Origin of the sequence: Kitasatospora sp. GAS1066B, assembly GCF_041262605.1 — a bacterium.
Classification (GTDB): Bacteria; Actinomycetota; Actinomycetes; order Streptomycetales; family Streptomycetaceae; genus Kitasatospora.
Map to the genome: position 1 here is coordinate 171,276 of NZ_JBGCCO010000006.1, position 55,990 is coordinate 227,265.

General features: G+C 72.7%; 49 protein-coding genes and 4 tRNA genes (1 of these 53 running past the window's edge). 24 read left to right on the forward strand and 29 right to left on the reverse strand.

The genetic code is table 11. From position 1 onward, the window contains the following. A protein-coding gene (locus tag ABH937_RS08640) for a helix-turn-helix domain-containing protein (protein WP_280690294.1) crosses the window boundary here: on the reverse strand, positions 1 to 571 show its 5' portion. It extends 26 nt beyond the left edge of the window; 571 of the gene's 597 nt are visible here — the first part of the coding sequence; its start codon is at positions 569 to 571; its stop codon lies off the left edge, out of view. A 186-nt stretch (positions 572 to 757) separates the two neighbouring features. On the opposite strand from ABH937_RS08640, the gene ABH937_RS08645 reads away from it, so the two are divergent. The 3 genes from ABH937_RS08645 (at position 758) to ABH937_RS08655 (ending at position 5,105) form a co-directional block, all read left to right on the forward strand. Beyond that, positions 758 to 2,035, forward strand: a complete 1,278-nt coding sequence (locus ABH937_RS08645) for a deoxyguanosinetriphosphate triphosphohydrolase (protein WP_280690429.1) — start codon at positions 758 to 760, stop codon at positions 2,033 to 2,035. A 9-nt stretch (positions 2,036 to 2,044) separates the two neighbouring features. Continuing rightward, entirely contained in the window at positions 2,045 to 3,949 is a 1,905-nt protein-coding gene (dnaG, locus tag ABH937_RS08650) for a DNA primase (RefSeq protein WP_370217760.1), read from the forward strand. Positions 3,950 to 4,031: 82 nt separating this feature from the next. Beyond that, complete coding sequence (locus ABH937_RS08655) at positions 4,032 to 5,105, forward strand: RNA polymerase sigma factor (protein WP_370217761.1); 1,074 nt, start codon at positions 4,032 to 4,034, stop codon at positions 5,103 to 5,105. A gap of 28 nt (positions 5,106 to 5,133) precedes the next feature. Here ABH937_RS08655 and ABH937_RS08660 read toward each other — a convergent pair whose 3' ends face one another. From ABH937_RS08660 to ABH937_RS08670, 3 genes are all read right to left on the reverse strand, one after another. After that, complete coding sequence (locus tag ABH937_RS08660; protein WP_280690291.1) at positions 5,134 to 6,540, reverse strand: glutamate decarboxylase; 1,407 nt, start codon at positions 6,538 to 6,540, stop codon at positions 5,134 to 5,136. Between the two features lie 38 nt (positions 6,541 to 6,578). Then, positions 6,579 to 8,015 carry an FGGY family carbohydrate kinase gene (locus tag ABH937_RS08665; RefSeq protein WP_280690290.1) on the reverse strand — a complete coding sequence of 479 codons (1,437 nt, stop codon included), beginning with the start codon at positions 8,013 to 8,015 and terminating at the stop codon, positions 6,579 to 6,581. Positions 8,016 to 8,207: 192 nt separating this feature from the next. Further along, a complete protein-coding gene (locus tag ABH937_RS08670; RefSeq protein WP_280690289.1) occupies positions 8,208 to 8,501 on the reverse strand; it encodes a hypothetical protein in 294 nt (97 codons plus the stop codon). A 242-nt stretch (positions 8,502 to 8,743) separates the two neighbouring features. Between ABH937_RS08670 and ABH937_RS08675 the strand changes: the two genes are divergently transcribed. After that, positions 8,744 to 8,816 (forward strand) — tRNA-Asn (locus tag ABH937_RS08675). A 50-nt stretch (positions 8,817 to 8,866) separates the two neighbouring features. Beyond that, positions 8,867 to 8,939: transfer RNA gene (locus ABH937_RS08680), tRNA-Asn, on the forward strand. 94 nt (positions 8,940 to 9,033) lie between these two features. On the opposite strand, the gene ABH937_RS08685 is transcribed toward ABH937_RS08680, so the two are convergent. Beyond that, entirely contained in the window at positions 9,034 to 9,792 is a 759-nt protein-coding gene (locus tag ABH937_RS08685) for a serine protease (RefSeq protein ID WP_370217762.1), read from the reverse strand. Between the two features lie 111 nt (positions 9,793 to 9,903). Next, positions 9,904 to 10,764, reverse strand: a complete 861-nt coding sequence (locus tag ABH937_RS08690; protein WP_370217763.1) for a serine protease — start codon at positions 10,762 to 10,764, stop codon at positions 9,904 to 9,906. 251 nt (positions 10,765 to 11,015) lie between these two features. Here ABH937_RS08690 and ABH937_RS08695 point away from each other — a divergent pair. Then, positions 11,016 to 11,089: transfer RNA gene (locus ABH937_RS08695), tRNA-Ile, on the forward strand. 202 nt (positions 11,090 to 11,291) lie between these two features. Here the strand turns inward: ABH937_RS08695 and ABH937_RS08700 are convergent. The 3 genes from ABH937_RS08700 to ABH937_RS08710 form a co-directional block, all read right to left on the reverse strand. After that, complete coding sequence (locus ABH937_RS08700) at positions 11,292 to 11,582, reverse strand: hypothetical protein (RefSeq protein WP_280690286.1); 291 nt, start codon at positions 11,580 to 11,582, stop codon at positions 11,292 to 11,294. A gap of 33 nt (positions 11,583 to 11,615) precedes the next feature. Continuing rightward, positions 11,616 to 13,211: an LCP family protein gene (locus ABH937_RS08705; RefSeq protein ID WP_370217764.1), complete on the reverse strand. Its 1,596-nt coding sequence runs from the start codon at positions 13,209 to 13,211 to the stop codon at positions 11,616 to 11,618. Positions 13,212 to 13,406: 195 nt separating this feature from the next. After that, positions 13,407 to 15,365 carry an FtsW/RodA/SpoVE family cell cycle protein gene (locus tag ABH937_RS08710; RefSeq protein ID WP_370217765.1) on the reverse strand — a complete coding sequence of 653 codons (1,959 nt, stop codon included), beginning with the start codon at positions 15,363 to 15,365 and terminating at the stop codon, positions 13,407 to 13,409. 178 nt (positions 15,366 to 15,543) lie between these two features. On the opposite strand from ABH937_RS08710, the gene ABH937_RS08715 reads away from it, so the two are divergent. Together ABH937_RS08715 and ABH937_RS08720 are read left to right on the forward strand one after the other, a co-directional pair. Then, complete coding sequence (locus ABH937_RS08715) at positions 15,544 to 15,921, forward strand: metalloregulator ArsR/SmtB family transcription factor (RefSeq protein ID WP_280690284.1); 378 nt, start codon at positions 15,544 to 15,546, stop codon at positions 15,919 to 15,921. Continuing rightward, positions 15,914 to 18,634: an HAD-IC family P-type ATPase gene (locus ABH937_RS08720; RefSeq protein ID WP_370217767.1), complete on the forward strand. Its 2,721-nt coding sequence runs from the start codon at positions 15,914 to 15,916 to the stop codon at positions 18,632 to 18,634. The genes ABH937_RS08715 and ABH937_RS08720 overlap by 8 nt, the downstream gene beginning before the upstream one ends. 26 nt (positions 18,635 to 18,660) lie before the next feature. Here ABH937_RS08720 and ABH937_RS08725 read toward each other — a convergent pair whose 3' ends face one another. Next, a complete protein-coding gene (locus ABH937_RS08725) occupies positions 18,661 to 19,104 on the reverse strand; it encodes a MarR family winged helix-turn-helix transcriptional regulator (RefSeq protein WP_280690282.1) in 444 nt (147 codons plus the stop codon). A gap of 130 nt (positions 19,105 to 19,234) precedes the next feature. Between ABH937_RS08725 and ABH937_RS08730 the strand changes: the two genes are divergently transcribed. Beyond that, complete coding sequence (locus ABH937_RS08730; RefSeq protein ID WP_280690281.1) at positions 19,235 to 20,260, forward strand: NADP-dependent oxidoreductase; 1,026 nt, start codon at positions 19,235 to 19,237, stop codon at positions 20,258 to 20,260. A gap of 395 nt (positions 20,261 to 20,655) precedes the next feature. Beyond that, positions 20,656 to 21,150: a DUF3145 domain-containing protein gene (locus tag ABH937_RS08735; RefSeq protein ID WP_280690280.1), complete on the forward strand. Its 495-nt coding sequence runs from the start codon at positions 20,656 to 20,658 to the stop codon at positions 21,148 to 21,150. A gap of 50 nt (positions 21,151 to 21,200) precedes the next feature. Here the strand turns inward: ABH937_RS08735 and fabF are convergent, their stop codons facing one another. The 5 genes from fabF to ABH937_RS08760 form a co-directional block, all read right to left on the reverse strand. After that, positions 21,201 to 22,466 (reverse strand): beta-ketoacyl-ACP synthase II, encoded by a 1,266-nt coding sequence (gene fabF, locus ABH937_RS08740; RefSeq protein ID WP_280690279.1) that lies wholly within the window; start codon positions 22,464 to 22,466, stop codon positions 21,201 to 21,203. 117 nt (positions 22,467 to 22,583) lie between these two features. After that, positions 22,584 to 22,826, reverse strand: coding sequence for an acyl carrier protein (locus ABH937_RS08745; RefSeq protein WP_280690278.1), 243 nt, complete (start codon positions 22,824 to 22,826; stop codon positions 22,584 to 22,586). 83 nt (positions 22,827 to 22,909) lie between these two features. Beyond that, a complete protein-coding gene (locus tag ABH937_RS08750) occupies positions 22,910 to 23,956 on the reverse strand; it encodes a beta-ketoacyl-ACP synthase III (RefSeq protein WP_280690277.1) in 1,047 nt (348 codons plus the stop codon). Beyond that, on the reverse strand, positions 23,953 to 24,897 hold the full coding sequence (locus tag ABH937_RS08755; protein WP_280690276.1) for an ACP S-malonyltransferase: 945 nt from the start codon (positions 24,895 to 24,897) through the stop codon (positions 23,953 to 23,955). The genes ABH937_RS08750 and ABH937_RS08755 overlap by 4 nt, the downstream gene beginning before the upstream one ends. Before the next feature lie 95 nt (positions 24,898 to 24,992). Then, positions 24,993 to 26,174, reverse strand: a complete 1,182-nt coding sequence (locus ABH937_RS08760) for a helix-turn-helix domain-containing protein (protein WP_280690428.1) — start codon at positions 26,172 to 26,174, stop codon at positions 24,993 to 24,995. Between the two features lie 182 nt (positions 26,175 to 26,356). On the opposite strand from ABH937_RS08760, the gene ABH937_RS08765 reads away from it, so the two are divergent. Beyond that, positions 26,357 to 27,130 carry a pirin family protein gene (locus tag ABH937_RS08765; RefSeq protein WP_280690275.1) on the forward strand — a complete coding sequence of 258 codons (774 nt, stop codon included), beginning with the start codon at positions 26,357 to 26,359 and terminating at the stop codon, positions 27,128 to 27,130. A 12-nt stretch (positions 27,131 to 27,142) separates the two neighbouring features. Here the strand turns inward: ABH937_RS08765 and ABH937_RS08770 are convergent, their stop codons facing one another. Continuing rightward, a complete protein-coding gene (locus tag ABH937_RS08770) occupies positions 27,143 to 27,976 on the reverse strand; it encodes a serine hydrolase domain-containing protein (protein WP_370217768.1) in 834 nt (277 codons plus the stop codon). A gap of 102 nt (positions 27,977 to 28,078) precedes the next feature. Between ABH937_RS08770 and ABH937_RS08775 the strand changes: the two genes are divergently transcribed. The 3 genes from ABH937_RS08775 to ABH937_RS08785 are packed head-to-tail and all read left to right on the forward strand — an operon-like array spanning position 28,079 to position 30,101. Beyond that, positions 28,079 to 28,504: a MerR family transcriptional regulator gene (locus ABH937_RS08775; RefSeq protein ID WP_370217769.1), complete on the forward strand. Its 426-nt coding sequence runs from the start codon at positions 28,079 to 28,081 to the stop codon at positions 28,502 to 28,504. Then, positions 28,501 to 29,526 (forward strand): aldo/keto reductase, encoded by a 1,026-nt coding sequence (locus ABH937_RS08780; protein WP_280690272.1) that lies wholly within the window; start codon positions 28,501 to 28,503, stop codon positions 29,524 to 29,526. The genes ABH937_RS08775 and ABH937_RS08780 overlap by 4 nt, the downstream gene beginning before the upstream one ends. 17 nt (positions 29,527 to 29,543) lie before the next feature. Beyond that, the gene (locus tag ABH937_RS08785; protein WP_370217771.1) at positions 29,544 to 30,101 is read left to right on the forward strand and encodes a hypothetical protein; all 558 of its coding nucleotides are present in this window, start codon (positions 29,544 to 29,546) and stop codon (positions 30,099 to 30,101) included. 52 nt (positions 30,102 to 30,153) lie between these two features. Here ABH937_RS08785 and ABH937_RS08790 read toward each other — a convergent pair whose 3' ends face one another. The 4 genes from ABH937_RS08790 to aceE all read right to left on the reverse strand — a co-directional run bounded on the left by ABH937_RS08790 (position 30,154) and on the right by aceE (position 35,427). Then, positions 30,154 to 31,332 carry an alpha/beta hydrolase gene (locus ABH937_RS08790; protein WP_370217772.1) on the reverse strand — a complete coding sequence of 393 codons (1,179 nt, stop codon included), beginning with the start codon at positions 31,330 to 31,332 and terminating at the stop codon, positions 30,154 to 30,156. 126 nt (positions 31,333 to 31,458) lie between these two features. Beyond that, positions 31,459 to 32,157, reverse strand: a complete 699-nt coding sequence (locus tag ABH937_RS08795) for a TetR/AcrR family transcriptional regulator (RefSeq protein WP_280690269.1) — start codon at positions 32,155 to 32,157, stop codon at positions 31,459 to 31,461. A 165-nt stretch (positions 32,158 to 32,322) separates the two neighbouring features. Further along, positions 32,323 to 32,535, reverse strand: a complete 213-nt coding sequence (locus ABH937_RS08800; RefSeq protein WP_370217774.1) for a hypothetical protein — start codon at positions 32,533 to 32,535, stop codon at positions 32,323 to 32,325. Positions 32,536 to 32,676: 141 nt separating this feature from the next. After that, the gene (gene aceE, locus ABH937_RS08805) at positions 32,677 to 35,427 is read right to left on the reverse strand and encodes a pyruvate dehydrogenase (acetyl-transferring), homodimeric type (RefSeq protein WP_280690267.1); all 2,751 of its coding nucleotides are present in this window, start codon (positions 35,425 to 35,427) and stop codon (positions 32,677 to 32,679) included. 553 nt (positions 35,428 to 35,980) lie between these two features. Between aceE and ABH937_RS08810 the strand changes: the two genes are divergently transcribed. From ABH937_RS08810 to ABH937_RS08820, 3 genes are all read left to right on the forward strand, one after another. After that, on the forward strand, positions 35,981 to 36,421 hold the full coding sequence (locus ABH937_RS08810; RefSeq protein WP_280690266.1) for a DUF3052 domain-containing protein: 441 nt from the start codon (positions 35,981 to 35,983) through the stop codon (positions 36,419 to 36,421). A 269-nt stretch (positions 36,422 to 36,690) separates the two neighbouring features. Then, positions 36,691 to 37,149: a peroxiredoxin gene (locus ABH937_RS08815; protein WP_280690265.1), complete on the forward strand. Its 459-nt coding sequence runs from the start codon at positions 36,691 to 36,693 to the stop codon at positions 37,147 to 37,149. A 203-nt stretch (positions 37,150 to 37,352) separates the two neighbouring features. After that, complete coding sequence (locus ABH937_RS08820; protein WP_280690264.1) at positions 37,353 to 37,928, forward strand: TerD family protein; 576 nt, start codon at positions 37,353 to 37,355, stop codon at positions 37,926 to 37,928. Between the two features lie 36 nt (positions 37,929 to 37,964). Here the strand turns inward: ABH937_RS08820 and ABH937_RS08825 are convergent, their stop codons facing one another. Beyond that, a complete protein-coding gene (locus ABH937_RS08825; RefSeq protein WP_370217775.1) occupies positions 37,965 to 40,286 on the reverse strand; it encodes a PQQ-binding-like beta-propeller repeat protein in 2,322 nt (773 codons plus the stop codon). A gap of 290 nt (positions 40,287 to 40,576) precedes the next feature. Between ABH937_RS08825 and ABH937_RS08830 the strand changes: the two genes are divergently transcribed. Together ABH937_RS08830 and ABH937_RS08835 are read left to right on the forward strand one after the other, a co-directional pair. Further along, positions 40,577 to 41,161 carry a TerD family protein gene (locus ABH937_RS08830; protein WP_280690262.1) on the forward strand — a complete coding sequence of 195 codons (585 nt, stop codon included), beginning with the start codon at positions 40,577 to 40,579 and terminating at the stop codon, positions 41,159 to 41,161. Positions 41,162 to 41,211: 50 nt separating this feature from the next. After that, positions 41,212 to 42,369: a DUF475 domain-containing protein gene (locus ABH937_RS08835; RefSeq protein ID WP_370217776.1), complete on the forward strand. Its 1,158-nt coding sequence runs from the start codon at positions 41,212 to 41,214 to the stop codon at positions 42,367 to 42,369. Between the two features lie 73 nt (positions 42,370 to 42,442). Here the strand turns inward: ABH937_RS08835 and ABH937_RS08840 are convergent, their stop codons facing one another. Beyond that, positions 42,443 to 43,522, reverse strand: coding sequence for a DUF2637 domain-containing protein (locus ABH937_RS08840; RefSeq protein WP_280690260.1), 1,080 nt, complete (start codon positions 43,520 to 43,522; stop codon positions 42,443 to 42,445). Positions 43,523 to 43,821: 299 nt separating this feature from the next. On the opposite strand from ABH937_RS08840, the gene ABH937_RS08845 reads away from it, so the two are divergent. Beyond that, the gene (locus tag ABH937_RS08845) at positions 43,822 to 44,544 is read left to right on the forward strand and encodes a Tellurium resistance (RefSeq protein ID WP_280690259.1); all 723 of its coding nucleotides are present in this window, start codon (positions 43,822 to 43,824) and stop codon (positions 44,542 to 44,544) included. 19 nt (positions 44,545 to 44,563) lie between these two features. On the opposite strand, the gene ABH937_RS08850 is transcribed toward ABH937_RS08845, so the two are convergent. Continuing rightward, positions 44,564 to 45,526: a TerD family protein gene (locus ABH937_RS08850; RefSeq protein WP_370217777.1), complete on the reverse strand. Its 963-nt coding sequence runs from the start codon at positions 45,524 to 45,526 to the stop codon at positions 44,564 to 44,566. Between the two features lie 322 nt (positions 45,527 to 45,848). Here ABH937_RS08850 and ABH937_RS08855 point away from each other — a divergent pair, with 322 nt between their 5' ends. Genes ABH937_RS08855 through ABH937_RS08865 form a run of 3 tightly spaced genes read left to right on the forward strand, consistent with a single transcriptional unit; the run spans position 45,849 to position 50,385 of the window. Further along, the gene (locus ABH937_RS08855) at positions 45,849 to 46,988 is read left to right on the forward strand and encodes an HpcH/HpaI aldolase/citrate lyase family protein (protein WP_370217778.1); all 1,140 of its coding nucleotides are present in this window, start codon (positions 45,849 to 45,851) and stop codon (positions 46,986 to 46,988) included. Next, positions 46,985 to 49,504: a phosphoribosyltransferase gene (locus ABH937_RS08860; RefSeq protein WP_370217779.1), complete on the forward strand. Its 2,520-nt coding sequence runs from the start codon at positions 46,985 to 46,987 to the stop codon at positions 49,502 to 49,504. Before ABH937_RS08855 ends, ABH937_RS08860 begins: the two co-directional genes overlap by 4 nt. Then, complete coding sequence (locus tag ABH937_RS08865) at positions 49,501 to 50,385, forward strand: HAD family hydrolase (protein WP_370217780.1); 885 nt, start codon at positions 49,501 to 49,503, stop codon at positions 50,383 to 50,385. Before ABH937_RS08860 ends, ABH937_RS08865 begins: the two co-directional genes overlap by 4 nt. Positions 50,386 to 50,444: 59 nt before the next feature. On the opposite strand, the gene ABH937_RS08870 is transcribed toward ABH937_RS08865, so the two are convergent. Both ABH937_RS08870 and ABH937_RS08875 read right to left on the reverse strand, forming a co-directional pair. Beyond that, on the reverse strand, positions 50,445 to 50,663 hold the full coding sequence (locus ABH937_RS08870; protein WP_280690254.1) for a zinc ribbon domain-containing protein: 219 nt from the start codon (positions 50,661 to 50,663) through the stop codon (positions 50,445 to 50,447). Between the two features lie 55 nt (positions 50,664 to 50,718). Continuing rightward, on the reverse strand, positions 50,719 to 52,083 hold the full coding sequence (locus tag ABH937_RS08875; RefSeq protein ID WP_370217781.1) for a hypothetical protein: 1,365 nt from the start codon (positions 52,081 to 52,083) through the stop codon (positions 50,719 to 50,721). Positions 52,084 to 52,237: 154 nt separating this feature from the next. On the opposite strand from ABH937_RS08875, the gene ABH937_RS08880 reads away from it, so the two are divergent. Then, positions 52,238 to 52,312: transfer RNA gene (locus tag ABH937_RS08880), tRNA-Val, on the forward strand. Between the two features lie 55 nt (positions 52,313 to 52,367). Here the strand turns inward: ABH937_RS08880 and xerC are convergent. From xerC to ABH937_RS08900, 4 genes are all read right to left on the reverse strand, one after another. Beyond that, positions 52,368 to 53,501, reverse strand: coding sequence for a tyrosine recombinase XerC (xerC, locus tag ABH937_RS08885; RefSeq protein WP_370217782.1), 1,134 nt, complete (start codon positions 53,499 to 53,501; stop codon positions 52,368 to 52,370). Further along, positions 53,501 to 53,692, reverse strand: a complete 192-nt coding sequence (locus ABH937_RS08890) for a helix-turn-helix domain-containing protein (protein ID WP_370217783.1) — start codon at positions 53,690 to 53,692, stop codon at positions 53,501 to 53,503. The genes xerC and ABH937_RS08890 overlap by 1 nt, the downstream gene beginning before the upstream one ends. Before the next feature lie 149 nt (positions 53,693 to 53,841). Continuing rightward, complete coding sequence (locus tag ABH937_RS08895; RefSeq protein ID WP_370217785.1) at positions 53,842 to 55,101, reverse strand: DUF3631 domain-containing protein; 1,260 nt, start codon at positions 55,099 to 55,101, stop codon at positions 53,842 to 53,844. Then, positions 55,098 to 55,973, reverse strand: coding sequence for a bifunctional DNA primase/polymerase (locus tag ABH937_RS08900; RefSeq protein ID WP_370217786.1), 876 nt, complete (start codon positions 55,971 to 55,973; stop codon positions 55,098 to 55,100). The genes ABH937_RS08895 and ABH937_RS08900 overlap by 4 nt, the downstream gene beginning before the upstream one ends. Positions 55,974 to 55,990: the final 17 nt, after the last annotated feature.

Genomic DNA, 55,990 nt, shown 5'->3' on the forward strand with positions numbered 1-55,990 from the left:
GCAGTACGGGCAGGACCTGGAGCTGGATCAGGACGGGCTGCGCCTCGGCAGGCACCGGCGCCTCGGGATCGGGGACGTGCCGCTGGATCACCGCCATCAGCTCGGCGCCGAGCGCCCGGAGCTGATCCGGCGTCATCCGCACGTCGCCCCAGTCGGACATGTTCCCGGCGCCGACCCAGTCGCCGGTGGGGCGCACGGCGAGCGCCCGGGCGGCCCGCTGGAAGGTCCGCTCCAGGTAGTGCCGGCGGTAGACGTCCATCGCCTCACGGGTCTGCAGGTCCTCCTGCAGCTCGCCGGTGTTGAGCACCAGGGTGCGGTCCTTGCGCCGCCACCAGCGCTCGCGCTTGGTGCCGCGCCCCTCCTCCTCCTCGATGTAGCCGTGCTCGGCGAGGTGGCGCAGGTGCCAGCTGACCGTCCCGGTGTTCTCGCCGAGTTGCTCGGCGAGCCGGGCCGAGGTGCTCGGGCCGTGGTCGCCGAGCAGGTCCAGGATCCGCATCCGCAGCGGGTGGGCCAGCGCCCGCAGGCTGCGCGGATCGACGGTCCGGGAGGAGGGAGGGTGCTCGTTGCTCATGCGGAGGACTCTAACGTGCAGAGGACTCTCTGCATAGAGAAGTCTGCAGAGAATTCTCTGCAACATCGCCATGCGCGCTGCGCCCGAACCGTCATGGCGGCGGCGTACGGTGACTGCTATATGAGCGACGATCGATACGATGTGCCCCAATACGACGTCCCCCAATACGACGTGCCCCGCTACGACATGCCCTGCTACGACGAGGCCGCCCAGACCCGCTGGGTGCCCGAGCCCGACAAGCGGCCGGGGCGCACCGCCTTCCAGCGCGACCGCGCCCGCGTGCTGCACTCCGCCGCGCTGCGCCGGCTGGCCGGCACCACCCAGGTGGTCGCCCCCATGCGCAGCGACTTCCCCCGCACCCGGCTCACCCACTCGCTCGAATGCGCCCAGGTGGGGCGGGAGTTGGGTGCCGCGCTGGGTTGCGACCCGGATCTGGTGGAGACCGCCTGCCTGGCCCACGACATCGGCCACCCGCCGTTCGGCCACACCGGCGAGCAGGCGTTGGACCAGGCCGCCGAGGCCTGCGGCGGCTTCGAGGGCAACGCCCAGTCGCTGCGCATCCTGACCAGGCTGGAGCCCAAGCGCTTCGCCCCGTCGGACGAGGCGCCCGCCCGGCTGGCCCCGTGGCCGGGTCGCAGCGTGGGCCTCAACCTGACCCGGGCCGCGCTGGACGCCGCCACCAAGTACCCCTGGGCGCGCGGCGGCCACCCCAGCGAACCGAAGTCCGCCAAGTTCGGCGTCTACGGCGACGACCTGCCGGTCTTCCGCTGGCTCCGGCAGGGCACCCCGCAGGGCCGCAAGTGCTTCGAGGCCACCGTGATGGACTGGTCCGACGACGTCGCCTACTCCACCCACGACGTCGAGGACGGCCTGTACGCGGGGCACATCCACCCGGCCGCGCTGCGTAGCCCGAGCGAGCGGGCCGAACTGTTCAAGGTCGCCGAACGGTACGCACCGCTGGCCGAGCCCGAGGAGTTCGGCGCGGCCCTGGACCGGCTGCAGGCCCAGGAGTGGTGGCCCGGCGGCTACGACGGCTCGCCACGCGACCGGGCCGGCCTCAAGGACCTCACCAGCCAGCTGATCGGCCGGTTCTGCCTGGCCGCCGAGCAGGCCACCCGGGCCCGCTACGGCCCAGGGCCGCTGACCCGGTACGCCGCCGAGCTGGTGGTCCCCACCGAGGTCCGGCTGGAGTGCGCGGTGCTCAAGGCGGTCGCGGTCCGCTATGTGATGCAGCGCGACGAGCAGGCCCAGCTGCGAGCCCGGCAACGAATCGTGATCGCGGAGCTGGCCGAGCTGCTGGCGGCCGGCGACCCGGCCGAGCTGGACCCGGTCTTCGCCGCCCAGTACGCCGAGGCCACTGACGACCGCGCGGCACTGCGGGCGGTGATCGATCAGATCGCCACCCTGACCGACGCTTCGGCGCTGGCCTGGCACGGCCGGTTGGTTTCCGGGTCGAAGCCGTAGACTTCCGGGGTGGCGGGACGGATCAGGGATGAAGATGTGCAGGCGGTGCGCAGCGCGCTGCCCATCGACGTGGTCGTCGGCGATTATGTACAGCTGACCAACGGGGGCGGCGGTCAGCTGAAGGGCGTCTGCCCGTTCCACGACGAGAAGTCCGCCTCCTTCTACGTCAGTCCGAGCAAGGGCGTCTTCCACTGCTTCGGCTGCCAGGAGAGCGGCGACACGATCTCCTTCCTGATGAAGATCGAGCACTTCTCCTTCGCCGAGGCCGTGGAGCGGATGGCCGCCCAGGCCAACATCACGCTCCGCTACGAGGAGGGCGGCTACTCCTCGCGCGGGCAGCAGGGCGAGCGGACCCGGCTGGTCGAGGCGCACAAGGTGGCCGCCGCCTGGTACCGGGAGCAGCTGGAGACGCCCGAGGGCGAGATCGGCCGCGCCTTCCTCGCCGAGCGCGGGTTCGACGCCGAGGCCGCCGCCCACTTCGGCGTCGGCTACGCGCCGGCCGGCTGGGAGCACCTGGTCCGCTACCTGCGCGGCAAGGGCTTCACCGACAAGGAGATCCTCCAGGGCGGTCTGGCCTCGCAGGGCCAGCGCGGTGGGTTGATCGACCGCTTCCGCGGCCGGCTGGTCTGGCCGATCCGGGACGCGGCCGGCGAGGTGGTCGGCTTCGGCGCGCGCCGGCTGCGCGAGGACGACAACGGGCCCAAGTACCTCAACACGCCCGAGACGCCGATCTACAAGAAGTCGCACGTGCTCTACGGCATCGACCTCGCCAAGAAGGAGATCGCCAAGACCGGGCGCGCGGTGGTGGTCGAGGGCTACACGGATGTGATGGCCTGTCACCTGGCCGGTGTCACCACGGCGGTGGCCACCTGCGGCACCGCCTTCGCCGAGGACCACATCAAGATCATTCGTCGGCTGCTGATGGACACCTCCTCCTACCGGGGCGAGACCGTCTTCACCTTCGACGGCGACGCGGCCGGCCAGAAGGCCGCACTGCGCGCCTTCGAGGACGACCAGAAGTTCGCCGCCCGCACCTCGATCGCGATCACCCCCGGCGGCATGGACCCCTGCGAACTGCGCCTGGCCCAGGGCGATGACGCGGTGCGCGAGCTGATCGCCAACCCGGTGCCGCTCTTCGAGTTCGCGCTGCGCAGCACCGTCGCCCGGCATCGAGTGGACGCGGCCGAGGGCCGGGCCGCCGCGCTGGAGGAGGCGGCGCCGATCGTCGCCAAGATCAAGGACCCGTCGATCCGGCACGAGTACGCCGTCCAACTCGCCGGCCTGCTCGGCATCCTGGACGAGCAGTTCGTGGTCCGCCGGGTCGGCCAGATCGCCCGCTGGCAGCGCGACTCCCCGCAGCAGGGCCGCTCGGCGCAGCCGCGCCGGATCGAGCCGCAGCAGCAGGCGCCGGTCGCCCGCCCCGCGTTCCGGCTCGATCCGAACGACCGATCCCTGATCGTCGAGCGTGAACTGCTCAAACTGGCGCTGCAAAATCCGGAGTTGGTCAGCCCCGCGTTCGACCAGTACGGCGAGGACGAGTTCCCGACCCCGCCGTACGCGGCGGTCCGCCGGGCCATCGGCAAGGCCGGCGGCACCGGCTACGGCGCCGCCGTGCCGAACTTCATCGACCTGGTCCAGGAGGCCGCCGAGAACGAGCAGGTCCGCTTGCTGGTCACCGAGTTGACGGTCGAGCCGATCCGCACCCGGCGCAAGCCGGACGCCATCTACGCGGGGGACTTCCTGGTCAACCTGCGCCGGGCCGCCGTCAAGCGCCGGGTCGACGAGGTCCGTGCCCAGCTCCAGCGCCTCGGAAACCGGGCCACGGCCGAGCAGTTGGCCCCGGTGCAGCAGGAGCTGTGGGCGCTGCAGCAGTACGACGACAACCTGAAGACCCGCGGCACTGCCGGGCTGTAGCGCCCAGGTGTGGCGTACCCCACACTGAAAGGGTCTCAGTCCCTCGGTGTTCGGGCGTGCGCGCCCGTGGAGGTGGGCCCCTTTGGAGATCGTCAGAGCGCCCGAGGACGCACCGCCCGCCGCGGCGCCGGAGCCTGCCGAGCTCGAGCTGGACGACCCCGGGGCAGTCGACCCCGAAGCGGTCGGCCCCCCGCCCGAGGAACTCGACGCCGCGGCCCCGCTGGTCCTGCTGGACGAGCCGAGCGGACCGGCCGCCGACCTGTTCCGCCAGTACCTGCGCGAGATCGGGCGGATCCGGCTGCTCACCGCCGCCGAGGAGGTGGAGCTGGCCCGGCAGGTCGAGGCGGGCCTCTTCGCCGAGCAGTACCTGAGCGAGCACGGCCTGCCGGAGGACCGGCTGGCGGACGATCTCGACCAGCTGGTGGTGCTCGGTCGGATCGCCAAGCGCCGGCTGATCGAGGCCAACCTGCGCCTGGTGGTCTCGGTCGCCAAGCGCTTCGTCGGCCGCGGGCTGACCATGCTCGACCTGGTCCAGGAGGGCAACCTCGGCCTGATCCGGGCGGTCGAGAAGTTCGACTACACCCGCGGCTACAAGTTCTCCACCTACGCGACCTGGTGGATCCGGCAGGCGATGAGCCGGGCCCTGGCCGACCAGGCCCGCACCATCCGGGTGCCGGTGCACGTGGTGGAGCTGATCAACCGGGTGCTGCGGGTACAGCGCCGACTGCTCCAGGAGCGCGGCAGCGAACCCACCGCGGCCGAGGTCGGGCTGGTCCTGGAGCTGACCGAGACCCGGGTGCGCGAGGTGTTGCGGCTGGCCCAGGAGCCGGTCTCGCTGCACACCCCTATCGGCGCGGAGGAGGACGTGGCGCTCGGCGACCTGATCGAGGACGCCGACGCCGCCTCGCCGGTCGAGAGCGCCGCCTTCCTGCTGCTGCGCGAGCACCTGGAGGCGGTGCTGGCCACCCTCGGCGAGCGCGAGCGCAAGGTGGTCGAACTGCGCTACGGGCTCGCCGACGGGCGGCCGCGCACCCTGGAGGAGATCGGCTCGCTCTTCGGGGTGACCCGGGAGCGGATCCGCCAGATCGAGTCCAAGACCCTGGCCAAGCTGCGCGACCACGCCTTCGCCGACCAGCTGCGCGGCTACCTCGACTGACCGGCAGACTGGCGGAGCTGACGGTGCGTCAGTGGTGGAAGGCGCTCTTCGGCTCGACCCCGCGGTCCTGCAACGGCCCCGGCTGGCCCTGCAGTTCGGGCAGCAGGTGGGTCAGGTCGGAGAGCAGCAGGTCCGCCAGGTCGGTGGTGAAACCGTTGCGGCAGACCACCCGCAGCACCGACAGATCGGTGCGGTTGTCCGGGAAGGTGTAGGCGGGCACCTGCCAGCCGCGCTCGCGCAGCCGCCGGGAGACGTCGAAGACGTCGAAGGCGGTCACGTGGTCGGCCACCGTGAAGGCGAAGACCGGCAGCTGGTCACCCCGGGTGATCAGCCGGAACGCGCCCAACTTCTCGATCCCGGCGGCCAGGTGGCGGGCCACGGTGCGGCAGGACTGCTGCACCGCGCGGTAGCCCTCGCGGCCCAGCCGCAGGAAGGTGTAGTACTGCGCGACCACCTCGGCGCCGGGGCGGGAGAAGTTGAGCGCGAAGGTCGGCATGTCGCCGCCCAGGTAGTTGACCTTGAAGACCAGCTCCTGCGGCAGCGCGTCCTGGTCCCGCCACAGCGCCCAGCCGACGCCGGGGTAGACCAGGCCGTACTTGTGGCCCGAGGTGTTGATCGAGGCGACCCGGGGCAGCCGGAAGTCCCAGACCAGCTCGGGATCGAGGAACGGCGCCACCATCGCGCCCGAGGCGCCGTCCACGTGCACCGGGATGTCCAGACCGGTGCGCTGCTGCAGGTCGTCCAGTGCCGCGCAGATCTCGGCGACCGGCTCGTAGGAGCCGTCGAAGGTGGAGCCCAGCACGGCCACCACGCCGATGGTGTTCTCGTCGCAGAGCGCCAGCGCGGATTCGGCGTCCAGGTGGTACCGCTCACCCTCCATCGGCGCGAGCCGGCACTCCACCTCCCAGAAGTTGGCGAACTTCTCCCAGCAGACCTGGACGTTGGCGCCCATCACGATGTTGGGCCGGGCCCCGGCGTCGTAGCGTGCCTGGTTGCGGCGCATCCAGCGGCGCTTGAGCGCCAGGCCGGCCAGCATGCAGGCCTCGCTGGAGCCGGTGGTGGAGCAGCCCACCGCCTCGTTCGGATCCGGCGCGTGCCACAGGTCGGACAGGATCGCCACGCAGCGCCGCTCCAGCTCGGCGGTCTGCGGGTACTCGTCCTTGTCGATCATGTTCTTGTCGGCGCACTCGAGCATCAGCCGGTCCGCCTCGGGCTCCATCTGGGTGGTCACGAAGGTGGCCAGATTGAGCTTGGCGTTGCCGTCCAGCATCAGCTCGTCGTGGATCAGCTGGTAGGCGATCCGCGGCGCCAGCGGCGCGTGGTGCAGCCGGTGCTTGGGCGGGGCCATGCGCATCGCCCCGAGCGGATCGGCCTCACCCAGCAGGGCGTTGACGGTCAGTCGGTGATCCGCGCTCGTGCCGTGGTGCAGCGCCATGCCTCAGAACCCTTCGACGAGAAGCCAGGGCTTCCACGCTAGGCCATCTCGGCGATCTCCGGATGCGTCTGGTCACGGACCACGCCGTACTGTCGGCGAATCGCGGCGCCGAACGGCTGATCCGGGTCGGGTTCGATGGTCTGCACCTCGGGCAGCCGCCACTGCGGCGGCTCGGGCGTGCCGGCCAGTGCCCAGGCGGCCTGCCGGGCCGCACCGCGGGCCGCGTGGTCGCCGGGCGGTGGGATCAGGACGGGGATCCCGAAGATCAGCGGGGCGATCTCGCGCACCGCCGCGAGCCGGCCGACCGTGCCGAGCAGCACCACCCGATTCACCTGCACACCGCGGGCGCGCAGCGCGTCCAGCGCGTCCGCGATGTTGCAGAGCATGCCCTCCACGGCCGCGCGGGCCAGGTGTTCGGGCGTCATCGACTCGGCCCGAAGGCCGGTCAGGGTGCCGGCGGCGTTCGGCAGTTGGGGCGTGCGTTCACCCGCCAGGTAGGGCAGCAGCACCATCCCGTAGGCGCCGGGCGAGGAGCGCAGCGCCAGCTCGCTCAGGCCCTCCAGGTCACGGCCGAGCAGGTTGGCCGTCGAACGCAGCACCTGCGCCGCGTTGAGCGTGCCGACCATCGGCAGGTGGTGTCCGGTGGCGTCGGCGAAGGAGGAGACGATGCCGGTCGGGTCCACCACCGGCTGGTCGTGCACCGCGAAGATGGTCCCGAAGGAGCCGAGCGAGACCACCGCGTCGCCCGGCACCAGGCCCAGCCCCAGCGCGGCGGCCATGTTGTCGCCGGTGCCGGCCGAGATCAGCAGGCCCTCGGGAGTGTGTCCGGCGGGCTCGTTCGGGCCGAGCACCTCGGGCAGCCGCAGCAGTTCGTGCCCGAGCGCCAGCTTGACCAGGTCCTGCCGGTACTCGCCGGTGATCGGCGACCAGTAGCCGGTGCCCGAGGCGTCGCCGCGGTCGGTGGTGCGCCGCTGCGGGTGGCCGAGCAGCTGCCAGACCAGCCAGTCGTGCGGCAGCAGCACCTCGGCGATCCGGCGGGCGTTGGCCGGCTCGAACTCGGCCAGCCAGCGCAGCTTGGCGATGGTGTAGGTGGCGGCGGGCACCGCGCCGATCGCCTCGGTCCAGGCGGCCGGGCCGCCGAGGGCGTCCACCAGCGCGGCCGCGGCGCCCGAGGAACGCGGGTCGGTCCAGAGCATCGCCGGGCGGACCAGCACCCCGCCCGCGTCCAGCCCGATCATGCTGTGCTGCTGGGCGGCGACCCCGATGGCCCGCACGCCTTCGAGCAGACCGCCGGTGGCCGCCTCGCCCAGCGAGTGCAGCCAGGACTGCGGGTCCGCCTCGGTGGCGCGGCTCTGCGAGGCCTCGGAGGCCGGATGCGGTGCCTTGCCCGAGCGCAGCACGGCCCCGGTGTCCGCGTCACACGCGACGATCCGGGTGCGAAGGGTAGAGCTGTCGATGCCCGCGACGATGGCCATGGGAGAGATCATGCCGCAGGCCGGGCCGCTCGCCCGGTCGCGCGCGGCAAGTGTTGCCCACTCGGTACCGCTGTTACCCACCGGTATCTTTCGGTGCCCGCCAGTGACCGGCCTGCCAGTGATCGGCCCGGCTCGGATCGGCCCGGTTGGCGTGAGCGTCGCCGCCGGCGCGGGCCGGCGGGTGGACCGGAACTACGGGCGCACCGTCCCCCAGCTGTCGTCCTCGCTCCGCTTGCGGCTCAGGTACGGGACCCGGTCGGAGAGCGCGTGCGGCAGCTTCTCGCCCACCTTCCCGGTGACCGCGTCCACCGCCCGGCCCGCCGCCGAGCCGGCCGAGTCCTTCGCCCGCTGGGTGGCGTCGCGCACCACCGGGTGCTCGGCGACCTTGCGCGCGCCGGCGGCGATCTGCTCGTAACGCTGCCGGCCGGCCCGGGCTCCCAGGACGTAGCCGGCCGCGGCCCCCGCGACGAACGACAGCTTCCACATCTTCGGCCTCCACCCTCTTCATGCGGCGCTTGCCGCGATGCCCTACCCGTCCAGCCGCGCGGCGAACCGCCCGGCGCATCCCTCAGCATCCCCGGCCGGAGCACGCCCGGCGCGTCGGGCGCGCCGAGCGGGGCGGGGCGCGGCGTTGCCCGCCCGGGAAAGCGATTGGCGGACCACCCCCCTGGATGCGCTAATGTATGTCCCGCAGCGAGCACCTGACAGGGTGCGCCGCGACAACTCAATCCCGCATAGCTCAATTGGCAGAGCAGCCGACTGTTAATCGGCAGGTTATTGGTTCGAGTCCAATTGCGGGAGCGCAGGTGAGTGGGCCGGGACCAACCGGCACACGATGCCTGGCACAGTGATCCCCCATAGCTCAATTGGCAGAGCAGCCGACTGTTAATCGGCAGGTTATTGGTTCGAGTCCAATTGGGGGAGCAGGCTTCGACGCCCTCCGGTCCGCCGGGGGGCGTTCGTCGTTCCCGGCGCCGCCCGCCGACCGGCCCGCCCCGGGGGCTCGGGCGGACCGGGCTTACTGCCCGGTGGCCTGCTGGAAGAGCGCGGCGACCCGGTTGTCGAAGGTCACGCTGTAGGAGACGTCCGGGGTGTCGCCGCCCTGCTGGTAGCCGCCGATCACGCCGACCACCGTGTCGTCCTCGGTGAGCCAGGGGCTGCCGCTGGTCCCGTCCGAGAAGCCGCCGCAGTCGAACCGCTCCTGGGTGGCGCTGCGCGCGGTGGTCCGGGTGGTGCAGGTGATCGGCTCCTCGTGGTCGTTCGGGTAGCCCGTGACGGTCACCGCCAGCCCGAAGCCGCGGTTCACCCCGAGCGGGTTGCCGCCCACCACGTCCTCGATCTGCCGGCCGCCGGCCGGGTCGACGGTGAGGAAGGCCACGTCGTACTCGGGGTCGGCGTTGGCGCTCCAGCGGTGGTCGACCACCACCCGGTCCACCGTCCAACTGCCGAGCGGGGCGGCGCCGTCGCGGTAGCCGGGGGCGAAGCTCAGGCCGGTGACCGGCGAGCCGTCAGTGGCGGTGACGCAGTGCGCGGCGGTGACCAGCAGGTCGCGTCCGGGGCTGTCCACCACGCTGGCGGTGCAGGAGCGGCTGGCGCCCTGGTCGAACAGCAGCACGCCGACCCGGGCGGAGTGGCTGTCCGGCGGGGCGATGGCGGCGCTCAGCCCTGGCGCCGGGTGCTCGGACCCCTGCGACGAGGCACAGCCCGCGGCGGCCAGCAAACCCGCCATGGCCGTGCCGAGCGCCAGCGCGCCTCGCAGCCGCTGCGGCCCGGCCATCCGGTGTACCTCCAGGTCAGCTCCGGGCGGGGTCGCACCGGACGTCGGCCCCAAGATCTACCAGGCCAGAGCCGCCCGACGCCAGGCTGAACCCGGGGTGAGCCGGGGTGCTCAGCCGGTGGCGCGGTCGTACAGGGCCTGCACGGCGGCGCCGAAGTAGCTGCTGTACGAGACGTCCGGGGTGTCGCCGCCCTGCTGGTAGCCGCCGATCACGCCGACCACCGTCCCGGTCCGGGTGATCGGGTCGAGGTCGGTCACCCACGGGCTGCCGCTGGTGCCGCCGGTGTAGTCGGGGCAGGCGATCCGCAGCTGGGTCGGGCTCTGCTGGGTGGTGGTGTTCACGCAGGTGATCGGCACGTCCGCGCTGCTCGGATAGCCGGTCAGCTTCACCCGCAGCTGGTAGCCCTTGCCGATGCCCAACTTGTTGGCGCCGAGCACCTGCTGCACCTGCTTGCCGCCCTGCGGCTGGACGACCGCGAAGGCCACGTCCAGGTCAGGGTTGCCGCTCTGCGCCCAGCTCTGGTCCACGGTGATCGCGGCCAGCGGCCAGACCCCGCTGGGGGCGTCCCCGCCGCGGTAGCCGGGGACGAAGACCAGGTCGGCCCGCTGCCCGACGCCCGGGTCGTAGACACAGTGCGCGGCGGTGATGATCAGGTTCTGGCCGGCGCTGTCCACCACGCTGGCGGTGCAGAAGTGGTCGCCCGAGGCGTCGTTGGTGAAGACCGCGCCGACCAGCCCGTTGAGCGCGGTGGGTGAGGCGGTCCTGGTCGTGCCCTTGTGCCGGTCGAAGGCGCCCAGGAAGCGGTGCCGGTTCCATCCCGAGCCGCTCGCACCGGCGGTGCTCGTCGCACCGGGCGAGGGGGTGAGGAAGAGCGCGCTGCTCGACGGTCCGCCGGAGGAGCCGCAGCCGCTCGCCGTGATCGGGACCACCAGCGCGGCCGCCAGACCGAGCGCCACCCTACGCGCCGTCATGCGACTCCCTCCGCAGCCTGCGGGCCGCCCGATCGCCGCCCCGACTTCACCCGGGCGGCAGCGGCCTGACACCTGGCAGCCTACGGGCCCCGGCGGTTCACGGACGGCAGGACCGGGCCCGGGAGCGCACTCGTGGTGCGCACCCGGCGCGCACCACGGCTGATCGACCGGATATGCTGCCCGAGGCGGCCCTGCGGGGCCGTCTGTGCTGCGATGGACCACCACTGTGGTGGTGGTGCCGACGCGGAGTCGGGGCGGTAGCTCAGCCGGTTAGAGCAGGGGACTCATAATCCCTGGGTCGTGGGTTCGAGTCCCACCCGCCCTACTCAAGATCCTGCCGGATCATCAGAGTAATCCTGGCTCTGACCTGCGAGAACACCCCGGTCTCTGCCGCAGATCCTAGAGCAGTCAGCCGGCCTGTGGCCGCGTGCCACGCCGAGATTCACCCGCTCCGGGGACAGCCGGGGACAACCGGAGGCGTCGCGGCGCAGGCGTACCGTCACCGCCACCGCCCACCCACAGCGGCCTCAGCTCAGCCGTTCGGTGAGCCAGTGGGCGCCGCGCAGCAGGGCGGCCCGGCGACGCTGGCGCCGGGAGTTGAACCGGGCCTGCGCCGGGATCCGGCCCGGCGGGGTGGCGGCCAGATCGGCCAACCGGGCGCCGGCCCGGGCCAGTTCGGAGAGCAGTCGACGCCGCCGGGCGGGGTCGGTGCTGTGGATCAGCGCGGCGTGCAGGCCCTCGATCTCGGCGACGGCCGCGGCCAGCCGCAGCGCGTCGGTGTTGGTGGACGCTCGGTCCCCTCGGTCCCCCCGGTACATCGTCAGCGTCGTTCCTCTCGCAGGTCGGACAGGTCAGCCGTAGGTGAGGCCGGCGCAGATGTCGGCGTCGGCAGGGCGGGTGTTCTGGGCGATCCCGCTCGGCACCGCGCCGGGCGAGGGGCCGGGTGACGGGCCGTGCGACGGTGCGTCGGCCGTTGGTGCGCCGGTCGCGCTCGCCGTCGCCGTCCCCGTCGGTTCGGCCGAGGCGACGGCGGTGGCGTAGTCGGTGCCGAGCGTGAGGGTCAGTGCGGTGCTCTCGGTGTCGGCGCGGACGTCGGCGCCGGGGAAGTACCGGGCGAGTTGTTCGGCATCGGCCTGCCTGCCCGGCGGGTAGCCGATGCTGGTGACGGCGTGGTCGATCCCGCCCAACCCCGCCGTGACGTCCTGGTATCCCTTCGCCAGCAGGTCGTGGGCGGCCCGGACGGCCAGGCCCACGGTGGCGGTGCCGTTCTGCACCGTGATCGGCACCGTCGGATCGGTGGGCCGGACCGGGCTCACGGCGCTGGGAGTGGCGACCTGACGGGTGCTCCGGCCATCCAGTGTGCGGTCCTGGCGTAGCAGCGTCCACAGCGTATCCGCGTCGGGGTGGACCAGGGAGACCCGGTCGCCGGCATACTGCCACGGCACGGTGACGAAGTTGATGTCGCGCAACGTGATGGTGTGCAGCGACTGGGCGAACGAGGCCAGCTTCATCGCGGTGCCCAGGCCGGCGTCCACGGTGAGCGCCCTGGTCGCCGCGTCGGCCAGCGGGAGCAGCGTGGTCAGGTTGAACCCCTGGCTCTGCACCTTCTGGATCAGCGCGGAGAGGAAGGCCTGCTGACGCTTCATCCGGCCGATGTCCGAACCGTCCCCGATCCCGTGCCGCGCCCGCACGAAGGCCAACGCCTGTGCCCCGGCGACGGTCTGACGCCCCTTCCGGAGCCGGATGCCGAACCCGTCCACGTCGTTCGGCACGCAGACCGGGACGCCGCCGATCGCCGTGGTGATGGCGGCGAAGCCCTTGAAGTCCACCACGATGGTGTGGTCGACCCGCAGGCCGGTCAGCGCCTCCACGGTGTTCTGCGCGCAGGCCGGGTTGCCGCCCGGGTAACCGCCGATGGCGAAGGCGGAGTTGAACATCTCGCCGTGCTGCTCGACGGTCCACCTGCCGCTGGGCAGCAGGCAGGGCGGGATGTCCACCAGCGCGTCGCGCGGGATCGAGACCCCGACGGCGTGCCGGTGGTCGGCGTAGACGTGCAGCAGGATCGCGGTGTCCGAGTTGCCCGGGCCGATGTCACCGCCGGCCAGGTCCTCGTTGCCCGCCGCCCGGCTGTCCGAGCCCAGCAGCAGGACGTTGACCGGCGTCGACCCCGAACCGTCGCCCGGTCCGGCCGGTGGGCGGCTGGCGGAGATCCCGCTGCTGTCGAAGATGCTGAGGTTGCCGTTGAGGTGCTCGTAGAAGAGAAAGCCGGCGCCGGCCGTGGTCAGCACCAGCGAGGCGGCGGTCAGTCCGGCGATCCGCGCGACACGGCGGCGGCGCGAGCGCGGCGCGGAGCGGCCCGGGCCTAAGCTGAGGTGTTCCCGCACCCGCCGACCGCCTGGGGCGGAGCGGGCGCGCTGTCTGCCGAGGCGGTCCTCGGGTTCGGTCATCAGGCGTTCTCCGGGTCGCCGGGAGCCGGGCTGGCTGCTCGATAGGACGGCTCGGTCGGGTGACCGGTTGCACAGTTGCGCAATCTAGCAAGTATTGGCCATACTGCCCAGCTTGGCAACGCCGCCAGAAGGGTGGGCGGCGGCGGCCGGGTGGTGGACCCCCGGCCGCCGGCCGATCGCGACGGTGACCGACCGTCAGAAGGTGGGCGCCGCCGCGCCGTCCGGATCGGTGCGCGGCGGGTACTGCGGCGCGGAACCGGAGAGGTACTCGGGCTGACCGCCCGTCTGGTAGCCCGGGATCGGCGGCGGGACCATGGCCTGACCGCCCGTCGGGTAGCCGCTCTGGGCGGGGTAGGCGCCTTGCGGAGGGTAGCCGCCCTGGGGAGGGTATCCGCCTTGGACCGGGTAGCCGCTCTGGGCGGGCGGTGCACCGAAGCCACCGCCCGGGTAGCCGGGTGCGGCTGGGGGGAAGCCGCCGGAGGGCTGCTCCGCCGCGCCGCCGGGCAGGGGCGTCGCGGGCCCGCCGGTCGGGCCGGTGCCGGTCGGGTCGGTGGGGTTCGCGGTCGGCAGTGCGGGCTGCGTCCCGGTGCCGCCCGGCTGCGCGCCGCCGCCGGGCGTCCCGGTCGCCGTCCCGTGCACGGTCGGCGCCCCGTACGGCACCGGCGTGCCGTTCGAGGTCCCGGGGCTCTGCTGGCCCGGCAGCGAGGCCCCCGCCTCGCCGGCGTTGTCGAGGGCCGGCTTCGGCGGCGCGATGGTGCCCGTCGGCTCCGGCTCCGGCTCCAGCTCGGTGCGCCCGGCCGCGTCGCTCAGCTTGATCAGCAGCGCGGTGAGCAGCCAGTTCGCCAGTGTCGTGGAGCCACCGGCGGCCAGGAAGGGCAGTTCCTTGCCGGTCAGCGGGATCAGCCCGGTGACACCGCCGACCACCACGAAGACCTGCAGCGCCACCACGCTCGACAGGCCGGCGGCCAGCAGCTTGCCGAACGGGTCGGTCAGGGTCAGCGCCGTCTTCAGGCCGCGCTGGAAGAAGATCACGTAGACCAGCAGCACCGCCGTCACCCCGGCCAGGCCCAGCTCCTCGCCGACCGTGGTGAAGATGAAGTCGCTGCGCCCGGCGAAGCCGATCAGCCACGGGTGGCCCTGGCCGAGCCCGGTGCCCAGGATGTGCCCGCTGCCGAAGCTGAACAGCGCCTGCGCCTGCTGGGTCGAGGTGCCCGGTGGGGGCGAGCCGTTCGGGAGCAGCTTGAAGGCGCCCATCGGGTTCAGCCAGGCCTCGACCCGGCCGTGCACGTGCGGTTCCAGGGTGCCCACCACGGCCGCGCCGCCGACCGCCAGGATCACCCCGATCACCACCCAGCTGGTGCGTTCGGTGGCCACGTAGAGCATCACGATGAAGACGCCGAAGAAGATCAGCGAGGTGCCCAGGTCGCGTTCGAAGATCAGCACCAGCAGGCTGATCACCCAGATCGCCAGCACCGGCGCCGCGTTGCGGCCGCGCGGCAGGCTCAGGCCCCAGACCTTGCGGCCGACCAGGGCCAGCGCGTCCCGGCTGACCATCAGGTAGCCGGCGAAGAAGATGCAGATCGCGATCTTGACGAACTCGTCCGGCTCGACGGTGATGCCCGGCAGGTGGATCCACCGCTTGGCGCCGTAGTCGGCGTCGGACGAGCCGAAGGCCGGCGCGATCAGCAGCACCAGGGCGCCGACCATCAGGATGTAGAGGTAGCGCTGGAAGAACCGGTGGTGCTTGATGACGGCGATCAGGGCGAGCGCGACCGGCAGCGCGATGAAGAGCCACTGCACCTGGGCCGGCGCCGAGGGGAAGCGTTGGAAGGAGGCCGAGTACGCGATCGCGTAGGACTCGTCGAGCCGGTTGAGCAGCACCAGGCCGAAGCCGCTGAGCAGCACCGCACAGGGCAGGATCAACGGGTCGGCGTACCGCGCGAAGCGCCGCATCACCAGGTTCGCGGCGATGATCAGCGCACCGAACGCCACCCCGTAGACCAGCAGGCCCGGGGGGAGCTTGTTGTTCATCGCCTCGTCGGCGTCGATGTAGGCGGCGAGGCAGACCACGTACGCGAAGCCGAGCAGTGCCAGCTCGATGTTGCGACGCCGGTCGGCTCCCCGCTGGCCCTCGGTCCGCTGGCTGCCTATCACACGAACTCCCCACCGGCGTGGCACTCTGGACCGCCGAATTCTCGCACGTCCTGAGCATTCCCCGGCCCACCGGCCGGCTCAGGCCCACGGCCGGGGGAGCGCGGGGGTGATCCCGTGGCGCCCCGAGGCGGCGCGGTTAGACTGAGCGCCTTCGCGAACAGGGAGAGGGCGGTCCAGGATGACGGGCGTCAGCGGGGCCGACGATCCGTCCCCCGAACTGCTGCAGCAGGCGGCGGCCTCCTTCGGACTGCTCGCCTCCACCATGCGGCTGCACATCGTCTGGGTGCTCAGCCAGGGCGAGGCCGATGTGGGCACGCTGGCCGAGCGGGTCGGCGGCACGCTGCAGGCGGTCAGCCAGCACCTGGCCAAGCTCAAGCTGGCCGGCATGGTCTCCAACCGTCGCGAGGGCCGGCGCCAGGTCTACGGCGTCGACGACTCGCAGGTGGCGACACTGGTGCGGCTCATGGTCGAGAAGCTCGACCCGGGCGAGGGGGCGGCCGGACCGGCCGGCGCGGCGGGCGGCGACCTGCTCCACTTCCGGAGCAGCGGTGCCTGAGCGCGGGGCGCGCCTGCTGCCGCTGCCAGGTGGCCGAGCCGTCCGCGCACCGGCCGCCGGCCCCGCCACCGAGCCGGACCCGGTGGACCCGGCCCGGCTGAGCCGGCTCGAAGCGCTGCGCGCGGTGCGCGCGACCCCGCGCGGCCTCACCGAGTCCGAGGCCGAGGCCCGGATCGCCGAATGCGGCGAGAACATCGTGCTGCCGCTGCCCGAGCCGGGCCCCCTCCGTCGCCTGCGCACCGCGTTCGGCGACCCCTTCACCGCGCTGCTCGCGGGCCTGACGGTGATCTGCGCGCTGAGCGGCTCCTGGGGCAGCGCGGCGATAATCGCGATCCTGGTGCTGGGCGCCGGCCTGCTGCGGCTGCGGGGCGAGCGCCGCTCGGCCGCCGCGCTGCGCGCGTTGCGGGCGCTGGCGCCGAGCACCGCGACGGTGCTGCGCCGGGCGGGGCAGAGCGACCTGCCGATCGCCCGGGAGGTCCCGGCCGAGCAACTGGTCCCCGGTGACGTGGTCAGACTGGCGGGCGGCGACGCCGTCCCGGCCGACCTGCGGCTGCTGCGGGCCGAGGGGCTGACGGTGGATCAGTCGGCGCTCACCGGGGAGAGCACCCCGGTGTCGCGCGCGGCCCTGGACCTGCCGCCCACCGCACCACCCAGCGGACCCTTCGACGAGCCGCAGCTCTGCTTCGCGGGCAGCACGGTGATCACCGGCGGCGCCACCGCCGTGGTGCTGGCCACCGGCGCCGCCACCCGGTTCGGCGCCGCGCACGCGCCGGGCCCGCTGAGCGCAGTGGTTCCTGGTCCGGGGGGCCGCTCGGTGGTCGAGCGCGGGGTGCGTCGCGCGGTGCTGACACTGATCGTCTTCATGCTCGCGGTGGTCCCGCTGACCATCGGCACCGACGCCCTGCTGCACGGCTGGAGCAGCGCCCTGCTGCCGTTCGCGGTGGCCGCGGCGGTCGGGCTCACCCCGGAGCTGCTGCCGCTGGTGGTCAGCACGGTGCTGGCCAGCGGTGGCCACCGGCTGGCCAAGGCCGGGATGCCGGTGCGCGCGCTGCCGGCGGTCAGCGAGCTGGGGGCCCTCGACCTGCTCTGCCTGGACAAGACCGGCACGCTGACCACCGGCGAGCTGGTGGTGGCCGGAGCGCTGGACCCGTTCGGCCGCCCGGCCCAGGAGCCGCTGCGCTGGGCGGGCTTGGTCGGCGAGGCCGGGCTGCTGGACGACGACCCCGGGCTGCTCGACCCGCTGGACGAGGCACTGCTGACCGCCGCGGACGCCGCCGGGCTGCTGACCGACCCGCTGCCCACGGTGGTCGAGGTGATCCCCTTCGACCCGGTGCGCCGCCGCTCGGGCGCGGTGTTGCGCGGGCCGGGCAGCGGGCGGGTGCTGGTGGTCAAGGGCGCACCGGAGGCGGTGCTGGAGCGCTGCGACACGCTGGCCGGGGGCGCCGCGCTGGACCGGGCGGCGCGCGCGGCGCTGGCCCGGCTGGTCGAGGAGCGGACCGGGCAGGGGCTGCGGCTGATCGCGGTGGCCCGGGCGGAGCGCGAGCCGCGGCTCGGCCCCCACCGGGCGCAGGACGAGGAGGGGCTGACCCTGCTCGGCTTCGTCGAGCTGCTCGACGAGCCGGAGGACTCCGCCGAGGCGGCGCTGGCCGTGCTGCGTCGCTCCGGCATCGCGCTCACCGTGCTGACCGGAGACCACCCGCGCACCGCGCTGCGGTTGGCGCAGCGGCTGGGCCTGACCCCCGGGCGGGTGCTGCTCGGCGCGGAGCTGGCCGCGCTCGACCCCGGGAGCATCGCGGCGGCCGGCGCCGCGGGCGCGGTCTTCGCCCGCTGCACCCCCGAGCAGAAGGCGCAGGTGGTGCGGGCGCTACGGGCGGCCGGGCAGTGCGTCGGCTTCCTCGGCGACGGGGTGAACGACGTCTCCGCGCTGCGGGCCGCCGACGTCGGGATCGCCACCGCGGGCGCGGTCGGCGCGGCCCGGGAATGGGCGGACCTGCTGCTCGGCGAACGCGACCTGACCCGGCTCGGCCGGGCCGTCGCGGTGGGTCGGGAGGCCACCGCCCGGGTCGGGGCGTACCTGCGGATCGCGCTCTCCTGCAACCTGGGCAACGTGCTCTCGATGCTGGCCGGCGGGGTGCTGCTGCCCTTCCTGCCGATGCAGCCGGCCCAGGTGCTGCTGCAGAACCTCTGCTTCGACGCCGCGCAGCTCTCCTTCGCGGTCAGCGGTCGCTCGGCCGGACCCGGCGGCCGCCCGGCCCGGCTGCGCTGGGGCGCGCTGGCCGGGTTCGCGGTCGGCTTCGGGTTGCTCAACTCGTTCTCGGACATCGCGATGTTCGAGGCGATGCGCCAGGTGACCCACGGTTTCACGGCGCCGAACTCGGCTGCGATGTTCCACACCGCCTGGTTCACCGAGAACCTGGTCACCCAGGCGATGGCGTTGCCGGTGCTGTACCGGCTGAGCCGCCCCCGGCTGCGGCCGCCGCGCCCGGTCTGGTGGGCGGCGGGCCTGCTCGCACTGGTCGGCCTGCTGCTGCCGCCGAGCGCGCTGGGCGAGCGGCTCGGCTTCGAGGAGCTGCCACCGGCCGCCTACGGCTCGCTGGCGCTGGTGGTGGCCGGCTACGCGGCGCTGCTCGGCGTCGGGCGCTGGCTCTGGTGGCGGTTCAGTGAACGCGCCGAGCGGCGGGCGGCCCCAGCGGCGGTACCGGCGCGCGCGTAGCGGTCGGCGCGCGCGTCAGACAGACCCTAGCCGCCCGCGCCGACCAGCATCCGGTGCAGCAGGTCGCGCAGGACGCCGCGCTCCTCGGGGCCCAGGGCGGCCAGCGGCTCGCGCGCGAAGTTCAGCGACTCGCGCAGTTCGGCGGAGGCGGCCTGGCCCTGCTCGGTGGCGGCGACCAGCTTGACCCGGCGGTCCTGCGGGTCGCTCTCCCGGGTGACGAAGCCGCGGGCCTCCAGCCGGTCCACGATGCCGGTGATGTTCGACGGCTCGCAGCTGAGCGTCTGGGCGATGTGCCGCATCGGCATCGGGCCGCGCCGCAGCAGCGCCAGCACCTTGGCCTGGGCGCCGGTGAGGGAGCGGGCGGCGGCGGCCTCCTCGTACTCCCGATGGAAGATCGCGACCAGGCCGGCCATGAGGTCCACCACCTCACGGGTCAGCGCGTCCTCAGGGATCAGCTCGTCGTTCGGCATACTCCGAGTCTACCTGAATATTTGACAACCTGAACCTTTCATGTCCATCGTTGCTTCATCACCTCAACCTTTCAGGTGGAACCCGGAGCAGGCAGCAGACCGCAGGCCCGCAGGAGCAAGGAGCGCAGTGATGGCAGAGCAGCCGGTACCCGCCACGGCCCGTGAGTGGCACCTCAAGGCCCGACCGAACGGCTGGCCCGTTGCGACCGACGTCGCGCTGGTCGAGGCCCCGGTCCGGCTGCCGGAGCCGGGCGAGATCCTGGTCCGCAACGCCTACCTCTCGGTCGACCCGTACATGCGCGGGCGGATGAACGACGTCAAGTCCTACGCCCCGCCGTACCAGCTGGACCGCCCGATGGACGGCGGCGCGGTCGGCTACGTGGCGGCCTCCGCCGCCGAGGGCTTCGAGGTCGGCGACGCGGTGCTGCACGGCCAGGGCTGGCGCGAGTACGCGACGGTCCAGGCGGCGCACGCCGTGAAGGTGGACGCGTCCAAGGCGCCGCTCTCCTACTTCCTGGGCGTGCTCGGCATGCCGGGTCTGACCGCCTACGCGGGCCTGGTCTCGGTCGCCGGGATCAAGCCCGGCGACGTGGTCTTCGTCTCCGGTGCGGCCGGCGCGGTCGGCTCGCTGGTCGGCCAGATCGCCCGGCTCAAGGGCGCCTCCCGGGTGGTCGGTTCGGCCGGTTCGGCGGCCAAGGTGGCCAAGCTGGTGGACGACTACGGCTTCGACGCGGCCTTCAACTACAAGGAGGGGCCGGTCCGCGAGCAGCTCGCCAAGGCTGCTCCCGAGGGCATCGACGTCTACTTCGACAACGTCGGCGGCGAGCACCTGGAGGCCGCGATCGGTGCCCTGGGCGTGCACGGCCGGGCGGTGCTCTGCGGCGCGATCGCCCAGTACAACGAGACCGCGCCGTCGCCCGGCCCGCGCAACCTGGTGCAGGCGATCGGCAAGCGGCTGCGCATCGAGGGCATGCTGGTGGGCGACCACGCCGCGCTGCAGCCGCAGTTCACCGCCGAGGTGGCCGGCTGGCTGACGGACGGCGGTCTGCGGTACGACGAGACGTCCGTCGAGGGCATCGAGCGGATGATGGACGCGTTCCTCGGCCTGATGCGCGGTGAGAACACCGGCAAGATGGTCGTCCGACTGGCCTCCTGACCCGTCGTCAGACCGCGCGCCCCGCTCGACCCGCCAGGGTCGGCCGGGGCGCGCGGCGTTGTCGCACGCGACCCCGCGCGGCCTGTTTCCGCCGGTTCCGACGGAGCGTCAGACGTCCCCGGGTGCAGCGCGATAGCGTGACGACACCGCTGTAGCGCCGGCTGATGGGGCCGTTCGGGGGAGAGATCCCGATCAGGGGTAGACCTGTCCCCGGAACTGACTACCATGGTTGCAGCTTGTCCGTTTTGCTCAACTAAGTGACTTAATGTCGGTTGACCTGAGTTACTTATGAGTCAGAGTCGGGCAGGAGTTGGCCAAGTGGCGCCCAGGACCAACCGGCCACCGGCACGAGGCAGCTGGGGAAGGCGACCCTCGTCCACAGCCTGGAGGTCCCGGTGACGACACGTGGAGTCCTGTACATCCACTCCGCGCCCCGCGCGCTGTGCCCGCACGTCGAATGGGCGGTGGCGGGCGTGCTCAACGTCCGCGTCAGCCTCGACTGGATCCGCCAACCGGCCGCCCCGGGCCAGTGGCGTTCCGAGTTCTCCTGGCAGGGGGAGGTGGGCACCGCCTCCAAGCTGGCCTCCGCGCTGCGCGGCTGGCAGCTGATGCGTTACGAGGTGACCAGCGAGCCCTGCGCCGGTGCGGAGGGCGAGCGCTTCAGCAGCACCCCCGCGCTCGGCATCTTCCACGCCGTCACCGGCATCCACGGCGACATCCTGATCCCCGAGGACCGGCTGCGCGCGGTGCTGCTGCGGGCCCGCAGCGAGGGCACCGACCTGGAGGCGGAGCTGGCCCGGCTGCTCGGCAAGCCCTGGGACGACGAGTTGGAACCGTTCCGCTACGCGGGCGAGGGCGCGCCGGTGCGCTGGCTGCACCAGGTGGTCTGAAGTCGCCAAAAAGGGCCCCATGACGGGGCCCCTTCTTGACTGACGGCTGGTCAGACGCTGCGGAAGGCCAGCACCACGTTGTGGCCGCCGAAGCCGAAGGAGTTGTTCAGCGCGGCGATCCGACCCGCGGGCAGCTCGCGCGGCTCGAAGCGCACGATGTCCGCGTCCACGTCGTTGTCCAGGTCGTCGACGTTGATGGTCGGCGGGGCCTGCCGGGTGTACAGCGCCAGCACGGTGGCGACCGTCTCGATGCCGCCGGCGCCGCCCAGCAGGTGGCCGGTCATCGACTTGGTGGAGGAGACCGCGACGTGGTCCAGGTGCTCGCCGAGCTCCTTGCGCAGCGCCTTGATCTCCGCGACGTCGCCCAGCGGGGTGGAGGTGGCGTGCGCGTTCACGTGCACCACCTCGGCCTTGTCCAGGTCGCTGGTGGCGAACAGGTGGGCCAGCGCCCGGGCGATGCCCGAGCCGGTCGGCTCCGGCTGCGCGATGTGGTGGGCGTCCGAGGACAGGCCCTGGCCGACCGCCTCGCAGTAGACCCGGGCGCCGCGCGCGGCCGCGTGCTCGGCCGACTCCAGCACCACGACACCCGCGCCCTCGCCGAGCACGAAGCCGTCGCGGGCCTTGTCGAAGGGGCGCGAGGCGCGCTGCGGCTCGTCGTTGTTCTTGGACATCGCCATCATGTTGGCGAAGGCGACGATCGGCAGCGGGTGGATCGCCGCCTCGGTGCCGCCGGCCACCACCACGTCGGCGCGGCCGGTACGGATCATCTCGATCGCGTAGCCGATCGCCTCCGCGCCGGAGGCGCAGGCCGAGACGGGGGTGTGCACGCCGGCCTGGGCACCGACCTCGATGCCCACGTTGGCGGAGGGGCTGTTGGGCATGAGCATCGGCACGGTGTGCGGGGACACCTTGCGGACGCCCTTCTCCTTCAGCACGTCGTACTGGTCGAGCAGGGTGGTCACACCGCCGATGCCGGAGGCGATCACGGTGCCCAGCCGCTCGGGGGCCAGGGTGGAGGCCTCGTTGGTGGCGGCCACCTGGAAGCCGGCGTCGGCCCAGGCCTCACGGGCGGCGATCAGCGCGAACTGGGCCGAGCGGTCGAGCTTGCGGGCCAGCGGCTTGGGCAGCACCTCGCCCGGGTCCACCGCGGTGCGCGCGGCGATCCGGACCGGCAGGTCGGCGGCCCACTCCTCGGTCAGCGCGGAAACCCCGGAACGGCCGGCGAGCAGTCCCTCCCAGGTGGTGGCGGCGTCGCCGCCCAGCGGCGTGAAGGCGCCGATACCCGTGACTACCACGGTGCGGTTTTCAGCGGTCACTGGTTCTTCTTCTCTCACGTGTGCGGGGGAGGGGTTGCCGGCCGGGCAGGGGTTCCGGATGGGCGGAGGGTTCCGGATGGGGGCGGCGTGGAAGGGGCCGCCCCCACCCGGAGGGGATCAGGCGTTGGCGAGGATGTAGTCCACCGCGTCGCCGACGGTCTTGAGGTTCTTGACCTCGTCGTCCGGGATCTTGACCTCGAAGCGCTCCTCGGCGGCGACGACGACCTCGACCATGGAGAGCGAGTCGACGTCCAGGTCGTCGGTGAAGGACTTGTCGAGCTCGACGTCCTCGGTCGGGATCCCGGCGATCTCGTTGACGATCTCCGCGAGACCTTCCAGGACCTCTTCCTTGCTAGCCATCTTGGCTACTCCTCTGGGAGTGGTAGGTGACGCCGCGCGGGATGCTCGACGCCGACTGACGGTACGTAAGGCGCTATGTGTGCCTATGGGAGGGTAACGACTGCCGCGGCGTAGACCAGACCCGCCCCGAACCCGATGATCAGAGCCAGGTCGCCGCTCTTGGCCTCGCCGCCCTCCAGCATCCGCTCCATGGCGAGCGGGATGGAGGCCGCCGAGGTGTTGCCGGTCTCGGCGATGTCGCGGGCGACGGGCACCGATTCCGGCAGCTTCAGGGCCTTGATCATGGCATCCGTGATCCGCATGTTGGCCTGGTGCGGGATGAAGGCGCCGAGCTGGTCCGCCGTCACCCCGGCGGCGTCCAGCGCCTGTTGGGCCACCTTGGCCATCTCCCACACCGCCCAGCGGAAGACCGGCTGGCCGTCCATCCGCAGGGCCGGCCACTTCGGGCCCTCGGCGGCGTGCTCGGTCAGGCCGTTGACCCCGTCCGCCTTGGCGAACGCGGTGTCCCAGGCCTCGGTCTGGGTGATGACGTCCTTCTGCGAGGCGTCCGAACCCCAGATGACCTTGCCGATGCCAGGCGTGTCGGAGGGGCCGACCACGGCCGCGCCCGCGCCGTCACCGAAGATGAACGAGGTGGAGCGGTCGTGCTTGTCGGTGAGGTCGCTGAGCCGCTCCACGCCGATCACCAGCACGTACTCCGCGCTGCCGGCCCGGATCATGCCGTCGGCCAGGTTCAGCCCGTAGCCGAAGCCGGCACAGGCGGCCGAGATGTCGAAGGCCGGGGCGGTGCCGCAGCCCAGCCGCAGCGCGATCTCGGTGGCGATGGCCGGCGTCTGCTTGAGGTGCGTCACGGTGGCCACGATCACGCCGCCGATCTGGGCCGGGTCGATGCCGGCCTGCGCGATCGCCTTGCCGGCGGCCTGCACCGACATCTCGGCGACGGTCTCCTCGGGGCCGGCCCAGCGGCGCTCGGTGATGCCGCTGCGGGTGCGGATCCACTCGTCGGACGAGTCGATCCAGGTCAGCACCTCTTCGTTGGGGATCACCCGGACCGGGCGGTAGCCACCGACGCCGCGGATGCGGGAGAAGGCGGCTCCCGTGGCCGGACGGATCTGCGGGACCGATGTCATGCGGCGTTCTCCTCACCGGCGTGCTCCGCCACCAGGGCGGCGGCCTTCTCCAGGTCGGCCGGCGTCTTCAGGGCCAGCGTCGCGACGCCCTTGACGTTGCGCTTGATCAGGCCGGTCAGCGTGCCGCCGGGCGAGAGCTCGATCACGCAGGTCGCGCCGAGCTGCTCGATGGTCTCCATGCACAGGTCCCAGCGGACCGGGTTGGAGACCTGGCTGACCAGGCGGGCCAGTACCTCGGTGCCGGTGGCGACGACCTCGCCGTCCCGGTTCGAGAGGTAGGCCACGGCCGGGTCGGCCACGGTCAGGGTGGGCGCCAGCTCGGCCAGCCGGGCCACGCCCGGGGCCATGTGCTCGGTGTGGAAGGCGCCGGCCACCTTCAGCGCGACCAGCTTGGCCCGGGCCGGCGGGTCGGCCTTGAGGGCCGCCAGCTGGTCCAGCGTGCCGGCCGCGACGATCTGGCCGCCGCCGTTGTTGTTCGCCGCGGTCAGGCCGTGCTCGGCCAGCTTGGCCGCGACCTCCTCGGGGTCGCCGCCGAGCAGCGCGGTCATGCCGGTCTCGGTGACCGCGGCGGCCGCGGCCATCGCCCGGCCGCGCTCGCCGACGAAGGTCAGTGCGTCGGTGGCGCTCAGCACGCCCGCGAGCGTCGCCGCGGTGATCTCGCCGACGCTGTGTCCGGCGACGGCGCCGATCAGCTTGCGGGCGACCTCCTCGTCCGGGAAGAGCGCACCGGCGGTCACCAGACCGGCTGCCACCAGCAGCGGCTGGGCGACGGCGGTGTCCTTGATCTCATCGGCGTCGGCGTTGGTCCCGTAGTGGACCAGGTCGAGGCCTGCCACTTCGGACCATGCGGTCAACCGCTCGGTCACCCCGGGTACGTCGAGCCACGGGGTGAGGAAGCCGGGAGTCTGGGCACCCTGTCCAGGGGCGACGATAACGAGCACGGTTCAACCCTCTCTCGCCAGGCGCCCGAGGGCGGGTAGGCGACGGTAACGAAGAAAAGGACCTCGGATTGTGGGGTCTCTACAGGCTGTCTGAGTCAGTCCCCGGTCGACTCGAGCCGACCCAGCGCCAGGGCGATGCGCAGCGTGAACGCCGAACGCACATCCGAGGGAGCATAGCCCGTGACGTCAGTCACACGACGAAGCCGGTAGCGCACGGTGTTCGGGTGGACGAAGAGCATCCGAGCGGCGCCCTCCAGCGAGGAGGCCTGCTCCAGGTAGACACTCAGCGTTTCCAGCAGTGCCGAGCCGGCCTCGTCCAGCGGTGTGTAGATCTCCTCCACCAACTGACGGCGTGCCACCTGGTCGCCCGCCAGCGCGCGCTCGGGCAGCAGATCGTCGGCGAGCACCGGCCGCGGCGCGTCCGGCCAGGCCGCGCAGGCCCGCAGGCCGGCCGCCGCGGCGTGCGCGGAGCGGGTGGCCGAGAGCAGGTCGCCGACGCTCGGGCCGACCACCACCGGGCCGGGCGCGAACTGGCCGATCAGCGCCCGGGCGGCGTGCACCGGCTCCTTGTCACCGCCGACCACCACCACCAGGCGCTTGCCGAGCACCCCGGTGAGCACGTGCAGCCGCGCGTACCGGGCGGCCCGCCGGATCGCCTCCACCACCGCCTCGCTGTCCCCGTCCGGGGCGCTGCCCATCACCACCCGGACCTGGCTGGGCTGCCCCCACCCCAGCGCGGCGGCCCGCGACAGCACGCCCTCGTCGGCGTCGCCGGAGAGCAGGGAGTTCACCACCAGGGCTTCGAGCCGGGCATCCCAGGCGCCGCGCGCCTCGGCCGCCTGGGCGTAGACCTGGGCGGTGGCGAAGGCGATCTCGCGGGCGTAGACCAGCACCGACTCGCGCATCCCGTCCTCGTCGCCGGGCGCCGCGACCTCCGGGATCGCCTCCTCCATCACCTCGATGGTGGTGCGGATCAGCTCCACGGTCTGGCGCAGCGTGATCGCCCGGGTCAGCTCGCGCGGGGCGGTGCCGAAGACGTCGGTGCTGATCGCCTGCGGGGCCTCGGGGTGGCGGTACCACTCGGTGAAGGCGGCGATACCGGCCTGGGCGACCAGGCCGATCCAGGAGCGGTGCTCGGGCGGCATCCGGCGGTACCAGCCGAGCTGGTCGTCCATCCGCGTGATGGCCGCGGTGGCCAGCTTTCCGGCCGATTTCTCCAACCGCTTGAGGGTGGCGGCGCGCAGTTCGGCGCGCTCGGCCGCGAGCCGGCGTTCCACGGCGGTCGCGCCCGAGCCGGCGGTCCGTCTCACGGGGCGCTTGGCGGGCTGGTTCTGGTCGTCGGCGGTCGGAGCTGTGGGGGCTGGCACAGGGACAAGACTGCCTCACCGCGCGCCCGCTTCGCGCCCACCCCCGTGGCCGAGCGCCGGTGGCCCCGGTCACACCGGCTACGGTGGGTCAGGTGACCGACCCTGCGCGCCCCCGGGCCGACCTGCGCCGTACCGCTGAACGCTATCGCTCCGCGCCCGCGCCCGGCGTGCAGACCCGGCACGCCTTCTCCTTCGCCGGGCACTACGACCCGAAGAACGTGCACTTCGGCCCGCTGCTGGCGTGCAACGAGGAGACGCTGGCGCCGGGCGCCGGCTTCGAGGCGCACGGGCACCGGGACGTGGAGATCCTCACCTGGGTACTGGAGGGCGCGCTGGCCCACCGGGACGGCGACGGACACGCGGGCGTGGTGCGCCCCGGGATGGTCCAGCACCTGAGCGCCGGGCGCGGGGTCAGCCACACCGAGCGCAACGTCGGCGGGGCCGAGGTCCCGGTCCGGTTCGTCCAGATGTGGCTCCAGCCGGACGTCTTCGGCACCGAGCCGGCCTACGGGCTGCGCCGGGTGACGCCGGGTGGCGACGGATTGACGCTGCTCGCCTCCGGGCTGCCACGGGACGCCGACACCGAGGCGCTGCGGCTGCGCCGTTCGGACGCCGCGCTCCACCTGGTCACCGCCGACCCCGGCCAGCTGCTCCCCGACCTGCCCGAGGCCCCCTACCGCTACGCCCACCTGACCGCGGGCGCGCTCGGCTACCGCACCGTCCCCGGCCCGCGCGGGGTGGGCCGCTCGCTGGAACCGGGGGACAGCGTGCGGATCACCGGCGAGGCCTTCACCGCCCCGGTGGCCGGTCCGGACGGCGCCCAACTGCTGCTCTGGGAGCTGCACTCGGACCTGAAGCTCGGCTAGCCGCACTCGGACCTAGCCGCGCAGCTCCGCCAGCACCGCGTCGGTGAAGACCGGCCAGGCCTCGGCCGCCCACGGCCCGAAGTCCCGGTCGGCCAGTGCCACGCAGGCCACGCCGGCCTGCGGGTCCACCCACAGGAACGTGCCGGACTGCCCGAAGTGGCCGAAGGTCTGCGGCGAGCTGGTGGCGCCGGTCCAGTGCGGGGCCTTGTGGTCGCGGATCTCGAAGCCCAGGCCCCAGTCGTTGGGCTTCTGGTGCCCGTAACCCGGCAGCACCCCGGTCAGGCCGGGGAAGGCCACCTCGCGGGTGGCGGTGGCCAGCGTCGAGGGGTCCAGCAGCCGCGGGGCCTGCAGCTCGGCGGCGAACCTGGCCAGGTCGGCCGCGGTGGAGAGGCCGCCCGCGCCGGCCGGGCTGCGGTGCACGGCCTCGATCGTGGTGTCGGCCATGCCCAGCGGTTGGAAGACCGCCTCGGCCGCGTACCGCTCGAACGGGATCCCGGCCGCCTTGGCCAGGGTCTCGGCGAGCACGTGGAACCCGGCGTTGGAGTACAGCCGCCGGGTGCCGGGCTGGGCCATCGGGCGGTTGTCGTCGAAGGCCAGCCCCGAGGTGTGGGCGAGCAGGTGACGGACCGTCGAGCCCTCGGGGCCGGCCGGGTCGTCCAGCTCGAAGACACCCTCCTCGACGGCGACCAGCGCCGCGTAGGCGGTCAGCGGTTTGGTCACCGACGCCAGCTGGAAGCGGTGGTGCTGCGGTCCGTGCGCGCCCAGCAACGCGCCGTCCGCGCCCCGCACCACCGCCACGGCCGCCGTGCCGACCGGCCAGTCCTCGATCATCCGCAAGCTCTGCATGCCAGGAACTCTAGTGCGACCCTGGTCAGTGCTTGCTTGGAGTGCACTCCAACTCGATAGCGTCGTATCCGTCACGCCGCACCACCTCCGGGGGAACCGCTCATGAGCGCCGTACCAGCCGAGCAGGCCACCGAGCCCGCCGCCGCGCACGCCGACAGGACGCTGCGCCACAGCATCAGCGAGGTGTCCGCCCGCACCGGGCTGACCACCCACACGCTGCGCTGGTACGAGCGGATCGGCCTGCTCGACCCCATCGACCGCTCGCACGCCGGGCGCCGGCTCTACAGCGACCGCGACCTGGAGCGGCTGGCCTTCCTCGGCCGGCTGCGCCTGACCGGGATGCCGGTGGCGGACATGCTCCGCTACGTGGAGCTGGTCCGGGCGGGCGACCACACCGTCGAAGGACGGCGTGACCTGCTGGTCGCCCATCGCGACGAGGTCCGGCAGAAGATCGCCGACCTGCACGCCACGCTCGCGGTGCTCGACCGCAAGATCGACCTCTACTCAGGGAAGAAGCAGAACACATGACCACCAGCCAGTCTTCGTCCAAGCTCCCCACCGTCCGGCTCGGCAGCGACGGCCCGCTCGTCGGCGTCCAGGGCCTGGGCTGCATGGGCATGAGCGAGTTCTACGGTCCGACCGACACCGCCGAGGCGCTGGCCACGCTGGACGCCGCGCTGGAGGCCGGGGTCACCCTCTTCGACACCGCCGACATCTACGGATCGGGCCAGAACGAGGAGCTGATCGGCCCGTTCGTCCGGGCCAACCGCGACCGGGTGGTGCTGGCCACCAAGTTCGCCGTCGAGCGCAAGGCCGACGACCCGCACCACCGCGGCGTGCGCAACGACCCCGCCTACATCCGCAGCGCGGTGGACGCCTCGCTGCGCCGCCTGGGCATCGAGGTGATCGACCTCTACTACATGCACCGCCGCGACCCGCAGGTCCCGCTGGCCGAGTCGGTGGGCGCGATGGCCGAGCTGGTCCAGGCCGGCAAGGTGCGCCACCTGGGCCTGTCCGAGGTGACCGGCGCCGAGCTGCGCGAGGCGCACGCGGTCCACCCGATCGCCGCCGTGCAGCAGGAGTGGTCGCTCTTCTCCCGTGACGTGGAGCAGAGCGTGGTCGGCGCGGCCGCCGAGCTGGGCGTCGGTTTCGTGCCCTACTCGCCGCTCGGCCGCGGCTTCCTGACCGGCAGCTTCGCCAGTGCCACCGAGCTGGCGGCCGACGACTACCGTCGCCACCAGCCGCGCTTCACCGGCGACAACGCGGCCGCCAACGCCGAGCTGGTCGCCTCGATCCAGCGGATCGCGGCCGAGCGCGAGGCGACGGCGGCCCAGATCGCGCTCGCCTGGGTCCACCAGCGCGCCGAGGTGCACAAGCTGACGGTGGTGCCGATCCCCGGCACCCGCAAGCGCAGCCGCCTGGCCGAGAACACGGCCGCCGCCACGCTGCGCCTGACCGGGACCGAACTCGGCGTCCTGGACGCGCTGGCCGACGCGGTCGCGGGCACCCGCTACCCGGACATGAACTTCACGGCCACCGCCCGCGAGTAGGCCAGTACGCTGCTGCGGTGACCGAGAAGCTGACGGAGCACTACCGATCCGTGCTGGACCCGCTGCTGGCCCCGGGGGAGCGGCTGCTGGATGTGGCCTCGGCCTATCCGGTGGCCGGGACCTCGGGGGTGGGGATCGGCCCGACCGCCGAGATCGGCAACGCGGTCTCGCACCTGGGGTCGGTGACCGGGGGAGCGGGCAGTGTCGCCGCCGGCTTCCCGGTGCGGATCCCGGAGGTGCGCAAAGTGCTGGTGGTCACCGACCGGCGGGTCGCCTACGTCGGTGCGGCGGCCGGCCCGCAGGCGGTGGCCAGGGTCGCCTGGCAGGCCCCCAGGGCGCTGGTGACGCGGGTCGAACGCCGGCCGCGGCTGCAGATCATGGCCCGGTTCCGGCTGCACTTCGCGGACGGCTCCGCGGTCGCGATCCTGACGCCCCGCCGGGAGACGATCGACGGGCTGGCGGCGGCGCTGGCCACCCAGGCCGTCGCCGAGCCGCCGCAGGACGCCCGGCCCGAGGACGCCCGGCCTCAGCGGCAGTGGACCTGGCCGCCCGAGGACGCCAGGCCGTTCCTCTGACCCGGCGCCAGCTGAATCGGTCTCAGCTGACCCGGCGCCAGGTGAACCGGCGTCAGCCGGCCCGGTAGACCACGTCCTGGTAGTCGCCCAGCGCGATCGCCGCGAAGTTGTACAGGCTGGTGGTGCCCGGGACGAAGTAGCCCACGTGCCCCGCGGCGCCGGCCGAGGAGATCTGCTCGGCGCCGAAGTCCGCGGCGGTCGGGTCGGCCCCGTGCCCCAGGCCCCCGACCTGCAGGTAGGGCACGTCGCCGATCCAGTCGCTGGGGTTGCGGGTGGCCCAGAGGTGGACGCCGGTGCCCAGCTCGTCCGCGTTCTGCACGCCCATGCCGGGGCTGCCGAGCACCACCATGTCGGTGGTCGCGCCGTGCAGTTCGGGCGCCACGGTGCCGCAGACCACCGTGCCGTAGGAGTGGCAGAGCAGGGTCGGCGGGGCGACCGGCGCGCTGGTCTGCTTCAGGCCGTCGAGCAGTCGGGCCAGCCGCGGCGCGCCGGCGTCGGCCAGCCGCGAGGTGACCGCGTCCGGGCCCAGGCCCACGGGAGTGACGTAGCCGGTCCAGGCGATCACCGCGGTGCGCACGTTCGGGGCCTGGTGCTGCTCCTCGGCCTGCAGCGCGCGGGCCATGCCGGCGGGGGAGCGCAGCGGGTCGTCCGCCCGGTCGTGGTGGCCCAGGTCGGTGTCCGAGCCGGGCACGATCACCGAGACCCGCTGGGCGCTCGCCAGGTCGCCGAAGACCTCGGTGACCAGGCCGCGGCCGCGCGGGTCGAAGGCCAGGATCTGCCGGCCGGGGCGCAGCAGGGCCTGGCAGTCGTTGGCCCGCGAGACGGCGAGCGCGTGGGTGGTGGGGTCGACCTTGTGGTCGGCCGCCACCGCCTTGGCCCGGGCCACCTCGGCGGCCAGGGCCAGCGCGTTGGCCTGGTAGCGCAGCCGCGGCGGGGCGCCGTCCAGGTTGCCCACCACCAGCGGGTAGGCGTGCGCCAGCCGGTCCTGCTGGGCGGGGGTGAGCGAGCCGAAGAAGGCCGTCACGGTGGCCGCGGTGGCGGTGGCCGGGTCGGGCAGCGGGCGGCCCAGCGAGTGGTCGCGCACCCAGGCGTCCGAGCCGGCCGGCGGGCTGGTGATCGCCACCTGCTCGTTGGAGGCCGCCGCGGTGGCAGCCGCGCCGCCGGCGTCGGCCAGCACCGCGCAGGCCGCGAAAGCGCCGATCAGGATGCGCTTCAGCCGCCTGCGCTGCATCTAGTCAACTCCTGGGGGGTGCTACCACGGACAACGTTCAGTTGGCCAGCGTATTAGGTCCCGGGGAGCGGTGGAGCCGGTCCAAACTGTGGGTTGGGTCACAGTGACCGGTGCCGGGTCGTCTCGTCACCGGCGCCAGTCGCCGGTCAATGCCGGTGCCAGCTGGTCCAGATGACGCTCGATCAGGGCGATCATGGCCTCCGGCCCGTCGTCCCGCGAGGCCTGGCTGTCCGGGTCGGTCCGCTCGGCGGACCAGGCCAGGTGGGCGGAGCGGATCACCGCGCCGAAGACCGCCGCCAGCAGCCGCGGCCGCAGGTCGACGGCCGGATCCAGGCCCTCGCGGGCGGCCAGGATCTCGACCACCCGCCGCTCCTGGTCGGCTGAGCGGCGCAGGTGGGCGGCGAGCAGGGTCGGGGTGGACTCGATCAGCTGGAGCAGCTCCAGTGCCGCGGTGACCCCGCGCCCGCCGTGCGCGTGTGCGGCGCTCAGGTCGCGCCAGGACTCGCAGATCGCCGCGCGCATCGCGGTCAGCGGGTTCTCCGCGGCGGGGCGGGCCCGCAGCCGGCCGACGAAGTACTCCTCGGCATCGGCCAGCACCGCGAGCGCGGCCTCCTCCTTGTTGGCGAAGTAGCGGAAGAAGGTGCGCTGCGAGACGTCCACCGCCGCGGCGATCTCGTCCACGGTGGTGGCGGCGTAGCCCTGGCTGAGGAAGAGCCGGTGCGCGGCGTCCACCAGGGCGTCCCGGGTGCGTTGCTTCTTGCGTTCGCGCAGGCCCGTGGGGGCGCCGGGAGGCGCCGGGTTCGGCACGGCGGCGAGGGAGGCCATGCGGACACGATAGCGCGCGGGCGCCGACCGGCCCGGGGGCCGCACGCCAGGGGCCGCCATAAGTCACATATTGCCAGTTGTCAGCAGCTGACATAATCTCGGCGCGGTGGCGCCCGCGTGGTGACGAGCTCGTGGGGACGGGCGGGGCCCGGGCGCCACCTCGGATCAGCTCGCGCCGACCGCGTGCCCCGGCCGCTCCCTGACCCGCTCACCAGGGTGCTCGGCAGGCCGCTCGGCCGCCTCGCGCAGGTATCGCGCCCGCTCCTCGCGCTCCAGGTCGGGGAAGTAGTCCAGCAGGCGGGTGGCGGCCTCGGCGGGGCTGAGGTGCACCTCCCGCAGCAGCCAGCGGGCGCGGTCGAGGATCTCGTCGTCGTGCATGGGGCGATCATCACCGCGCGCCGGTCCGCGGGCACCCGGAGCTGGGCCGGACGTGCGGGGCGTCGGTACGCCGAGGGCCGGGCTCCCCGATGGGGAACCCGGCCCTCGGACTGACCTCAGACGGTCAGCAGGCTGTCAGCCTCAGGCGTCGCCGCCGGCCGCGCCCGGGTGGGCGGCGGCCACGTCCAGCAGCTGGTAGCGGTCGATCGCCTCCTTCAGCGCGGAGCGGTCGATCTTGCCCTGCTTGGCCAGCTCGGTCAGCACGCCGAGGACCACCGACTGCGCGTCGATGTGGAAGAACCGGCGCGCCGCGCCACGGGTGTCGGCGAAGCCGAAACCGTCGGCGCCCAGCGACTGGTACTGACCCGGCACCCAGCGCGCGATCTGGTCCGGCACCGCACGCATCCAGTCGGAGACCGCGACGAACGGACCCTCGGCACCGGAGAGCTTCTGCGTCACGTACGGGACGCGCTGCGGCTCCTCCGGGTGCAGCAGGTTGAACTCCTCGGCCTCCACCGCGTCGCGACGCAGCTCGTTCCAGGAGGTCGCGGACCAGACGTCGGCCTTGACGTTCCACTCCTCGGCCAGGATCCGCTGGGCCTCCAGCGCCCACGGCACGGCCACGCCGGAGGCGAGGATCTGCGCCGGGATCTGGCCCGCCTCGCCCGCACGGTACTTGTGGACGCCCTTGAGGATGCCTTCGACGTCGACGTTCTCGGGTTCGGCCGGCATCTGGATCGGCTCGTTGTAGACCGTCATGTAGTAGAAGACGTCCTCGCCGTGCGGGTGCTCGGCGGAGGAGCCGTACATCCGGCGGAGGCCGTCCTGCATGATGTGCGCGATCTCGAAACCGTACGCCGGGTCGTACGCGACGACGGCCGGGTTGGTCGAGGCGAGCAGCTGCGAGTGGCCGTCCGCGTGCTGCAGGCCCTCACCGGTCAGCGTGGTGCGACCCGCCGTGGCGCCGATCACGAAGCCGCGGGCCAACTGGTCGGCCATCTGCCAGAACTGGTCGCCGGTGCGCTGGAACCCGAACATCGAGTAGAAGACGTAGACCGGGATCAGCGGCTCGCCGTGGGTGGCGTAGGACGAGCCGGCGGCGATCAGCGAGGCGGTGCAGCCGGCCTCGGAGATGCCGTCGTGCAGCATCTGGCCGCTCGGCGACTCCTTGTAGGCGAGCAGCAGATCGCGGTCGACCGACTCGTAGGTCTGGCCGAGCGGGTTGTAGATCTTCGCTGACGGGAAGAGCGAGTCCATGCCGAAGGTGCGGTACTCGTCCGGCGCGATCGGCACGAAGCGGTTGCCGATGCCCTTGTCGCGCATCAGGTCCTTGAGCACCCGGACGAAGGCCATCGTGGTGGCGATGGTCTGCTGGCCGGAGCCCTTCTTGACCGCCTTGTACGCGTCGTCGCCCGGGAGTTCCAGCTTGCGCGGCCGCACCTTGCGGGTCGGCATGTAGCCGCCCAGCTCGCTGCGGCGGTCGTGCATGTACTGGATCTCTTCGGAGTCCTTGCCCGGGTGGTAGTAGGGCGGGTAGCCCTCGTCGAGCTGCTTGTCCGTGATCGGCAGGTGCAGGCGGTCGCGGAAGCGCTTCAGGTCCTCGACCGTCAGCTTCTTCATCTGGTGCGTCGCGTTGCGGCCCTCGAAGTTCGGGCCCAGCGTCCAGCCCTTGACGGTCTGGGCGAGGATCACGGTCGGCTGGCCGACGTGCTCGCGGGCCGCCTTGAACGCCGCGTAGACCTTCTTGTGGTCGTGGCCGCCGCGACCCAGGTGCTGGATCTGCTGGTCGGTCATCGACTCGACCATCGCGCGCAGCCGCAGGTCGCCACCGAAGAAGTTCTCGCGGATGTACGCGCCGGACTCGGTGGCGTAGGTCTGGAACTGGCCGTCCGGGGTCGAGTTCAGCTTGTTGACCAGGACGCCGTCGCGGTCCTGTGCCAGCAGCGGGTCCCAGCTGCGGTCCCAGACCAGCTTGATCACGTTCCAGCCGGCGCCGCGGAACTGCGACTCCAGCTCCTGGATGATCTTGCCGTTGCCGCGGACCGGGCCGTCCAGGCGCTGCAGGTTGCAGTTGACCACGAAGGTCAGGTTGTCCAGGCCCTCGCGCGCGGCGAGCGACAGCTGGCCCAGCGACTCCGGCTCGTCCATCTCGCCGTCGCCGAGGAAGGCGTAGACGTGCGAGGCGGAGGTGTCCTTGATGCCGCGGTGCTCCAGGTAACGGTTCATCCGGGCCTGGTAGATCGCACCGAGCGGGCCGAGGCCCATCGAGACGGTCGGGAACTCCCAGAAGTCCGGCATCAGCCGCGGGTGCGGGTAGCTGGACAGGCCGTACGGGGCCTTGGACTTCTCCTGGCGGAACGCGTCGAGCTGCTGCTCGCTCAGTCGGTCCAGCAGGAACGCGCGCGCGTAGATACCGGGGGAGGCGTGGCCCTGGAAGAAGATCTGGTCGCCGGACTCGCCGTCGGCGTCCTTGCCGCGGAAGAAGTAGTTGAAGCCGACGTCGTAGAGCGACGCCGACGAGGCGAAGGTGGCGATGTGGCCACCGACACCGATGCCCGGGCGCTGGGCCCGGGAGACCATCACGGCCGCGTTCCAGCGGGTCGCGTTGAGGACCTTGCGCTCGATCTCCTCGTTGCCGGGGAAGAAGGGCTCGTCCTTGGTGGCGATGGTGTTGACGTAGTCGGTGCTGCGCATCTCGGGCACGGCGACACGCTTCTCGCGGGCGCGCTCGATGAGCCGCAGCATCAGGTAGCGAGCACGCTCGCGCCCCCGCTCGTCAATGGCCGCGTCGAGCGACTCCAGCCATTCCGCGGTCTCCTCGGGATCGAAGTCCGGGACCTGACTCGGAAGGCCGCCAATGATGATCGGGTTGCGATCGGATCCGGAAGCCACGCTGTTCCTTCACTGTCGGTCGAAACTAGAGGTGTGTCGCGCCGCCTCCATCGTGTACCGCAACTCGGAGATCCGTCATCTCTACCGATGGGTAACCGGCACGCTTGATGGGCGCGTCGGTCAGGTGGGGCACGGATCGGGCGTCGCCGCCGTCACCGATTGCCACCGGGTGTTACGAAGAGGTGGTCCGACCGGTTTCCTGGACTGCTCCAGGTGCCCCGCTCGTCCGATGGCGGGCGGTCGGGGTGAGGGCCAACAGGAGACTCTACGCCCGTGATCGTGTTGGTCTCGAATGCCGTTCGTATCGCGGGCAACAGGCCGGACGAGCGGGCCTTCGACCGCCGATGGACGAGTGGCATCCGCAGCATGGGCGAACGGTCCGCAAAAGGGCAAATCGGTGTGATTCCTGGCACAGCAGTCGGCGTGTCTTGCTACGAGACGTCAACCTTTGGGTGGGATCGGGGGTCGGGTACTTGCGCGAACCGCCGCGCCCGTGTGGACTACGGCCACAGCCCTGGCATCGACGCCAGGCCGAATACTGGAGGTTATTCCCGTGAGCGCGACCGCGGACCCCGCGGACAAGTCCAACAACCCGGCCTTCAAGCTGGGCTTCGAGCCCGGCCAGATCGTGCAGGAGCTCGGGTACGACGATGACACCGATCAGGACCTCCGCGACGGAATCGAGGAGATCACTGGTGAGGAGCTCGTCGACGAGGACTACGACGACGTCGCCGACGCCGTCCTGCTGTGGCACCGCGAGGAGGACGGGGATCTGACCGATGCCCTCGTCGACGCCCAGGAGTACCTGGCCGATGGCGGTCTGATCTGGCTGCTGACTCCCAAGAAGGGCCGCGACGGCCACGTCGAGGCCCACGAGGTCGCCGAGGCGGCGCAGACCGCCGGCCTCTCGCAGACCAGCTCGATCGCCGTGGCCAAGGACTGGGCCGGCACCCGGTTGGCGACGCCCAAGGCGGCGAAGTCCGGCAGGCGCTGACGTTTCCGCTCCGCTTGCACGGACCCCGTTGGAGGAAGCTCCAGCGGGGTCCGGCTGCTTTGCCGGCCGTGCTTGTGGCTGCCGCCCAAGAACGTGTTCGCTTGCGGCGAAACCGGTGCCCAAACCTCCTCGAAGGGCCCTGCCCGCTCACTCGTTAGGCCGAAATCGCGGACCCGGATGCGAGGATGAGGCCGCGGTCGGCCGCTGCGCCGCCCAAGCAACCCGTGGGCACGGTGAGCGCCGCGCCCACCGCTGAGAAAGGTCTCACCATGGCCATCGAGGTCGGCACCCAGGCTCCGGATTTCGAGTTGAAGAACCAGCACGGCGAGCTGGTCAAGCTTTCCGACTTCCGGGGCGAGAAGAACGTCGTCCTGGTCTTCTACCCCTTCGCCTTCACCGGTGTCTGCACCGGCGAGGTCTGCGCGATCCAGAAGGAGCTGCCGCGCCTGCAGAACGAGGACGTGCAGATCCTCGCGGTCTCCAACGACTCGCCCTTCACGCTGCGCGTCTTCGCCGAGCAGGAGGGTCTGGAGTACCCGCTGCTGTCGGACTTCTGGCCGCACGGTGCGGTCTCCACCGCCTACGGCGTCTTCGACGCCGAGAAGGGCTGCGCGGTGCGCGGCACCTTCGTCATCGACAAGGCCGGCGTGGTGCGCTGGGAGGTCGTCAACGGCCTGCCGGACGCCCGTGACGAGCAGGAGTACCTGAAGGTGCTCGCGGCGCTCTGAGCCTGCGGCGCGGCCCCCGTGGCCCGGTGTGCGGCGGGAGCCCCGGCAGGGGATCTCGGGCCACGCCGGGCCACTTCGCGTTGCGGGCGGGAACCCGGTACTACGATCGGGCCGTTGGCTGGAGCGTGGGCCCCGTCAGCCGGGGGCTCCGGACCACACCGCCGAGGCGCCGCCCTGGTGCCTCCCGCATCTTGGAGGAACCTGTGGGTGTCAGCCTGAGCAAGGGCGGAAATGTCTCGCTCACCAAGGAGGCCCCGGGCCTGACCGCCGTCCTGGTCGGTCTGGGCTGGGACGCGCGCACCACCACCGGTGCCGAGTTCGACCTGGACGCGAGCGCGCTGCTCTGCACCGAGCAGGGCAAGGTCGCCAAGGACGCCGACTTCGTCTTCTTCAACAACCTGAAGAGCCCGGACGGTTCGGTGGAGCACACCGGCGACAACCTGACCGGCGAGGGCGAGGGCGACGACGAGGTGATCAAGGTCAACCTGACCGCGGTCCCCGGTTCGATCGCGAAGATCGTCTTCCCGGTCTCGATCTACGAGGCGGAGACCCGGCTGCAGAACTTCGGCCAGGTCCGCAACGCCTACATCCGGGTGGTCAACCAGGCGGGCGGCCAGGAGATCGCCCGCTACGACCTGAGCGAGGACGCCTCCACCGAGACCGCGATGGTCTTCGGCGAGCTCTACCGCAGCGGCGCCGAGTGGAAGTTCCGCGCCATCGGGCAGGGTTACGCCTCGGGCCTGCGCGGGATCGCGCAGGACTTCGGCGTCAACGTCTGACGGTCCCCCTCGGGTCGTCGGCCGGCTGAGGGTGCCTCAGACCGGCGGCAGTGCATAGACCTTGGTCCCCTGCGAGGCGACCAAGGTCTTGCCGTCGGTGCTGAACTGCCAGGGGACACCGCCCGGCACGTCCGCGCGGAAGGTCCAGCGGATCTTGTGGGTCCCGGTGTCCACGGCGAAGATCCCGTTGTCGTCGGTGGAGACGAAGCAGGTCTGCTGGACCACGGTCGGCGGGGTGTCCATCGAGCACTCGTACGGCAGCGGGCAGCGCCACAGCTCCTGACCGCTCGTCGCCTGATAGGCGATCAGGGCCGGTGGGGCGCTGGGGGTGGCGTTGTACTGCGTCATCGTGATGCCGCCCAGCACCGCGTAGACCACGCCGCCGGAGACCGCGGGCGGGGCGAACCAGAGGTCGTGGCTGCCGGCCGGCGGGGGCTGCACCCAGGCCTGCTCCTGGGTCGCCAGGGCCACGGCCTGGACGCCGTGCCCGGTCGAGGAGCAGTAGACCCGGTCCCCGTCGGTGGCCGGCTGGAAGCTGGCCTTGGAGTCGGTGGTGGCGAACCAGAGCTGCGTGCCGTCCTTGCGGGAGCGGGCGACCAGGTTCTGCAGCGAGTCGGTGTAGATCAGCAGGTCCCGGGTCAGCACCGCGAGGACGTCGGTGGTCGCGTCGGGCTTGCGCTGCTGGCTCCAGAGGACCGAGCCGTCGGCGGCGGAGAGCGCGAAGACGCCGGGCACGGTCTTGGCGCTCGGGTCCGGATCGCCGCCGGCGTCCAGCGGCTGGTACCTGCACAGGGCGTAGACGGCCTGGTCGTCGGCGGCCAGCACGGTGTCCGGCTGCAGTTGCATGCCGGCGGCGGACTTCGGGGCGTAGGTCCAGACCGGGTTGCCGCTCAGCGAGTCCGCCTTGACCAGGTTGCCGCCGGAGTACACCAGGTCGCCGCCGGCCACCGCGGCGCCGACCTCGGAGTCGTTCGGCAACTGCCAGCGGGGTCGGCCACTGGTCAGCTCCAGCGCCGCCGCTCCGCCGACCCCGAACAGGTAGACCGTGTCCCCGGCCACCAGCGGGGTGGCCCCGTTGAGCACGTCGGCGATCGGGTGGGTCCAGATCGGGTCCGGTGCGACGCCGGGGCGGCGGGTGGTGGACGGCTCGGCACTGGGACCGGAGGCGGTCGGCGCAGGCTTGGGCGCGGGCTTGCCGCCGCCGCTGCGCAGCGCCCAGGCGGCGCCCCCGGCGACCAGCAGCGCGGCGCCGCCACCGGCCAGGAAGAGCCGCCGGGAGGGGCGGGACGCGGCGGGCGTGCGGGCGGTGACCGGCTCGACCGCGGCGGGCTCGACGGGTGCGACGGCGGCGCCCGCGAGCAGCCGCACGGTGGCGCCCGCCGCCGGCCCGCTGATCTCGGTGGGCGGGTGGGGCACCGCCGGGCGCGGGTCGGCGGCTGCGGGCGGTGCCGGGGCGTCCAGGTCGAGGACCGCGGCGGCGTGGGTGGCCAGCTCGGCGGCGAGGGCGCTCGGCAGCCAGCCGGGGCCGGACGTGGTGGAGCCGTCGTCGAGCAGCTCGACCAGCTCCTCGGGGGTGGGCCGGTCGGCGGGGTCCTTGGCCAGGCAGGCCGCGATGGCGGGCAGCAACTCCTCGGGCAGCGCGTCCAGTGACGGTTCGTCATGGATCACCCGGTAGAGCAGCGCGGCGGCCGAGGAGGAGGCCTCGCCCGTCTGCTCGAAGGGGCCGGCCCCGGTGGCGGCGAAGACCAGCACCGAGCCGAGCGAGAAGACGTCCCCGGCCGGGCCCAGCGCGGCGCCGGCCACCTGCTCGGGGCACATGAAGCCGGGCGAGCCCACCACCACGCCGGTGCTGGTCAGCTTCTCGCCCTCCAGGGCGCGGGCGATCCCGAAGTCGATCACCCGGGGGCCGTCGGCGGCCAGCAGCACGTTGGAGGGCTTGAGGTCACGGTGGATCAGCCCGGCCCGGTGGATCGCGACCAGCGCCCGGGCCAGGCCCAGGCCGAGCGCGCGGACCGAGCCGAGCGGCAGCGGCCCGTGCCCGGCCACCGCTTCGGTGAGCGAGGGCCCCAGGACGTAGGCGGTGGCCAGCCAGGGCGACGGGCCGTCCTGGTCGGCGTCCACCACGGGCGCGGTGTGCGCCCCGCTGACCGCGCGGGCGGCGGCCACCTCGCGGCGGAACCGCTCGCGGAACTCGCGGTCCTCGGCGAGTTCGGCCCGCACCACCTTGACCGCGACCGTCCGACCGCCGGCCGAGCGGGCCAGGTAGACCCGGCCCATCCCGCCGGCGCCGAGTCTGGCGAGCAGCCGGTAGGGCCCGACGGCGGCGGGGTCGGTGGGCTCCAGGGACTGGATGGGCATGCTGACTGCTCCCCCGTGCGCGGTGCCGTCCAGGTGGCCGTCCCCTTGACGGACCGCGGGCGCCCGCTGAGCTGAGATGGTACGACCTCGGGCGGGCGGGTGGTGCCGGCCGGTCCGCGTCCGGAAATGCCGGGCGGACCAGCGGTTCGACCACCTTGATAGGTTCGAAGTTCAGGATGTTCAGTGGATGGTTCGCAACCACGTGCGGGCGCGCGGGCGTAGACAGGTTCTTCGGCCTTCCCGTCGTGCCGAACGCTGCGGACCGCCAGGGAGTGGGAGGAAAGACGACGATGAGTGTCACGCTCGCCAAGGGCGGCAACGTCTCGCTGAGCAAGGCCGCCCCCGGTCTGACCCAGGTTCAGATCGGCCTGGGCTGGGGTGCCCGGTCCACCACCGGCGCGCCCTTCGACCTCGACGCGAGCGCGCTGCTCTGCGCGGGCGGTCGGGTGCTCGGCGACGAGTACTTCGTCTTCTACAACAACCTCAAGAGCCCCGAGGGTTCGGTCGAGCACCTGGGCGACAACCTGGTCGGCGGCGAGGAGGGCGACGAGGGCGACGAAGAGGTGATCGTGGTCAACCTCGACCTGGTGCCGGCCCAGGTGGACAAGGTGGTCTTCCCGGTGTCGATCTACGACGCGGACACCCGGCTGCAGAGCTTCGGCCAGGTCCGCAACGCCTACATCCGGGTGACCAACCAGGCGGGCGGGCAGGAGATCGCCCGCTACGACCTGACCGAGGACGCCTCCAGTGAGACCGCGATGATCTTCGGCGAGCTCTACCGCTACCAGGGCGAGTGGAAGTTCCGGGCGGTCGGCCAGGGCTATGCCTCCGGGCTGCGCGGGATCGCCCTCGATTTTGGAGTCAACGTACAGTAAAGGCATCGTCAATTCCTCGGCGCGCCACGTCACCGAAAGGTAGTAATACCGTGTTCCTCCGCACTTTCGGATGGTCCTTCGGGATCACGATCGCCGGGCTGGTCGCGGCCGGACTGATCTGGGGGGTCGACGGCTTCGGCGTGGTGCTGGTCCTCGCGATCCTGGAGATCTCGCTCTCGTTCGACAACGCCGTGGTCAACGCCACCGTGCTGAAGCGGATGAACCCGTTCTGGCAGAAGATCTTCCTGACGGTGGGTGTGCTGATCGCCGTCTTCGGGATGCGGCTGCTCTTCCCGCTGCTGGTGGTGGCGCTGACCGCGCACATCAGCCCGGGCACCGTGATCGACCTGGCGCTCCACTCGAGCCATACCTACAACGGGCTGACCTACGGTCAGCACCTGGAGGCCGCGAACCCGGCGATCGCCGCGTTCGGCGGGATCTTCCTGCTGATGATCTTCCTGGACTTCATCCTGGAGCAGAAGGACTACCACTGGCTGCGCTGGATCGAGCGGCCGCTGGAGCGGATCGGGCGGCTGGAGGCGCTCTCCTCGGTGATCGCGCTGATCACCCTCGCGCTGGCCGCGCGGTTCTTCGCCAAGGAGCACGCCGAAACGGTCCTGCTCGCCGGGCTGCTGGGGCTGGCGACCTACCTCGGGGTGAACGGGCTCTCCGGCGTCTTCGAGTCGAGCCTGGAGGACGAGGACGAGGACGAGGCGGGCGAGGACGCCGAGGGCGAGGAGGAGGGCGTGGGCGGTGCGGCGCTCGCCCCGCGGCCCGGCAGGTCGGCGGTGCTGGTGGCCGGGAAGGCCGCGTTCTTCCTCTTCCTCTACCTGGAGGTGCTCGACGCCTCCTTCTCCTTCGACGGCGTGGTCGGCGCCTTCGCGATCTCCAGCGACATCTTCCAGATCACCCTGGGCCTGGGCATCGGCGCGATGTACATCCGCTCGCTGACGGTCTTCCTGGTCCGCAAGGGCACTCTGGACGACTACGTCTACCTGGAGCACGGCGCGCACTACGCGATCGGTGCGCTGGCCGTCATCCTGCTGGTCTCGATCGAGAAGAAGATCCCGGAGGTCGTCACCGGGCTGATCGGGGTGGCCTTCATCGGCGCCGCGCTCGCCTCCTCGATGCTGCGCAACCGGCGGGTCGCCCAGGACGACGAGGACGTGGCGGCAGCGCTGGAATCGGCCCAGGCCGCCCGGCGGTAGCGCGCGTCAGACGTACACGTGGGGCCCGGTTCGATGAACGAACCGGGCCCCACGTGTGTCTGCTGAGCGGCTGTCAGCCGAGGCGCTTCTCCATGGCCCGCAGCTTGCGCTCCAGCGAGTCGAAGGGGGAGTCGACGGTCGGCATCGAGAGCGTGTCGTCGTGGGCCGTCAGGTCGATGCTCCCGCCGGCGGCGCTGCCCGAGCCGACCGCGGTGCGGCGGGGGGCGGCGGCCAGCGCGGCGGGCTCCAGCGCGGAGGGGCCGACCCTGGCCATCGGGTCCTCGGATTCGGCTAGAGCAGGCTCCGTAGCGGGCTGGCCGTCGCCGCCGCCGGCGGTCAGGGCGGGCACCTGGCGGCCGGAGCGGGACCGGGCCAGCATGCCGCCGCGGGAGATCGCCTTGAGCTCGGCCCGCTCGCGACGGTCGGCGCTGCGCGCCTGCGTCCTGGCGTCCAGCTTCGTCTGCTTCTCCTCGCGGACCTCCTCGACCGCCTCGTCCAGGCTGCGGACGTTCTCCAGCAGCATCAGCGACCAGGCCGCGTAGGTCTCACGCGGGGCGCGCAGCCAGCGCACGATGCGGATCTGCGGCAGCGGGCGCGGAATCAGGCCCTGCTCGCGCAGCGCCGCCCGGCGGGTCTGCTTCAGGGCGCGGTCGAAGAGCACGGCGGCCGAGATCGACATGCCGGAGAAGAACTGCGGCGCACCGGCGTGGTCCCCGCCGCGCGGCGCGTGCACCCAGTTGAACCAGGCCGAGGCGAAGGCGAACAGCCAGACCAGCAGGCGCGAGCCGAGCGCGGCGTCACCGTGGCTGGCCTCGCGGACGGCGAGCACCGAGCAGAACATCGCGGCGCCGTCGAGACCGAACGGGACCAGGTACTCCCAGCCGCCGGACAGGCCGAGGTTCTGGGTGCCGAAGCCGACCAGGCCGTGGAAGGAGAGCGCGGCCGCGACCCCGGCGCAGCAGAAGAGCAGTACGTACGAGGCGATCCCGTACCACGTCTCCTTGCGGCGGCGTCGCTCCTCGCTGCGCTCCCAGGAGTCCTCGTTCGCCGTGGCCTTGGCGCCCTTCGCGCGCAGGGTGGTCGCCAGGATGGCTATGAAGAGCAGGGCGGCGCCGCCGATGACGGCCCAGACCAGCTGAGTGGAGGATGACATTGCGAGGAAGGCCTCTGCTTTCCGCGGTCGGGCGGGAGTGGGACGGTCCCCTGGTGCGACGGGTCGTCAGGGGAGGGACACCTGTGCGGCTAGACGATATCGCGTCCCAGAGGGCCGCATGGTACGGGAGTCACGTTCACCCGGCCATCCGCCACTCGGGTGGCGCTGACCAGGCATCTCATCCGACGGTGTCTCAGGCCCGGTACTGGGTATGGACCGCAGTGCACAATGGTGCGTCAGGGTGCGCCGCGGTCGTCACGGGTGCGTCGGAGTAGGCGTTCGGGCTGGGGGCGTTCGGTATGGCCACGATCTGGGAGTTCCTGCGGGGCGAGCGCAACATGCCCGACATGATGGGAAACGTCGGCAAGGTGACGCTCACCAAGTCCCGCCCGCACTACCCGATCACCTCGGACGGGCCGACCACCGGCACCCTCTTCGTCAACCTGCACTGGACCGCGCGGCAGGTGGCCGGCTCGCAGGGCGCGCTGCGCCGCAAGCTGCTCCAGCCGCGGTCGTTGCGTGCGGCGCAGACCGAGACCACCCAGGGCGGCGCCGAGAACGTCGACCTGGACCTCGCCTGCATGTACGAACTCACCGACGGGACCCGGGGCGTGGTGCAGCCGCTCGGGAAGTTCTTCGGCGACCTCCAGCACCCGCCGTACATCAAGCTGAGCGGTGACGACAAGTACGGGGCGCCGTCCGGCGAGACCATGTACATCAACCTGGAGAAGAAGGACCAGTTCAAGCGGCTGCTGATCTTCGTCTACATCTACGACGGCACGCCGGCCTTCGACCAGACGCACGCGCAGATCCAGATCGTGCCGCCGAGCGGGCCGCGACTGGAGGTCAACCTGGACGAGCGGGCGTCGGCGGCCCGTTCGTGTGCGGTGGTGCTGATCGAGAACGAGGGCGGGCAGCTGACGGCCCGTCGGGAGGTGCGGTACGTGCACGGATTCCAGTCGGACCTGGACCGCTTGTACGGCTTCGGGATGCAGTGGCAGCGGGGGTACAAGGAGGACTAGCGCCCCGTGCGGGCGAACGTCAGCGGGGTTGGAACTGGGGGCCCTGCGGCGGGAGCGCGAAGGTGGGGTCGAGGGGCGGCGTCGTCGGCGGCGCCGGCGGGGCGGCCTGGGGCGGGTAGCCGTAGGACGGGGGCTGTTGCGGGTAGCCGTAGCCGGGGGCGGCCTGGGGCGGGTAGCCGTAGGGCGCAGGTTGCTGGGGGTAGCCGTAGCCGGGGGCAGCCGCGGCGGCAGGGGCGGCCTGGGGCGGGTAGCCGTAGCCGGGCGGGCCGGCCGGCGGCGGGGGTGTCGGCGGTGCGGCGGGGACGGGCGGGATGTTCGGGGCGCTCGCGCTGGCGGTGGGCGGTGCGGCCGGGGGCATGGCCGGGGGCGCGATCGGTGCGGCCGGGGCGAGTGCGTAATTGGCGGGCTCCCCGTCCTTGGGCGCGCCGGGCGTCTCGTCCTCGACGGTGACGCCGAAGTCGGTGGCCAGCCCGCTCAGCCCGGAGGCGTAACCCTGGCCGACCGCGCGGAACTTCCAGCCGCCCTCGCGCCGGTAGAGCTCGGCGCAGACCAGCGCGGAGACCGCCTCCACCTCGCCGACCGGGAACTCGGCGAGCGGCTCGCCCTCGGCCGGTGCGGCCGCGTCGTACAGCAACACCCGCAGCGCGCCCACCGCGCGGAAGTCACCCTCCTCGGCGGAGCCGGCCAGCACCACCCGGTGGACCTCGGCGGGCAGCTTGCCCAGGTCCACCTCGACCGTGTCGGCGATCTCCGCGGTACCCGGCACCCGGTACTTGGGCCGGTGCCGCACCGTGCCCGTGGGGTGCCGGGGCTGGTTGTAGAAGACGAAGTCGGTGTCCGAGCGGACCTTGCCGTCGGCGCCGAGCAGCAGCGCGGAGGCGTCCACGTCCGGTGCCCCGGGCGTCGTGCTCCAGCGCAGCACGGCGCGAACCGCGGCCGTGGCCAGCGAGATGTTGGCGCCCTTCGCCATCACGTGCGTCATGGCACTCATCCTGCCTGCTGGCCGAGGGTGTGGACAACGCGGGTGCGGGCGGGACCTCGCCGCTCGGGCGGGCGGCTGGATGGCTGAAAACTTGCGTCATTTCGCAAGTAATTCGTGGGCTGAGATGTTCAGCGAATTCCATGTTTCCGATCACCATCCGGTACTGGAAGGACCGTACGATAGGCGGCCGAAGGTGGGGCGAGCTGGGAATTCGGGGGAGGCGGAGATTTTCTCGAGCGGCCGGGAAAGCCGTCGGTTCCGGCCGTGCGGACCGGCCCGCCCTCCTCGGCCCCGCCCGTCCCGACCTCCCTGGGAGTGCATTTTGCGCCAGTTCGGCCATCTCGGCCCGGACCTCCGCCGGCGGCTCTTCCTCGTCGAGCCGGTGCCGTTCGACCGGCACGGCCCGGCCGTGACGCTGGCGACCGCGCTGGGCGGCACCCTCTACCTCCCGGCCACCCGGCCCACCCTGGCGGCCGATGTCCGCAAGCAGGCAGCGCGGGGGGTGGTCTCGATGGTCCTCTGCCTGGAGGACGCGATCGCTGACCGGGAGGTGGCGGCCGGCGCGGCGAATCTGGTCGCCGGGCTGCGGGAGCTGGCGGGTGACGGGCTTTCGGGCGGCGCGGGGGCGGTGGAGCTGCCACTGCTCTTCGTCCGGGTCCGGGCGCCGGAGCAGATCGGCGAACTGATCGAGCGGCTGGGCGAGTCGGCGCGGCTGCTCAGCGGCTTCGTGCTGCCCAAGTTCACCGAGCAACTCGGCGAGGCCTATCTGGCGGCGTTGGCGGCGGCCGAGACCGCCTGCGGGCAGCGGCTGTTCGGGATGCCGGTGCTGGAATCCCCCGAGCTCGCGATGCTGGAGCGGCGGCGGGATCAACTGCTGCGCATCGCGGAGCTGCTGGCGAAGTTCCGGGACCGGGTGCTGGCCGTCCGGCTCGGCGTCACCGACCTCTGCGCGGCCTACGGGCTGCGCCGTGCACCGGAGTTGACGGCCTACGACCTGGCGCTGGTGGCCGCGGTGATCGGCGACGTGGTCAACGTCCTGGGCCGGGCGGACGGGACCGGGTACACCGTGACCGGGCCGGTCTGGGAGTACTTCCCGCTCGGCGTCGGCGGTGTGGAGCTGGCCGGGCTGCTCCGGGAGATCGAACTGGACCGTGCCAACGGACTGTTGGGAAAGACCTGCGTCCATCCGAGCCAGGTGCCGGCGGTGCACGCGCGCTCGGTGGTCACGCACGAGGAGTACCGGGATGCCCAGGACGTGCTGGGTGGTGGGCCCGGCGGCGGGCTGGGCGTGTCGGGTTCGGCGTACGGCAACAAGATGAACGAGGCCAAGCCGCACCGGGCCTGGGCGGAGCGGGTGTTGCTCCGGGCCGAGGTGTTCGGAGTGGCCCGCCCGGGGGTGGGCTTCGCGGAGCTGTACGCGGCCTGCCGGGACGCGGGCCGGGACGGGGGGACCGCACGGTGACCACCGAAGCGGTGTGGAGCGGCCGTTGGGTGGCGGACCGGCTCGGGATCGGGCTGCACGGCGATGCCGAGCTGCCCGAGCTGCTCGGACTGGCCGTCCGGGAGGGCAATCCGAAGCGGGCGCAGCTGCTGGTCTCGCAGGTGCTGGGCAAGCACGTGCCGCAGCGGCCCGCCGTGGTCTACGGCGCCGGGCGGCGGCTGGGCGCAGCGGTGCGCTCGCGGCTGGACCTGCGGTCCGGTGAGCCGGTGACGGTGCTCGGCTTCGCGGAGACCGCGACCGGCCTCGGCCACTGCGTGGCGGACGAGTTGGAGGCGAGCTACCTGCACTCCACCCGGCGCCCGGTGGCCGGCCTGGAGCCGGCGGCCGGCTTCGAGGAGGAGCACTCGCACGCCACCTCGCACCTGCTGCTGCCGGCGGATCCCGAGCTGCTCTCCGCGGCCGGGCCGTTGATCCTGGTCGATGACGAACTGTCCACCGGGCAGACGGCGTTGAACATCATCGCGGCGCTGCACCGGCACCGGCCGCGGCGGCGCTACGGGTTGGCGGCGCTGGTTGACCTGCGGGGCGTGGCGGACCGCAAGCGGCTGGCGACCTTCGCGGCCGAGCTGGGGGTGACGATCGAGGTGGTGGCGCTGGCCGAGGGGCGGGTGCGGCTGCCGGCCGGTACCGGGGAGCGGGCTCGGCGGCTGGCGGCGGAGCTGGGTGCCGGAGGTGCGGCCGTCGCTCGCGTCCGTGCCAGAGCCAGAGCCAGAGCCAGTGCCGGTGCCGGTGGCGCTGCTGGTGCAGGTGACAGTGACAGTGACGGTGGCGATGCCGCCGAGGTGGTGCGGGTGCCGCTGCCGTGGCCGGTCGGGGTGCCGGAGGGCGGACGCCACGGCTTCGTCTGCGCGCAGCGGGTCCGGCTGGAGGCCGCGTTGCCGGAGTTGGGCGAGCTGCTGGCCAAGGAGCTGGCCGGCGGTGAGCGGCGGGTGCTGGTGCTCGGCTGCGAGGAGCTGATCTACGCGCCGCTGCGGCTGGCCGAGGCGTTGCAGGTCGCGTTGCGGGGGACGCTGCGTGCGACGCCCGGGTCGGCGGACGTCTGGTTCTCCACCACCACCCGCTCACCGGTGCTCGCCGTGGACGATCCCGGCTACCCGATCCGGACCCGGCTCCGCTTTCCCGCACACGGTGCGCCGGGCGAGGGCGGCGAGCCGCGGTTCGCCTACAACGTGGCCCCCGGCCGGGAGGCGGGGCGGCGGTTCGATGCGATCGTGCTGGTCGTGGACGCGGCCGCCGACACGCCAGAACTGCACGCGCCCGAAGGCCTGCTGGCCCAGCTGCGCGAGGTGACCGACCAGGTGGTGCTCACCGTGCTGCCGGAGTACCGCCCGGTGACGGCCCGTCCGCTGCGGGGGCCGGAGTTCTCCTCCTACCCGGCGGCGGAGGTGGGCTGGCTGCTGACCGATCTGTCCGGTGTCGCGCTGGAGGCGTCCACCGAGGAGCGCGAGGAGGCGGTGCAGTCGGGCGGTGCGCACTACGCCGAGTCGCTGCCGGTGGAGTACCAGCCGAGCCCCGAGTACCAGGAGCTGTTCCACCTCGCGCTGCGCGGCTCGGCACGGCGGATCGCGCTGGCGGTCGGCACCGTCGCCGAGACGCTGCTGCACGAGCGGGGGGAGCACCTGGTGCTCGCCTCGCTGGCCCGCGCCGGGACCCCGGTCGGGATCCTGATCCGCCGCTGGCTGGCCGCCGAGCACCGGATCGAGGCGCCGCACTACGCCGTCTCGATCATCCGTGGCCGCGGCATCGACCCGGTCGCGCTGCGTTATCTGATGGATCGTCACCATCCGTCGGACGTCGTCTTCGTGGACGGCTGGACCGGCAAGGGGGCGATCGCCCGGGAGCTGGCCGCCGCGCTCGCGGGCACCCCGTTCGACCCGGAGCTCGCCGTGCTGGCCGACCCCGGGCGCTGCGTGCGGACGTTCGGCACCCGGGAGGACTTCCTGATCCCGTCGGCCTGCCTCAACTCCACGGTCTCCGGGCTGGTTTCGCGTACCGTGCTGCGGGACGACCTGATCGGCCCCGAGGACTTCCACGGGGCGAAGTACTACCGGGAGTTGGGCCGCGCGGATGTCTCGGTGGCGTTCCTGGACATCGTCGCTGCCCACTTTCCCTCCGTTCGGGCGGAGTTGGCGGAGGCGGGCGGGGCGGTGCTCGGGGTGGCCTCCTGGGCGGTTGAGCGGGAGCCGACCTGGGCGGGGTGGACCGCGGTTGAGCGGATCAGCGCCCAGTACGGGATCGGGGACGTCAACCTGGTCAAGCCCGGGGTGGGCGAGACGACCCGGGTGCTGCTGCGCCGGGTCCCGTGGCGGGTGCTGGCCCGGCGTGGGGTCGGCTCGGACCTCGACCACATCCGACTGCTGGCCGCGCAACGCGGGGTCCCGGTCGAGGAGGTGGACGAGCTGCCGTACTCCTGCGTCGGGCTGATCCATCCGAGATTCAGCCGAGGTGCGACCGGCGCCACGGGGAGGGTGAAGTGACGAGCCGTCAGATCTGCGTGGTGGCCAGCGACCTGGACCGGACGCTGATCTACTCGACGCGGGGTGCCGAGCTGCCGGCCGGCTCGGACGTCCGGCTGCGGCTGGTGGAGCGCGACGGTGCGCAGGCGCCGCTGTCGCATCTCACCGAGCGGGCGGCCGAGTTGCTCACCGAGCTGGCGGACCGGGCGGTGTTCGTGCCGGTCACCACCCGGACGGTGGAGCAGTACCGGCGGGTCCGGCTGCCGGGCGCGGCCGGCTCCCCGGCCTACGCGGTCTGCGCCAACGGCGGGCGGTTGCTGGTGGCCGGGGAGCCGGATCGGGACTGGGACGCCGTGGTGGCCACCCGGCTCGCCGAGGGCGGGGCGCCGCTGGCGGAGGTGGTGGACCGGCTGACCCGGTGCGGTGCACCTGACTGGATGCTGAAGCGGCGGGTTGCCGACGGCCTCTTCGCCTACCTGGTGGTCGAGCGGGACCGGCTGCCCGAGGCGTGGCTCGCGGAGTTGACGCACTGGTGCGCCGAGCGCGGCTGGGTCGTCTCGCTGCAAGGGCGGAAGGTGTACGCCGTGCCGCGGGCGCTGACCAAGAGCGGGGCGGTGGCGGAGGTGGTGCGCCGGGTGGCCGGTCGAGGTGAGGCAGCCGGGGCGGCCGGTGGGCCTCCGGATGGGGTGCCGGTCGAGCTGCTGGCCGCCGGTGACTCGCTGCTCGACGCCGACCTGCTGCTCGCCGCGGACCGGTCCTGGCGCCCCGGGCACGGCGAACTCGCCGAGCAGGGCTGGACGGCGCCACAGCTCACGGCGCTGGTGCGGCGCGGTGCGCTCGCGGGCGAGGAGATCCTGGCGGCGTTCCTCGCCCACGTGCGAGGCCCGGCCGGCCGCGGTTAGCGGTCGGTCTGCCCCGTCGGTCTGCCTCGTCCCGGTCTGCTTCGTCGGTCAGCCGTGGGTCAGCTGCAGCAGCCGCCCCCGCAACACCCGCCGCCACCACCGCCGGCGGGCGGCTGCGGCGCGGAGCCGCTCGCGCCGGTGACGGCGACCGTGGAGAGCAGCTTCACCGTGTCGGAGTGCCCCTGCGGGCAGACGGCCGGGTCGTTGGCCTGGGCCATGGCGCGGCGCAGTTCGAAGGTCGCGCCGCAGGAGCGGCAGCGGAAGTCGTAGCGTGGCATGCCCGCAGCGTACCCGCAGGGGTGGCCGGGTGAGGCCGGCTGCTCCACGCGGGCCTCAGTGCCGCGCGTGCTCGGCCCGGATCAGCTCCACCACCTCGGCCGCCGTCCCGCGCACGCCGTCCAGTTCGGTCAGGAAGTGCCAGTAGTCAGGGTGCCGCCCGGCCGCCGCCAGCGACCGCGACGCCCGCTCCAGCCGCTCCACCGCCGCGTCCAGCGGCCCGGCGTGCCGCGGGTCCGGCGCCTGGCGGCCGGCCATCGCCAGCCGCTGGGCGTCCCGGAGCGCGAACCGGGCGCGCTCGATCTCCGTCTGCGGGTTGCGCTCCGCCTCGTTCAGCCGCCGCAGCCGCTCGGCCACCGCCGCCACCGAACCGTCGGCGGTCTCCAGCAGCGCCCGGACCGTCCCGATCGCCGCCGTCGCGTCCGCCCAGTGCTGCTCGTCCCGGGCCCGCCCCGCTTCGGCCAGCTTGCCCTGCGCCGACCGGCCCGCCTCCGCGACCTGCTGCGGCACCCGCTGCAGGTCCTGCCAGCAGGCCGCCGAGAAGCGCCGACGCAGTTCGCTGAGCGTCGGCTCGACCGTGCCCGCCTTGGTCTCCAGCGCCTGGATCCGGGTCCGCAGGCTGCCGACCCGGCGGTCGATCTCGCGGGCCCGTTCCGGCAACTGCTCGGCGTCGCCCCGGATCCCGTCCGCCCGACGCGCCACCTCCTGCGCCCGCTGCAGCGTCTGCGGTACGCCGTGCCGGCTGGCGCCCTCGTTCAGCCGGGTCAGCTCCGGGCCCAACTCCGCCAGCCGGGCCGCCAGATCGTCCGCCCGCAGCCCGGCAGCCCGCACCGCGTCCAGCGCGCCGCTCGCTCCCAGCAGCGCCCGCTTGGCCTGCTCGACGGCCGGCGCCACCTTGATCAGCTGGGCCTCCGCGTGCTGCACCAGCGGTTGCAGGCGGCTGAGGAAGTTCGCCAGTTCTGCCTGCTTGGCCGCCAGCTCGCGGCTGGCCTGCTCGAGCCGCTGCCTGGCCTGCGCCAGCGCCCCCGGCGGCGGCTCGGGCGCCTCCAGGTCCACCGCGTCCAACGCGTCCAGGTACCCGACGGTCACCTGGTCGATCCGCCCCCGCAGGTCCTGATAGTCGGCCAACGCCCGCTGCACCGCCGCCCCCTGCTCGGCGGCCCGCACCGTCTCGACGGCCAGCTCCAGCTCGCGCTGCGCGGAGTCCAGCTCGTAGAACGCCTCCTGCGCCGCATCCCGCGCGGCCACCGCCGCCGCCCGCTGCGCGTCGTCACCCCGCCGCCACCGCGACCGGCCACCGCCGCCGCCCCAGCCCCCACCTGCGGAGAACGACCCGGCCACCGCCCCCGCCAGCACCCCGATCACGGCCACGGGCATCAGCACCAGCCCCGCGAACCCCCGCGCGCTACCCGCCGCCCTCACAAGCGCTCCCTGCTCCGCCGACCCGACCCCCCATTGTCGCCGATCACCCCCGCCTGCACCGCCCCACCCCCGCACCCTGCGCGGCGCCGCGCCCGCGACCAGGTACTCTTACTCTTCACCGCGTGACCCCCACCCCAGGGCCGGCATGCGGCGGGGGCGCGTAGCTCAGTGGTAGAGCGCTGCTCTTACAAAGCAGATGTCGGCGGTTCGAAACCGTCCGCGCCCACCAGCCAAAAAGGCCCGGACCGTCGTCGGTCCGGGCCTTTTGACATCGCAAGGTGACATCAGTGGCGGCGCTTGAGCAGCCGATCCATGTTGCCGAGGGCCTCGCGCTGGGTCTCCTGCGCGACGTGGGTGTAGACGTTCATCGTCAGGCCGATCTGGCTGTGGCCCAGGATCTCCATCACCACCCGGGGCGGCACCCCACACGCGACGAGCAGTGTCGCGCACCCGTGGCGCGCGTCGTGCAGCCGGATCACCGGGATGTCGGCCGCCTTGGCGATCCGCACGAAGGAGCGGTAGAGGTTGGTCGGCTCGATCGGTCGGCCGGTGCGCGTGGTGAAGACGTAGCCGGTCTCGTCCCACTTCTCCCCGGCCGCGCGCCGGGCCTCGTCCTGCCGCATCCGGTGCCAGCGCAGGGCCGCCACGCAGATCCGTGGGAGCGGCACAGGCCGGCGCTTGCTGTTCTTGGTGGTGTCCTCGTACAGCTCGCCGCCGACCCGCTGGAGCTGGCGGCCCACCCACAGAACGCGGTTCTCCAGGTCCACCCACGACCAGCGCAGACCAACGATCTCGCCGCGCCGCATGCCGAGCGCGATAGCCAGTACGAACGCGGCGTACAGCGGGTCCCGGCGCGCGGCGGCGAGGAACGTCAGGGTCTGGTCGAGCGTCCAGGGCTTGACCTCCCGGCTCGTCACCCGGGGCGTCGGTACGAGCATCGCCACGTTGCGCACGATCAGCTCGTCCCGGCACGCGGCGGTCAGGGCCGAGCGCAGGACGCGGTGCGACTCCTTCGCGGTGGCGGCGCTGGACAGCTTGGTCACCTTCGCTAGGAACGTCCGCACGTCGCGCGGGCTCAGCGACTCCAGCCCCTTCGAACCGAGCAGGGGCACCAGGTAGAGCCGGACATGGGTCTCGTACTTGGCGTGGGTGGTGCGCTTTCGCTCCGGCTTGATGAAGTGCTCCAGCCAGTAGGGCAGCCACTCGGCCAGCTTCTGGGAACGGGTCGGCGTCGCGATGCCCTGGCGGGCGCGCTCGACCAGCTCCTGACGCTTGTGGTCGCACTCCTCCCAGGTGGCGCCGTAGACGTACTTGCGGGCGGTGGTGCCGTCGGGCTGCGGGACGTAGACGGCGGCCTGGTATCGGCCGTCCTTCCGGCGGGTGACGGTGCCGGCGCCGTTGGGCTTGCGCTTGGCCATCAGGCCTCGTTCTCCTCGGTCTGGGTGCGGATGTAGGCGGCGAGGCTGTCCACGGAGATGCGACGGCAGCGGCCGGCCTTGAAACTGGGCAACTTCCTTGAGCGGATGAGGTCGTAGACGCTGCTGCGACCGAGCCGGAGGGCGGCCATGACCTCGTTGACGGTCAAGGCCTCGGGGATGTCGGTGCTCATAGGGCGGCCCCTGTAGCTGATGGTTAGACGAAAGGCGGATCGCTCCACGCCTTGCTCTCTGGGGTCCGCTACCGCCGCTACTCCGCTACCGGGCAGGTCAGCGAGGGTGCGGTGGTAGCGGGAGGTGGTAGCGGTAGCGGATGGGTCGGTCAGCCGGTCGTGGTGAGGTCGGCGGCGGGTTCGGTGGTGGGGGCCGGGGTTTCGTCCGCTACCGCTACCGGGGCCGCTACCGGGAAGAGGGGCCTGACCTGCGCGGTAGCGGGGGTAGCGCCGGTAGCGGACGTTTCGGGGAGGGGCGGGCAGTAGCGCAGCCAGGCGTCGGTGAGGTCGGCGGCGTAGTAGCCCTTGAGGACGGATCCGGCGACCTTGATGTTGCGCGGGCGGATCGGGTCGTTCTCGGCGGTGACGTAGTCCCCGAGCATGCGGGCGAGGCTGCGGGTGGTGAGCGGGCGGCCGTCGAGGTCGGCCCAGGGGGCGTCGTCCATGGCGGTGAGGCGCTCCAGGATTGCCACGCTGGTCATCCGCTCCGCGCCGTCGAAGGCGTCGCGCAGGTCCGCGAGGAGACGGATGCCCAGCGATCCCTTGTCGTTGGCCTTGGAGGCGTTGACCAGGGCGAGGCAGGCGGCGCGGGCCCGCTCGGGCCAGTGGCCGCCGGCAGCGTCGGCGACGGCGATCAGGGGTTCCCAGACGTCGGCGGGGCGGTCGGTGATGCCGTCGGGCATTTCGGGCCAGGCGCCGTCGATCTGCTCGCGGGTGGTGTCGGCCCAGGCGGCGAGTCGGTCGCGCAGGGCGTGGCCTTGGGGCTCGTGGATGCGCTGGCGAAACCCCTCGACGGTCTCGTTGGGCGCCCGGCGGCGCATCCGGATGACGACGGCCCGGCTCATGATGGTGTCGGGCAGGTCGCCGAGCCCGGCGGTGGCGAGGGCCGCGTAGACGGGGAACTTGACCACCCGGTGGTTCTCGCCTTCGCGGACGCTGCGCAGGATGCCGCCGGTGCGCCGGTAGCCGGAGTTGATGAGGCTGCGCAGGTCTTCGTTCCCGGCCGCTTTCGGCCCGAAGATTGCGTCGATCTCGTCGAAGAGGATGGTCGGCCGACCAGCCGCCTCGTCCGAGATGGAGCGGAACAGGGCGGAGGGGCTGACATCCGTGGTGATCAGCGGCCGGGGCGTGAGGGTCTGGATGATCTCCAGCGCGCGGGTCTTGCCGCTTCCGGGTTCCGGGGACAGGAAGGCCAGGCGGGGGGTGGACTCGAAGGCGTCCATGAGGTGGGCGTGCGCATTCCACAGGGTCACAGCTACGTAGGCGGCCTCGGAGGGGAAGACGTTGAAGCGCCGGTGGTGCCGCTCGATCTCGTCCAGCAGCGCGGCGCCGTCCTCGGGCGTCTGGCCGGGGGTGGGGGTGTCGGTCATGCGGCGGGCCTCGCGGTGGTGTGGGCCAGGCCCCAGTCGAGGCCTGAGCGGATGGTACGGGCGGCTTCCTTGTCGTGGAGGCCGGCGGCGTGGGCGGCGTCGATCAGCCGTTCCTCGACCTCGGTGCGGGTCAGGGTGCGGGTGGCGACCATGCGGGCCAGGGACCGGGCGGCACCGAGCAGCGCATGGTTGCGGCTGCCCTCGCCGGTGGTTGCGACCTTGTCGCATTCGCGGTCGAGCGCCGCGGTGGCCCACGCGGCAGGGTCGGAGATCCGGCCGGTTGTGTGCGCGGGTGCGGGCCGGGCGGGGGTGCTCTTTTCGCTGATCAGCAAAAGGCCGGGAAGCGGCAGCAGCGGCATGTCCAGCTCCACGATGTACGGCCGACCATCCACGACCGAGCCGGCGGCGACGACGTAGCCGCCGCTCGCGCGGGTGTCGACGGCCCAGCCGAACGTGCCGACGGTGTTCGGCTGTGCCGGGCCGTTGGGGGCCTGGTAGTAGAGGTGGCGTCCACCGCTGCGGGTCCGGACCCGGAACGTCTGGTCGGGAACCGGCTGTCCGGCGCGGCTGAACAGTTCGGCGAACACGTCGGTGCCGTCGTTGATCCCCGGCTCGTCCCACTCGGCCGGCGGGCAGACCCCGGGCTTGGGGACGTCGAGGTCGGCTACCACCAGGCGGGAGGGGCCGCAGGCGATGGCGATGTTGAACGGCCCGCTGTCCCAGCAGAGGCGGATGCGGATCGGGTCGGTGGTGGCGCGCTGCTCCCAGCCGGCGATGGCGGGGCGCTTGCTGTCGGGCAGCAGGGGGAAGACGTGCCAGCCGCGCTCGGCTGCGGCCAGCGCGGAGGTGAGCAGGTCGGGTTGAGCGGTCATCAGGGCCTCTCGGGCGG

Bases quoted from the DNA above. Each gene is read 5' to 3' on its own strand.
- ABH937_RS08895 (WP_370217785.1), bottom strand. From the start codon at position 55,101: ATGACCGACACCCCCACCCCCGGCCAGACGCCCGAGGACGGCGCCGCG.
- ABH937_RS08775 (WP_370217769.1), top strand. From the start codon at position 28,079: ATGAGCGCCGTACCAGCCGAGCAGGCCACCGAGCCCGCCGCCGCGCAC.
- ABH937_RS08745 (WP_280690278.1), bottom strand. From the start codon at position 22,826: ATGGCTAGCAAGGAAGAGGTCCTGGAAGGTCTCGCGGAGATCGTCAAC.
- xerC (WP_370217782.1), bottom strand. From the start codon at position 53,501: ATGGCCAAGCGCAAGCCCAACGGCGCCGGCACCGTCACCCGCCGGAAG.
- ABH937_RS08825 (WP_370217775.1), bottom strand. From the start codon at position 40,286: ATGCCCATCCAGTCCCTGGAGCCCACCGACCCCGCCGCCGTCGGGCCC.
- ABH937_RS08665 (WP_280690290.1), bottom strand. From the start codon at position 8,015: ATGGCCATCGTCGCGGGCATCGACAGCTCTACCCTTCGCACCCGGATC.
- ABH937_RS08870 (WP_280690254.1), bottom strand. From the start codon at position 50,663: ATGCCACGCTACGACTTCCGCTGCCGCTCCTGCGGCGCGACCTTCGAA.
- ABH937_RS08645 (WP_280690429.1), top strand. From the start codon at position 758: ATGCCCTGCTACGACGAGGCCGCCCAGACCCGCTGGGTGCCCGAGCCC.
- ABH937_RS08830 (WP_280690262.1), top strand. From the start codon at position 40,577: ATGAGTGTCACGCTCGCCAAGGGCGGCAACGTCTCGCTGAGCAAGGCC.
- ABH937_RS08850 (WP_370217777.1), bottom strand. From the start codon at position 45,526: ATGACGCACGTGATGGCGAAGGGCGCCAACATCTCGCTGGCCACGGCC.
- ABH937_RS08800 (WP_370217774.1), bottom strand. From the start codon at position 32,535: ATGCACGACGACGAGATCCTCGACCGCGCCCGCTGGCTGCTGCGGGAG.
- ABH937_RS08700 (WP_280690286.1), bottom strand. From the start codon at position 11,582: ATGTACCGGGGGGACCGAGGGGACCGAGCGTCCACCAACACCGACGCG.
- ABH937_RS08780 (WP_280690272.1), top strand. From the start codon at position 28,501: ATGACCACCAGCCAGTCTTCGTCCAAGCTCCCCACCGTCCGGCTCGGC.
- ABH937_RS08685 (WP_370217762.1), bottom strand. From the start codon at position 9,792: ATGGCCGGGCCGCAGCGGCTGCGAGGCGCGCTGGCGCTCGGCACGGCC.
- ABH937_RS08660 (WP_280690291.1), bottom strand. From the start codon at position 6,540: ATGGCGCTGCACCACGGCACGAGCGCGGATCACCGACTGACCGTCAAC.
- ABH937_RS08715 (WP_280690284.1), top strand. From the start codon at position 15,544: ATGACGGGCGTCAGCGGGGCCGACGATCCGTCCCCCGAACTGCTGCAG.
- ABH937_RS08670 (WP_280690289.1), bottom strand. From the start codon at position 8,501: ATGTGGAAGCTGTCGTTCGTCGCGGGGGCCGCGGCCGGCTACGTCCTG.
- ABH937_RS08900 (WP_370217786.1), bottom strand. From the start codon at position 55,973: ATGACCGCTCAACCCGACCTGCTCACCTCCGCGCTGGCCGCAGCCGAG.
- ABH937_RS08790 (WP_370217772.1), bottom strand. From the start codon at position 31,332: ATGCAGCGCAGGCGGCTGAAGCGCATCCTGATCGGCGCTTTCGCGGCC.
- ABH937_RS08705 (WP_370217764.1), bottom strand. From the start codon at position 13,211: ATGACCGAACCCGAGGACCGCCTCGGCAGACAGCGCGCCCGCTCCGCC.
- ABH937_RS08795 (WP_280690269.1), bottom strand. From the start codon at position 32,157: ATGGCCTCCCTCGCCGCCGTGCCGAACCCGGCGCCTCCCGGCGCCCCC.
- ABH937_RS08690 (WP_370217763.1), bottom strand. From the start codon at position 10,764: ATGACGGCGCGTAGGGTGGCGCTCGGTCTGGCGGCCGCGCTGGTGGTC.
- ABH937_RS08890 (WP_370217783.1), bottom strand. From the start codon at position 53,692: ATGAGCACCGACATCCCCGAGGCCTTGACCGTCAACGAGGTCATGGCC.
- ABH937_RS08730 (WP_280690281.1), top strand. From the start codon at position 19,235: ATGGCAGAGCAGCCGGTACCCGCCACGGCCCGTGAGTGGCACCTCAAG.
- ABH937_RS08845 (WP_280690259.1), top strand. From the start codon at position 43,822: ATGGCCACGATCTGGGAGTTCCTGCGGGGCGAGCGCAACATGCCCGAC.
- ABH937_RS08725 (WP_280690282.1), bottom strand. From the start codon at position 19,104: ATGCCGAACGACGAGCTGATCCCTGAGGACGCGCTGACCCGTGAGGTG.
- ABH937_RS08840 (WP_280690260.1), bottom strand. From the start codon at position 43,522: ATGTCATCCTCCACTCAGCTGGTCTGGGCCGTCATCGGCGGCGCCGCC.
- ABH937_RS08815 (WP_280690265.1), top strand. From the start codon at position 36,691: ATGGCCATCGAGGTCGGCACCCAGGCTCCGGATTTCGAGTTGAAGAAC.
- ABH937_RS08770 (WP_370217768.1), bottom strand. From the start codon at position 27,976: ATGCAGAGCTTGCGGATGATCGAGGACTGGCCGGTCGGCACGGCGGCC.
- ABH937_RS08750 (WP_280690277.1), bottom strand. From the start codon at position 23,956: ATGACATCGGTCCCGCAGATCCGTCCGGCCACGGGAGCCGCCTTCTCC.